Below are 49,279 nucleotides of genomic sequence, written 5' to 3'. Positions count from 1 at the left end.
GTGCGGGATCCTTTCGGGATGCGTGTGCCAATCTCCGACGAAATGCAGACCGCGACCGAAGCGATCGTCGATCTCGCGCTGCTCGGCGCGCCTGTCCGGGATGTACGACGTTCGGGTTCGCCGATCAGTCCGTCTCGGGCCGGTCGCCTCCACGACTTCGATCCTCGAGTCGTGGAAACGACCGAACAGTTGGCCGCCGGCCTCGCGCTGCCAGAAGCGCAGTTGTCTGTTCTTCGAGAAGGTTTCGACGACTGGGTCCGTGAACACCAGCGCCTGTCCCGAAAGGCCGACGGGGTACGCGATCATTCGGCCGCCTCGGCAGGGATCATGGCCGCGGGGGAGCCATCCGGCCACGGAAGTTGTGTCACGAATCCTCCTTCGTCGCGGAAGCCTACGGTGGATCGCCAACGTGGGTCCCAGTCGCCGCCTGCCGCTCTCAACGGTCCGGACCGACCGATCCAGAGACCGTGTGTCGATACCGTCACCGGGCAATCGAGAGCGCGAAGAACCACCTCAGCAATCATGCCGACAGTGAAGGTCAATTCGACGGCTCCGTAGGGCTGGAAGACCGCGCCGCACGCCGGCTCCCGCAGCGTCGTGGGTCCGGACCACTCCGTCACCTGCAGATGGGGCTTTCCGCAGGCGTCGAAGCCTTCCCGGAACCTTCGGCCGTTCTTGGCGATCGCGACCGCGTGTCCGGCGGTCGCATGGGCTTCGGTCCAGCCGTAGACCACCGGCCCCTCGAGCTCAGAGCCGACGTGCCAAACGTCGAGGAACGCTTCGGTGGCCCACGAACCGGTCGCCGAGACGACGACATCGCAATCGGCGAGGGCATCGAGCTCGTCCATGATGACGCTCTCGATGTCGCGCGCGATCGCATCTACGGAGGCGACGTGAGGGAAGTCGCTCCGGATCTTGCGGGCAAGCCCGACGCACTTGTGCGTTCCGACGAAGGGAGCGCCCAGCGGGTGCCGGCCGACGTTCGCCCAGGCGAGCCGTTCCGGATCGATGAGCACGAAACGGCCGATACCCGACTGGGCGAGTAGGACGGCGATGGCGGCGCCGACCGAGCCGCACCCGATGACCGCGACCTTCGCGCAACGGACGCGATCGAATCTCGGGTTCGCTCCTCGTCCGTGAATCCAGGACGCATCGGCCCGATCGACGCTCGCGCGCTTGATCGGACTGCCGCCGAAATAGCGACCCAGGGCGATCTGCGCCGGCACCATTTCTTCCTGAAGCCGTCGCGGAGGATTGACCGCCCGCGCCGGGTGGGGTGGGCGACCCAGGTGGAAGCGAGGGCGGGCCCGGCTGGCGTGTCGATCCCCAGCAGCAGGGTGGCGCCGCTGGCGTCCTGCATCACAAGTTCGCAGAGCTGCTCGTCGGTAAATCCGGCTTCCGCGGCGAGTCGGCGAACAGCCGCGCCGCTGTTGGGGAAGGCGGCGGGCAGCGGCGGCCGATCGAGCCAGATGAGCGCTCCTGACTGGGTCTTGATGTCGACCGAGCCGAAGCGGTTCTTCAACCATGCTGCGATTGCCTCGTCACTGTCCGCGACCAGCACGAACCGCTTGCCGCGCCAGACCCGGACCAACCTCGACGGGCCGTTCGGCGGCAACAGGCTGTAGATCGGAACACCTTCGTCGTTCGCAGCCTGGCCCCAGTAGGAAAGAAACTCGTCGACGAAGTCGCCGTCTCGTTCGCCGCGCTCGCACTCGCCGATGAGCCGGCAGGCGGACGCGATGCGGTCGGCCACCACCTCGCCGGGCCGATCGACATCGAATCCCTCGCCGTCGAGACAGAGAACGCCGTCCCTCTCGAAATGGGCCCACTTCAGGAACATCGACGGGCCGACGAAGGCGACCCGCGGAAGGGCAAAGGGGAACTGCTTGGGCACGACGACGTCGAGGCGCCGGTCCCCTTCCGGCGTCGGTATCGTCAGCCGCCATCCGGCCGCCGGCTGCCGGGCCGCGTACTTGCCGAGAGCCCGCCGATCGAGCCGGTCGAAGCCGCCCAGCCTCCGTCGGATACGGTCCTCGACCATGAGGAGCGCATCCTCGAAGGAGGGGGGCCGCGACACGCGATCAGGCATACCGGCCGCCACCATCCTTCCGGACGGCCGCATCCGGCTCCCGTCCGGAGAACAACCCCGCCAGCGCAGGGGCCGCCACGCTGCTCGAGGCCTTGCTGACCGGCTCTTGGCGGTCGCTGAAGAACTCGGTGGCATATACCTTGTCCCAGCACTTCAGCGCCTTCTTCCTGTCGCAGTCGCTGTCGAAGAGCGGAGCGAGGTTAGCCAAGGCTTCGTCCAGCTTCTCGCGCAGAAATTTGGCCTTGGGATCATCGTTGCCCTTGGTGATGGTGTCGCCCGGTGTCACGGGGTGCTGCACCACCAAATTCCACTTTAGGCGATCGCGGATGGCCGTCATGGTGTCCTGCAGCGCCTTGTCCTCGCGGTCGGCGTTGCCGCGGAAGCACTCGGTGACGAGCTTGGTGATGCCGAAGCCGCTCAGGATCAGGGCCTTCCAGCTCGACCGGCTTCTGGCGTACTTCTTGATCTCGCGCACGACGCGACGAAGCTGGCGCCCGTTTTCGGTGTCCGGGCTCTGCGTGTCGTTTTCCTTCTCGAACCACGCTGTCACATCTCGCGCATCCGACCGCTTCCAGTCGGTGCTGGCGAGTTCATAGTAGTGGGACTCCTTCCCGAACACGTCCTTGGTTGTGACCCTGCGGTACACCGGTAGGTCGACGTGATACCCCGCCTCATAGTAGACGCGCACGCAGTTGTTGCGTACTTCCGGCGGCGTCTTGAAGCTCCCGTCGTCGACGGCGTCGCGCACCATTTGACGCGCTTGAAGCGCGGTCATCTCAGCGCCGCGCTCGGCCACCAGATCCTCCTTGGCGAAATAGACGCCGTCGTCGATATCGTAGTCGTTGTCGGGATGCTGCGTCATCGTCCTCATGGCGTAGCTGCCCTGCGACTTGAACTGGAGCGGCGCAGGCTTCTTGGCCTCGGACAGGCCTTTGGTCAAACGCTCACGGTTGGCGTCGCGCCGCTTCCTCATCGCGGTGCGCTCCGCGCCCGGGAGCGTCACCTCGTCGTCGTGGTATGCGAGAACGTCGTCGGAACAATTGTACATGGTCACCTCGATAGGCTGGTGGCCGCGGTATCGATGTCCCTCGATCGCCGAGCGGCCGGCGGCTCTTCAAGGGCAGGGGTGCTTTCAAACAGCGAGCAGATCAGCTCGGCCTCCGGATCGGTGTCGCGGTAGGCGCACTTGCTGTTTGTCATATCGGCGTCGGTCCGCGCCTGGGTGATCAGCGCGTTCATCGCCTCCTCCCGCGTGTCGTCGAGCGAGAGGTAGGGCACTAGCGTCGCCGGCACCTTGTCGTGCGGGAAGCGCACGATGCTGCACTTGCGGTTGACGTGCTTGGTCAGTTTTCGCGCCATGTGGTCGAAGGCGAACTCTTGCGCGTCGACGGACAGGCTCGCGGCGTTACCGCCGAACTTCCATTCCGGGAGGCCGCGGTGCCGGTCGCCTCTCGGTATTTGCTCGCCCTGCGGCACGGGGCACGTCCCGAGCGAGAAGATCTGGATCTCGCGACCAGACCTCGGCCACGTCAAGCGCTTCGATCAGGCCCAGGAGGACGGGATTGTTGGCCCATAGTCCGCCGTCGGCGAACACGTTGAACGGGTTGCCGTCGCCGCCGTCCGGCTGATCGATCGCGGCCAGCGAGCGATAGAGAGGTGCGGCCGAGGACGCGAGGCAGACGTCGGCAAGGCGGTAGTTGTCGTCGCGATGGTTGGTGGCGGCGAAATGGGGTGTCTTGAAAACCCAAGCCCGATGCTGGCTCATCTCCACGGCGGAAAACGCCAGCGCGATGCCGCGCCTTTCGAAGACCTCGGCCATGGTCTCCTCGCCGATGGTGTCGACGAGCGCGCCGAGCAGCTCGGACTCGCCGGCCTCGAGAGCCCCTTTTCGCAGAAGGAGGTCCGGAGCCACGCCGACCAGGCCTGAGGGAAGCTTTTTCGAGAAGATCTTCGGACCGTGCTTGCGATAAAGAGCGACAACTTCTGAAAGCGGCTTACCGACGGCGAGGGCGCAGCCGATGATCGCGCCGGTGCTGGTGCCGACGATCAGGTCGAACCCCTTGCCTATATCGAGAGAATCGAGCTTCCTGCGCCGCGCGAACGCTGTCGCGACGCGATCGAGATAGGTCGCCGTGTACGTGCCGCGCATGCCGCCGCCGTCCAGGCTCAGGACGCGGAAAGCGCGACCGGCGGTCATGCGTCCTCCAACCGGTCCCTTGGACCGCTGAATTGGCGCGCCGGCGCGCGCGAGCTTTCGTTCGCGAACCGCATAGGCCCCCCGAGCTCAAAATCGCTGCCCGCATTTCGGGCACATATCTCAAACACGTGGGATGGGTGCGCCATTCTTCAAGATGTTGATAGTCATAATTTTTGAGCCGCTAGATATTGGCATCTGAAGAATCGCACGCGCTTCATGGCCAACTTCAACCTGCAGTAGGCCGATTTTGCCATGAGCGATGAGGTAGCAGTTAACAAGTCGTCCCTAAGGGGGCGGAATATCTTGATTTTTTCCGATGGTACGGGGCAGGCCGGCGGTCTGCGACCGGACGAAAATCGGTCGAACATCTACAAGCTGTACCGCGCGAGCCGCTGCGGCCCCGACACTGAGATCGACCCTACGGACCAGTTGGCGTTCTACGATGCCGGGCTTGGCTCCCAGGCCCCCGGAGGAGCGATCTTCGCGACGCGGGCTTATCGCTGGCTCCACAATGTCGCGAGCCAAGCGACTGGGCTCGGGATCACGACGAACATCGTCGACTGCTACGCAGCCATCATCCGCATGTGGAGGCCAGGAGACCGGATCTTCCTGTTTGGCTTCAGTCGAGGCGCCTACACGGTGAGGTGTCTTGCGGCGGTGATTGGGCTCTGCGGCGTGCCGACCAGGATGCCTGATGGGTCGCCACTGCGTCGCGATGTGGGAACGACGACCCGGATCGCTCGCGAAGCCGTCAAAACGGTATACCAGCACGTCAGCTCGCCAAAGGATGCGGCGTATCTGGCTCAGCGAGTCGCTCTAGCCGAGCGCTTCCGGCAACGGTACGGCAGCGACCAGATGGGTGGCCCGAACGCGGTGCCGTTCTTCATTGGCGTGTTCGACACCGTCGCGGCTTTGGGAAGCTATCTTCTCTCTGGGGCGCTGGTCGCTTCCGCCGCGCTCTTCATCCTCGCAGCCAGCTTCGCACAGTCGTTCTTCCTGTTTCCGTTCCTGCCGACTTTCTTCTGGTCGATAGGCGTCACGGCTCTCGCCGCGCTGTTCGGATACGTCGCGACTCATGTGAAGTTCGCGACCGGCCTGAAAGACCATTCGTTCCTTCAGACGCTTCATCTCGCGGCGCCCAAGATGCAGTTCTACGACCTGCACCTGAACAACGCTGTCTGGTATGCGCGCCACGCCATGTCGATCGACGAGAACCGCGCCGATTTCGCCAGGGTGCCGTGGGGAGGCGCTCACAACAAGGGACCCGAACGTCCGGACGAGTATCCGGATTGGCTACAGCAGATCTGGTTCGCGGGCAACCACAGCGACGTAGGCGGCAGCTATCCCGAAAACGAGGCACGCTTGTCCGATATCGCGCTCGATTGGATGGTTCGCGCAGCCAGAAATCTCCCCGATGGGCAGACTGCGAACGGCTTCGGCATCAAGGTCGACGAGCGATATCTCAAACTCAATCCCGATTCGCTCGGTCCGCAGCACGACGAGCGCGAGCCCGGCCGGCTCGGGGGGCGCTTCAAGTGGGCCGAAGGGCTCCGCGAAGTCCAGCCGGAAGCCATCCTGCACCCCAGCGTGTTGGAGCGCCTCGCCGCCAAAGACGGCGTTCAGCACTATTACGAACTGGCGCTCTACCGACCTAGGAATCTGGCGCGCCATTCGAAGCTCGGGGAATATTATCCGGACAGTGGCTCCGAGGCGCGATCGACGATGTCCGAGCAACAGAGCCCGTAGTCCTATGGCTTGGACGGAAAAGCCAGGCGAAGGCCGCAGGCGCCTGAGCGGTCGCTGTTTCCGACTAGGACCATGGTGCCGGCCGACAGATTATGAGTCCGAGGCAGTCCGACAATTGATTGAATGCGACGGGAGATCGCGTGAGAACTGATCTACGATTGGGGCAACTGGTGTTGAAAGGCCCTTTGGGGCTGATAGAAACCTTTCGATCCACGCCGTTGGGATAAGCTATTGAAATCGCAGCAAATGCGAACGCCCTCCGAGCGCACCATAAACCCACGTCTAGCGGGGCTGCTTGGGAGGAGAAATTACTGTGGCGTGCCCAAGTCAGCTCCTAGCAATCTGCGAGGCGCCTGCTCGTAACACCGTCACTATGGTTCTGCGGCTTTCCCCGCCACAGCCACCCTTGCAAGTTCGCCATTCGCGAGCGTTTGGACGAATTGTTCCAGGGATGGCTGCGCTACAGTTTGAAGCTTGTGAAGCTCTTCGGGCTTCAAGTTGGTGTAGCGTTGCAGTGCCCGCCAATCCTTGTGGCCGGTCACCAGCGCGACCTTCTCGATAGGGAGTCCGGCCTCAAAGAGGCGGCTGGTGCCTTCGTGACGAAGGTCGTGAAAGTGCAGATCCTCGATCTTCAACGTGTCGCAGGCTCGCGTGAACGCCGCGCTCACTGAGCGATGGTTGAATGGGAATACGCGACCCTGACCTCTGGTGATGATCCGCTGCTGAAGTAGGATCTCCCACGCATCGTAACCGGTCAGGTTGAGAAGCGGGACCTTTTGGTCGTTGCCCTCCTTCTCCCGCGGATCCTTGCGGTCACGGATCACCAGGATCCGCTTCTTCATGTCGACGTCCGGCCAGTCGGGCCGGCAAATCTCCTCCTGCCGCATGGTTGTCGCAACGGCGTAGCGAACGATGCGGCCCATCGGAATGATTTGTCGACGACTGCTTTCGAAGTATTCAATGAGCTCATCAAGCTCATCTTGGGTTGGTCGGCGATCTCGTTCCTGGCCTTTGCCGACCAGACCCAAATGCTTCAATGCAAAACGCGCTAAGCGAACTTCCTCAGCCGAAACTTCAATACCGTGAACTGCGGCCGCATGGGTTGCGATGGTCCTGATGAACGACAGGTCGATTGCAAGGGTGGCCGGCCCAGCGCCTTCCTTCGCTCGCTTTCTCCCAAATTCGATCAACCGCTCGCGATTGAGTTGAGAAATTTTCACAGTCCCCAGGGAGAGCTTGAGCGCTTCCATGACGGCCGCCTTGGAGCGGCGAGGGGGGCGACCAACTTCATGCATGTCTTCGACGTGCAGATCGATGAGATCGCCGAACGTGCGGACCTTTTGTGATGCTCGCGGTTTGGGTGATCCGCTGCGGTCGATGTTGCGCTCGATGTCGAGCGCCCATTCCTCGCCGTCCTTGCGGCGGCGGAAGGTCTCTGCCACGTAGCGGTTCTTCCGGCGGACCTGGACGCGCCAGTTCCCGGATGGCAATTGAGTGAAGCTGGCCATGGCCGTGTGCACTCCCCAATTCGTGTGCGCTACGTGTGCACTGAGAGGTCAAAACGGGTACAAACGTGTGCAATTTCGGCTAGTTTGGAGTGCACACGTTCGTGTTTCATCCTATTGAGAGCATAGGGTAAATCATTGAAATCTCAAGATTATCGCTTTTCCGTGGCCCCGATGATGGACTGGACCGATCGCCACTGCCGCGTCTTCCATCGGCGGCTTTCGCGGCGGGCTCGGCTTTATACGGAGATGCTGACCACCGGCGCCGTCGTTCATGGCGACCGCGCGCGGCTGCTTGGGTTTGATGCGAGCGAGCATCTGGTGGCGCTGCAGCTCGGCGGTTCCGATCCGCGCGAGCTCGCGGCTGCGGCCCGGATCGGCGAGGATTTCGGCTATGACGAGATCAACCTCAATGTCGGCTGCCCATCCGATCGCGTCAAGGATGGCCGGTTCGGCGCGTGCCTGATGGCGGAGCCGGCGCTCGTTGCCGAGGGCGTCGCGGCGATGAAGCGCGCGGTGAGGGTTCCCGTCACGGTGAAATGCCGCATCGGGATCGACGACCAGGATCCGGAACTGGCGCTGGATACGCTGGCGCGCGGCGTCATCGAGGCGGGTGCGGATGTGCTGATCGTGCACGCCCGGAAGGCCTGGCTCAACGGCCTGTCGCCGAAGGAGAACCGCGACATCCCGCCGCTCGACTATGAACGCGTCTATCGGCTGAAAGCCGCCATGCCCCATGTTCCCATCATCATCAATGGCGGCATCGCGAGCCTCGACGAGGCGAAGCGGCACCTTGCCTATGTCGATGGTGTGATGCTCGGTCGCGCGGCCTATCAGGAGCCGTGGCGATTGCTGTCGGTCGACCCCGATCTGTTCGACGAGGCGGCGCCGTATACGACGATGCAGGAGGCGCTCGAAGCGATGATCCCCTATATCGAGGAGGAGCTCGCGCGCGGCAAAAGGCTGCATGCGATCACGCGGCATTTCGTCGGCGCATTCTTCGGCGTGTCGGGCGCGCGCGCCTTTCGCCGCCATCTCGCCGAGCATGGCACGCGGCCGGGCGCGGGCGCAGACGTGCTGCGCGAGGCGATCGCGCTAATTGGAAGCCGTGCGGCCGCGCCGATGGCGGCTTAGCACGTCGGGGTAGCCGGTCAGCATCAGCTTGTCGGCGCGCACGCCCCAGCTTTCCAGCCGATCCAGGAAGCTCATGCCAAGTAAATTCGTCTTCATCTGGCCGCGCGGCACCACCAGCGCCGGAATCGATTTTTCGACCAATTGACCGACGGCGAGGCGATCGAGCGTCAGCCGCGCCGCCTTGGTGTGGCCGCCGGCGGTTTCGAGATCGACGTTATATTCGAGCATCTCGATCGGCAGCCCGATCGCCTTCGCGGTCTCCCACGTCAACACCACCGAGGTGGCGCCGGTGTCGATCACCATCGGCGCGCTGACGCCATTGATCTTGGCACGCAGCGCGAACTCTCCGCCCTGTCCCCGCGGAATTTGCACGGCCGGGGCGGGCGCCACGATGTTTCCGCGCAGCATGTGCGAGACCTGGTGGCTCGCGCGGGCGATCTGTTCGGGATCGCCATAGGCGACGACCGCCCCTGCGGTCGCAACCAGCAGCAGCAGCACGAGGAGGAGGCGGCTCATGACACCACCTCCCGCCTCGAATGCATCAGGTGCGCTTTGGGTGTGCGTCCATGCGCTCCAGGCCCGCTTCCGCCATGCGCGCGGGCAACAGCGCCATCACGGCGTGGCGCTCGGCGCTCTCCATCTTGTGCCAGCGCGCGATCTCCGGCAGCGTCCGCCCGCAGCCGAAGCAGAGCTTGGTCCTGGGGTCCATCATACAGACTGCGATACACGGCGTTTCTTTGCTCATCCATCGATAGTGAAACGAATTCGATCGCGACCGCAAGCACCTCTACAATCCGGTGCCCGCACTCATGATCGGCTTGTGACGCCCCCTTTGCTTGTCGTCGGTCGAAGGAATCGAGGGTTGCGGCTGTAGCGGCGGTGCTTCCTCGGCCATCGGCGCCAGCGCCGACATCACGCGCTCCGGCGGGAAGGTCACGATCACCTCGGTGCCGATGCGCAGCTTGGATTTCAGCGTGAAGGTGCCGCCATGCAGGTCGATCAGGCTCTTGGCGATCGGCAAGCCCAGCCCCGCACCTTGTTCCGCCGACTTGATCGAGTTGGAGCCCTGGCCGAACGATGCCAGCACGATCGGAATCTCATCCTCGGCAATGCCGGAGCCGGTGTCCTTCACGCTGAGATATTGTCCGCCGGAGGCGGTCCAGCCGACCTTCAGCCAGATCTCACCGCCCTGCGGGGTGAACTTGATCGAGTTGGACAACAGGTTGAGCACGATCTGCCGCGTGGCGCGCTCGTCGACCCAGATCCGCGGCATGCCCTGCTCGAATACTTCGTGGATGGTGATGCCGCGGCTGGTCGCACGCAGCTTCAGCAGATGGTGGCAGTCGGCGACGACATGCACCAGCGAGACCGCTTCCTCGTTGAGCTCGTAGCGGCCGGCCTCGATCCGCGACAAATCGAGGATCTCGTTGATCAGATTGAGCAGGTGGACGCCGGAATTGTGGATGTCGGACGAATACTCCTTGTAGACCGGCACCGCATGCGCACCGAAGATCTCGCTCTTCATCACCTCCGAGAAGCCGAGGATGGCGTTCAGGGGCGTGCGCAGCTCATGGCTCATCTGCGCCAGGAAGCGCGACTTGGCGACGTTGGCGGCTTCGGCGCGGTGCCGCGCCTCGTCGGAGATCGCCTTGGACTGCTCGAGCTCGGCGATCAGCACATCCTTCTCGGCACGCGCCTGCAGCGTGGCGAGCGTGGTCGAATGCAGGCGGTGGGCCAGCAGCGCGAAATAGCCCTCGGCGCCGAGTGCGAGCAGCGCGAACACGTAATTGTCGAAGGAGCCGCTCAGCACAAAGCTGACCGCGATCGCAATCGTCACCGGCGCCGTGGCCGCCAACGCCGCGATCGGAAGGCTGGCCGCGAGCATGCTGGAGACCGCGATCACCAGCAGCATCAGGAACATCATCAGCGCATTGGAGGCGGCGTCCGTGCCTGCGGGGTGGGTGAGGATCACCGTCCAGAACAAGCCGTAGAGCAGGTCGAGCAGCACGAAGCGCGTCCGCCATTTGCGCGTCGCGGCAGGCGAGGGGGACTCCTTCAGGAACCTGGCGCAGGTTTTCACCGTCGCGGCATGAACGCCGAGTATGCCGATGGTCCAGGCGGCCGCCATGATCGGGTCCCGCCATGCGCCGAACAGCACGCCGGTGGCGATCACCAGCAGCATCACGACGTAGGATGCCGAGATTCTCGTTTGGGCGTATTGGCGGAGCAGTTCGGTGTCGAAAGCGGGGCGGGTCCCGCTGGTTGATGTTAACCGATCCCGCGCCTCCCGCACCCGCTGAGCTGCGGCGCGGCGACTGTTGACCGGCGCGGCAGCCTGGGGCTCGGCCGGCAGCTGGACAACTTCAGGCTTTTCCGCGGGATCACTCATTAACAACACAAGATCCTGCCCGCGAACCGCGCGGGCTTTTGCATTGTCTATCTCTCGCGCCAAATCATTAAGCGATGACTTAGAAAGCTAAAGAATCTCGTTAACGAGAGGTTAAATTAACCTTTGGCCTTGCGCAGGAATGCACCTCAAACCTCCCCTTGAAAAGGGGAGCTCGGTTTGCGCTGAAAGCGCAAACCGGGTGGGGATCATCTCTCTCCACGAACGCCTGCGCCGGCGGCTGACCCCCACCCCAACCTTCTCGTTTCAGGGGCAGGGCTATCGCATATGAAATAGAATCTGGTGGGCGGTTCCTTCGTTGCCCATCCTTCGAGACGCCCGCCTTTGGCGGGCTCCTCAGGATGAGGTCTGATTTCGCGGCGGAATCTTAGACCCTCATGGTGAGGAGCGCCGCTTGCGGCGCGTCTCGAACCATGAGGCCCGCCTCGTTCACAGCAGCGCGCGGCGTTAACGCTCCAGCCGCGCGAGCAGGCTCGAGGTGTCCCAGCGCTTGCCGCCCATCTTCTCGACCTCGGAATAGAACTGATCGACCAGCGCGGTCACCGGCAGGTTGGCACCGTTGCGGCGGGACTCCGCGATGCAGATCGAGAGATCCTTGCGCATCCACTCCACCGCGAAACCGAAATCATATTTGCCGTCGTTCATGGTCTTGTAGCGGTTCTCCATCTGCCAGGATTGCGCCGCGCCCTTGGAAATCACGTCGATCACGGCTGCGACATCGAGCCCCGACTTCTTGGCGAAGTGGATGCCTTCGGAGAGGCCCTGCACCAGGCCGGCGATGCAGATCTGGTTGACCATCTTGGTGAGCTGGCCGGAGCCTGCCGGTCCGAGCCGCTGGCACATCCGCGCATAGGCCGTGATGATGGGCTCGGCGCCGGCATAGGCGTCTTCCTTGCCGCCGCACATCACCGTCAGCACGCCATTCTCGGCGCCGGCCTGTCCGCCGGACACCGGGGCGTCGACGAATTTGAATCCGGCCTTGGCGGCGGCGGCATCGAGCTCGCGCGCGACTTCAGCCGAAGCCGTGGTGTGATCAACGAAGGTCGCGCCCTTCTTCATGCCGGCGAACGCGCCGTCCGCGCCGATCGTGACCGCGCGCAGATCGTTGTCATTGCCGACGCAGCACATCACGAAGTCCTGGCCTTCGGCCGCGGCCTTCGGCGTCGGCGCCGCGCGGCCACCGAATTTCTCAACCCAGGCCTGCGCCTTTGCCGGCGTCCGATTATATACCGTCACCTCGTGGCCCCCCTTCTTCACGAGATGTCCTGCCATGGGGAAACCCATCACGCCGAGACCGAGAAAAGCGACTTTAGCCATGTCTGCTACCTTGTTTCTTGCCTGGTTATCTTGGATCTGCCGGCGACATTGGACGGGCCGGACGGTGTTTTTCAGGCGGGGGAGGCCGCACCATAAACGCTGCGCCGCGGAGGGCAACGCTCGTCTGACTGACATATTCCTAAGAGCGTGATCCGGAAAGCTGGAAACCGGTATTCATGCGCAAACAAAGAGATGAGAGCATGATCCGACTCTGTCTATTCGGATCATGATCCATTGTTTTTGTGTGTTATGATAACTTACCGACAAACCTCACAAAAATGGGAGTGAGACATGGGCGCAAGCGTAGGCGTGCTCGATCATTTCAACATCCGCACCCGGAAACTCGCCGAAACCGTCAAGTTCTACGAGGACGTGTTAGGCCTGGAGAAGGGCGCCCGGCCGAATTTCGCCTTTCCCGGCGCCTGGATGTACAGCGAGGGCAAGCCGGTGGTTCACCTCGTGGACATATCGCCGACGGATGAGCCGCAGAAGCCGGACTCCGGCGTGGTCCATCATGTCGCCTTCGTCAGCCGCGGGTTCACGGCGATGCAGCAGCGCCTGCAGTCCAAGGGCATGAAGTTCGATTCCCGGCAGGTTCCGGGCGGTGACCTCTGGCAGATCTTTGTGCACGATCCCAATGGGGTGATGATCGAGCTGAACTACGAAGTCGCCAAGGAACAGGGCGCCGACGCCCCTGCCGAGCGCGCCGACGACATTGGCGGCAGGTAGGAACCTGTTCGGGCACGGTGTGAACTGCAGAATCTATTGTGTTGGCACAGCTACCCTTTTCTGCCGATCCGTCATATCTGTGACCTCAACATGAAGATCTTCGGCAGGAGAGCGGCCGTGAGTGTTACGCAGCAACAGGTTCTGGAGCAATTGGCGGGCGTGACGTCGCCACGCGGCGTCGCGTTGACCAATGCCAACGTGCTGTCGCCGATCACGGTCAGCGACGGCAAGGTGTTCTTCTCGATCAATGTCGATGCCGCGGAAGCGCGCGCCTGGGAAAGCGTGCGTGCGCAGGCTGAGAGCGCCGTGCGCGCCATTCCGGGCGTCACCGCGGCCATGATCGCGCTGACGGCCGAGCGCAAGCCCGGCACCGCGTCGCCACCGCCGCACCGTCACGCTGGCGGCGGGGTCGCGCCGGCCTCGACGCATCGGCCGCCGCAGGGCGCGCCGTCGCCGATGTCGCGGCAGGCCGAAATTCCCGGGATCGCCGCGATCATCGCGGTGGCCTCGGGCAAGGGCGGTGTCGGCAAATCGACCACGGCGCTCAACCTCGCACTCGGCCTGCGTGATCTCGGTCTCCGCGTCGGCCTGCTCGATGCCGACATCTATGGCCCCTCGGTGCCGCGGCTGACCGGCATCCGCGAGAAGCCCGCGCTCAACGACGACAAGAAGATGATCCCGATCACCCGCTTCGGGCTTTCGATCATGTCGATCGGCTTCCTGGTCGAGGAGGATACCGCGATGATCTGGCGCGGCCCGATGGTGATGTCGGCGCTCACGCAGATGCTGCGCGACGTCGCCTGGGGCACGCTCGATGTGCTGGTGGTCGACATGCCGCCCGGCACCGGCGATGCCCAGCTCACGCTGGCGCAGAACGTGCCGCTCAAGGGCGCCATCATCATCTCCACGCCGCAAGACCTGTCCCTGATCGACGCACGACGGGGCCTCGCCATGTTCAGAAAGGTTAACGTGCCCGTGCTCGGCATCGTCGAGAACATGAGCTATTTCCAGTGCCCGCATTGCGGCACGCGGTCGGACATTTTCGGCCATGGCGGCGCCCGCCACGAGGCCGAGCGGCTGGGGGTGCCGTTCCTGGGCGAAATCCCTCTCCATATGGCGATCCGCACCACCTCGGACTCCGGTAATCCGGTGGTGGACAGCGAGCCGGACGGGCCGCACGCGGCGATTTACCGCGCAATCGGGGCCAAGGTCCGCGACCAGCTCCGAGGTGTGATCGCCGCCGCCTGACGGCCGTTTGGCCCGCTATTTCCCCTTGCGGCTTGCGACTTTCGTCCAGTCCCGTCATGCCAATGTCGCGTTTTCGTGGGCCGCCATCCGTGTTAAAGGGCCCCGCCAGAGCGCCCCGGAGCCCGAGGATTCGCCCGCCCGGAGGAGATGCTTTTGGGGACAAATGGGAAACGCCCCGCAAGGAGATGCCTTAAGATGAAGCGTCGTGACTTTTTGAAAGTTTCTGCGGCCGGTGCGGCCGCGACCGCGGTTGCCGCGCCGGCGATCGCGCAGTCCTCTCCCGAAATCAAGTGGCGTTTGACCTCGAGCTTTCCGAAGTCGCTGGACACGATCTATGGCGGCGCCGAGCAGCTGTCGAAATACGTCGCCGAGATGACCGACAACAAATTCCAGATCCAGGTGTTCGCGGCCGGTGAAATTGCTCCTGGCCTGCAGGCGCTGGACTCGACCTCGACCGGCACCGTCGAGATGTCGCATACGGTTGCCTACTACTATGTCGGCAAGGATCCGACCTTTGCGATCTACGCCTCGGTCCCGTTCGGCCTCAATGCGCGGCAGCAGAACTCCTGGTGGTACCAGGGCGGCGGTGAGCAGCTCGGCAACGAGTTCTTCAAGAAGTTCAACGTGATCGGTTTCCCCTGCGGCAACACGGGCACCCAGATGGGCGGCTGGTTCCGCAAGGAGATCAAGACGGTTGCCGACCTCTCGGGCCTCAAAATGCGCATCGGCGGCATCGCCGGCCAGGTCCTGCAGAAGGTCGGCGTGGTGCCGCAGCAGCTTGCCGGCGGCGACATCTATCCGGCGCTGGAAAAGGGCACCATCGACGCCGCCGAGTGGGTCGGCCCCTATGACGACGAGAAGCTCGGCTTCCAGAAGGTCGCGAAGTACTACTACTATCCGGGCTTCTGGGAAGGCGGCCCGACCGTCCACGCTTTCGTCAACCTCGAGAAGTGGAACGCGCTGCCGAAGAACTATCAGGCGATCCTCGCCAATGCGACGGCGAATGCCAACACCTGGATGGCCGCGCGCTACGACCTGCAGAATCCGACCGCGCTGAAGCGGCTGGTTGCCGGCGGCACGCAGCTCCGCCCGTTCACCAACGAGGTGCTGGAAGCCTGTCTGAAGTCGACCAACGAATTGTGGAGCGAGATCTCCGCCAAGAACCCCGACTTCAAGAAGTCGATCGACGCGATGCAGGCCTATCGCTCCGACGAATATCTGTGGTGGCAGGTCGCCGAATACACCTACGACAGCTTCATGATCCGCTCGCGCACCCGCGGCTGATCAGAAGCAGTAGACGAACAGCCCGGTCCCCATGTGGGGCCGGGCTTTTTTGCGCGCCGATGTCCTGGGTTTAAGCGGTCGCTCCAGCTCGAGGGGGAGGCTATGCGCCATGGCCTCCCGTCGTCCGCCTGAAGTGCAGCGCTGCCCGGGTTATGGATTCGCTTCGCTCGGGCGAGGAGTCGGCGCTGCAGCCTGCACCTTCATCGGCGCCGTCTCGGGCATCAGGCTCATCGCGATCAGTCCGACGACGGCCGCAAGCAAGAGGTACCAGGCGGGCGCCAGCGGATCGCCTGAAACATGGAGGAGCCACGTCACCACGAGCTGCGCGGTGCCGCCAAAGCTTGCGATCGCAACCGCGTAGACGGTGGCGAACACGCCGCCGCGGATCTGTTGGGGCAGCGCCTCGGTGAAAGTCGCATAGAAAGCGGTGAACGGCAGCGATCCGATCAGCGAGAGCGCGCCGAAACCGAACAGCAGCGACCATGCGCCGGGTGCACCGGCGATCCAAAGGAAGATCGGATAGGTCAGCGCGAGCGCGACAAGCTGCGGGTAGATCATGACCGGCTTGCGACCAACGAGGTCGGCGAGCCAGCCTCCCAGCAGCGCGCCTGCGATCCCAAGACCATTGCTGACGAGCGAGGTGGCGAAGGCCAGAGACGGCGCCACATGGAGCGTGTTCTGCGCATAGGTGGTCATGTATTGCGTCACATAGGTCGAGATCGTGCCGCTCGCCAGGATCATCAGCGCCAGCACGATCAGGCGGACGTGCCGGCCCGCCAGCGTGAGATGGCCCGAGCGTTCGGTGGGCCGCGCGCCGCTGTCATCCTGCGGGATCGTTTCCGGCAGCGTCCGGCGCATCCAGAACCCGAACGGCAGGCATACGACTCCGAGCAGGAACGCCACGCGCCAGCCGTAGGATTGCAGCGCCTCCGGCGTCATCGTCCTGCTCAGGAGGAAGCCGACCAGTGCGCCCGTGGTCGCGGCTATCTGCTGGCTCGTCGGCTGCCACGAAACCACCAGCGCCCGGCGTTCGGGCCGCGCGATTTCCAGAAGATAGGCCGTCGTCGGCCCGACCTCGCCGCCGAGCGCAAATCCCTGCAGCATGCGCGCCACGATCACAATGATCGGCGCCGCAATGCCGATGGTGTTGTAGGACGGCGTGATCGAGATCGCCAGGATCGCGCTCCCCATCAACGCAAAGCTGAGCAGCATGGCCGGCCGCCGGCCGACACGATCGGAATAGATGCCAAGCACGATCCCGCCGATCGGTCGCGTGACAAAGCCCGCGCCGAAGGTCGCGAGCGACAGCATCAGGCTGCCATACTCGCCTTGCGTCGGGAAGAACGTGTGCCCGATCTGTATGGCGAAGAAGCTGTAGGTGATGAAATCATAGAATTCGAGCATATTGCCGATCGTGGCGGCAAAGGCTGCGCGTTTCACGCCGAACTCTTTGGTCTCCTCAACGGCAAGCGACAATCGCACCTTCCCTGAGCGATTCAATGGTGAGCATTATTCGTCCTCTCGCGAGTACTTACAACGCATCGGGAACGTCCTTCTGCCATGCGCGCATCGCAGCCGCGGTCACTAGTTCGAGATGGACGGCTGTTAGCCGCCCAAAAAAATGTCGGTACAACCCGACGCATATCAGCTTGCCGTCTTCTCGGGCATGATTTGCAGCAACGGCGCGGGCCCTATCGAAATCTGGCCCGTGAATGGCCGATCATGAGTGGCAATCAGCAAAACCGAGGTTGCCGCTCCGGTCGCGAACAGCCACATCGCGATTGCTGATCCCAACCGATTATCGCAGTGAACGAGGGCGATCACCAGCAACTCGCATATGGCCTGCAGGTAGAGGCACAACCACTTGACCGAATTGACTTCTGACTGGCTGACGATGATCCGTTGTCTTCGTGCGTCCAGCGCGGACTGCAAGGCTGTGATGATTTCGCGTTGCGCCGTCTGCTGGCCTGCACCTTGCGCCGAGATCGAAACGACGAGCTGCAGCACCTGGGCGAGAGCGGGGGGATCCACCGTTAGCGAAGCAGTTTTGCGCGCCATCATTGGCCATTCGACGGCTACTGTTTGCTCGACGTAGTCACGAACGAGGCTGCGCAAGCGCGTCTCCTGCTCTGCAGGCAAACCGCCAGCGAGAAGGATGACCGCTCGCAGCGAACTGGCTTCGCGGCTTACCGCCGAGCTGGCGCGATCACTGTCACTCCAGACCTGCGACGCGGTGAAGGCAACAAACAGGCCGAATATGATGCCGAGTACCGGCAACATGCCGGGAGAGACCGACTTGAATGAAGCTGTTCGGCCCTTGGTCGATACTATCGTAACGCCCGCGAAAATCAGCATCGCAAGAAGATAGGTGAAGGCGAAGATGGCGAGCGCCATCCACGGCACCGAAAGATTGTGTAACCAGTCGCTCATCCGCGTTTCCCCACCAGTATACTAAGCTCGCGCTGCAAATTTGTGGCCACTCGCCTGGCCTCAACGCGGCACGATCGGCCCGATTTTGCATCCGCGTCTGAAGCCGAAGGATAGCATTTCTTTCTCGGCTCTATCACAACTTGAAATGTGGCTATGGTGCAGTTATGCTGGTTATCGTTCTTTGACGTTGATGTTTCCGACTGTCAGGGGCTTTTGATGCTCCGCGGGTTTTTGTCTGATGCCGGATGAAACCAAGCCGATAATTGATTTGCTTGTCGCTCATCCTGGCGCAGCTGCCACGCTCTTGGGATCCGTCGTTGCGTCATATGGCGCCGTACTTGCGGCAGGTTGGCGAGCGGCCAGCTATCTCAACAAGCGAGAGACAGACGATTACAAGAGGCAAATTGGCTATCTCGTTTCCGAACATCAGCGAGATCTGGATCGTCTTACGAAACAAGCTGGCGCGGGGGCACTGGTCGATGAGCAGTTTCCGAGCATTAGTGAACTGGAGCCGACGGATGTGCCGATCGGTCTCGGTCCAACCGCAGAGCATCACAGAGACTTCAACATTGTGCTTGCACAGACGCTGCCCGCGTCGCTCTGGACTTTCAAGAGATCAACTCTCAAAGAGATCTTCTCTGAATGGTTTGGTTCGAGCCTGATGGAAGACCCGCACCTGAGCGCTGGATATGAACTCGTCGCCGGCGAAGAAGAAAAAATGTGCCTGCTATGGAAAGGCACCGGGGAAGTATCGATCGACGATAGCCACGTGCTGAAGCGGATGTACCCATTTGTCATCGTGCGCTCGATCCGCCACGGGGCCGGGGCCGACCCGACGACCGAGGAATTGCTCAACTTCTTCGATTGGCTCCGAATGTGGGACAAGGCAATGCCTGATGCCAGATTCGAAATTCAAAAGATGCATCGGACGCAGAATAAGGCGTATCTTCGCGGCTACTTCAGATTCAGCGGACTCACGATCGCAGGCAATCCGATGAAGCCAGCCAAGAAATATGACGAATACTTTCTCATGCGTCAGATTTTTGTGGCCCGATCTGACATGTATACGACGATCGTCGCAACCGGACTCCCCAATCGTGAGCTTGTTACCGATCCTTACTACCAGCCGCTCAGAAAATGGTGGGAGGCGCTCAGACTCGTCAAGGCTCGTGGTCCATAGCGATGGGCGCTTAAGCGGACGTACCCGAACGGCAGGCATACGACTCCGAGCAGGAACGCCACGCGCCAGCCATAGGATTGCAGCGCCTCCGGCGTCATCACAACGCGTCGGGTAGTCCCTCTGCCATGCGTTCATCGCAGCCGGTCCAAAGCAATAAGATCACTCTGACAGTGCCGCCACTCTCCGTCGGGAAAAAACTTGCTGGCGATTTCATAAAAGCACGAATCTGCCAGAACAGGCCTTGTGCATTCGCTAAACCGAACAGCACATCCGATGCCGGCGTTTGCGGCGGCGCCGAGAAGATCGCAAACCCGCGAATCTTGCGGCACATGAATGTTGCCTGTTCGAGGCCCGGGTTCACCTTTGGAATCGAAACTCAGTAAGTTATCCCGCGGTCCGCATCGATGTGGCGAGGACCGGCCCCATGCACTGCTGCACCTCGTCCGGCACGTCATAGTCGCGAATGAGAGTACGGCTGTCGCGCAGGCCGCACGCCTCTCGCTGCACCACGAACATCCAGAGCGCGTGGCCGGCCTCAGTCACCAGGGCGCGCCGTGCCTGCCGCGCTGGCTCCGGTGCACCCGAGCGGTGATGGGCGGCATCGAACTCCCGCAGCCTGGCGAGCGCCTTCTCCAGCGCGCGCCCAATCCGCCCGAGCGCAACGGCCTGCTCTTGGGCGATCTCATAGTCGAGAACGTCGACGGGGACCCGATGAAGGCGAAAATCGCGGGACATCGCTTATATATAGCGCCGCACAGGTCGCAGGCGCAACGAGGCACCCTAATCCAGCAGCCTGTACTGGATGATGTAGGCGGCCGCTCCGGCGAAATAGCCGAGCAAAGCGAGGCCGCTGATGCGCCGGACGTACCAGAAGAACTGGATCTTCTCCAAGCCCATCGCGGCGACGCCGGCCGCCGAGCCGATGATCAGGATCGATCCGCCGGTGCCGGCGCAATAGGCCACGAACTCCCACAGGAAGCTGTCAGGCGGATATTGCGTCAGGCTGTACATGCCCATGGCCGCCGCCACGAGCGGCACATTGTCGATCACGGCGCTGACCAGGCCGAGTGCAATGACGATGATGTCCTCGCGCCCGAACGCGGCCGCCAGCCAGTTGGCCAGCATGGCCAGGACATGGGTGTGCTCGAGCGCCGCGACCGCCAGCAATATCCCGACGAAAAATACGATCGAGCCCATGTCGATCCGCGTCAGCGCGTGGAGGAGGGTGAGGTGCTTCTTTTCATCTTCCTCCTTGTGTCGATGGATCAGCTCTCCAACCATCCAGAGGATGCCCAGTCCAAAAAGGATTCCCATGAACGGCGGCAGGTGCGTCACGGCCTTGAAGGCGGGCACCGCGATCAAGATGCCGAGGCCCAGGTAGAACATCAGGTTGCGTTCGAACATGCTGGTGCCGGCGGTGCCGCGCCCCCGCGTGCTTAGCGCCGGGATTTCCTTGTTCCTCAGCAGATAGCTCACGACAAAAAGGGGAACGACGAGGTTGATCAGCGAGGCCAGGAAAACGCCCTTGATGATCGCAAGCGGGGTGATCTGTCCGCCGATCCACAGCATCGTCGTGGTGACATCGCCGATCGGCGACCAGGCTCCGCCGGCATTGGCCGCGATCACGATCATGGAGGCGAAGAACAGGCGGTCGCTCGGGTGATAAAGCAGCTTCCGCATCAGCGATATCATCACGATCGTGGTCGTCAGATTGTCCAGGACCGCACTCAGGAAGAAAGTCACGAAACCGACCAGCCATATCAGGCTGACTTGCTTCTTGGTGCGGATCAGTGAGGTGATGACCTCGAAACCGTTATGGGCGTCGATCACTTCGACGATCGTCATCGCGCCGAGCAGGAAGAAGACGATCTGGGCGGTTTCGGAGACGGATTCGTTGAGCTGCTTGTCGATCAGCGCCGGATCGCTGCTCCCGACGGCATACAGCGTCCAGAGCAGTCCCGCGCCCAGCAAGGCGGAGGCCGATTTGTTGATGCCGATCGGGTGTTCCAGCGCGATCGCGGCGTAGGCGACAACGAAGGTCGTAATGATTGCGGCTAACAAGAACCTAACCCTCTAAACCAGCCGTTCTGCAGGCGATGGCTATCCGCCGTGATCTCCCGGACAGGGCAAAGCCGAATCAGTTTTTGGGCTGTCCGAAATCGAGCGGCGGCAATTCTATCTGCGGAATCTCGATCTTGACGGAGTTCGGATCGACGGTCGAGGCGGCGCCTTTGTAGTGCATCACCATTGCCGGGAACATGATGACCAGGCCCACCATGATGATCTGGATCACCACGAACGGCACCGCACCCCAATAGATCTGGCCCGTTGTCACCGGCTCCATGCGCTTGCCGGTGACGCGATCGGTATAGGTCTCCTTCGGCGCAACCGAGCGCAAATAGAACAGCGCAAAGCCGAACGGAGGATGCATGAACGAGGTCTGCATGTTGACGCCAAGGATCACGCCGAACCAGATCAGGTCGATGCCGAGCTTCTCTGCCGCGGGCCCGAGCAGCGGGATCACGATGAAGGCGAGTTCGAAGAAGTCGAGGAAGAAGGCGAGGACGAAGACAATGGCATTGACGACGATCAGGAAGCCGATCTGACCGCCGGGCAGAGACGTCAGGAGATGCTCGACCCAAACGTGCCCGTTGACTCCGTAGAAAGTCAGCGAGAAGACACGGGCGCCGACCAGGATGAACACCACGAAAGCCGACAGTTTCGCAGTCGATTCCACGGCTTGGCGAATCAGATCCCAGCTCAAGCGGCGCTTGATGGCACCGAGAATGATCGCGCCCGCGGCACCCATCGCGCCGCCTTCGGTCGGTGTGGCAAGGCCGATGAAGATGGTGCCGAGCACCAGGAAGATCAGGAACAGCGGCGGGACCATCACGAACGTGGTCTGCTGCGCCATCGCCGAGAGGAAGCGGAAGCCTGTGAGCTTGTCGACGATCCAGTTCAGGACCGCGACGAAGAACGCGAACAGGATGCCGTAGAGCATGGTGAGCACGACATAGTCCGCGCCGGTCACGGTGGAGCCCCGCATCATGAGCCAGCCGAACGCGCAGCTTGCGATGAACAGGACGCCGAGCGACCACAGCCCGCGGCCGCCGTTCTTCTCGCGGAAGCCAATAGCTTCCACAGGAAGGCCGGGCGTCGCCTTGGGGAACAACATCGAGATCAGGAACGCGTAGGCGGCATAGAGGCCGGCAAGCACGAGGCCTGGAATGAACGCGCCTTCGTACATGTCGCCAACCGACTTGCCGAGCTGGTCGGCCATCACGATCAGCACCAGCGAAGGGGGGATGATCTGGGCCAGCGTGCCGGAGGCCGCGATAACGCCGCTGGCTACTCGTCGGTCGTAGCCGTAACGCAACATGATCGGCAGCGAGATCAACCCCATCGAGATCACGGAGGCGGCGACGACACCGGTGGTGGCAGCAAGCAGGGCGCCGACGAAAATGACGGCGTAGGCGAGGCCGCCGCGGACGGTGCCGAACAACTGGCCAATCGTATCGAGCAGATCCTCGGCCATGCCGGATCGTTCGAGCACCAATCCCATGAAGGTGAAGAAGGGAATCGCCAACAGCGTGTCGTTGTTCATCACCCCGTAGACGCGTTCGGGCAGCGCCTGCAGGAAGTCGGGGTGGAATTGTCCAAGCTCGATTCCAACGACAGCGAAGATGAGTCCAACGGCGCCCAGCGAAAAGGCCGCGGGATAGCCGAGCAGGAGCGTGATGACCAGCGCCGCAAACATGATAGGCGCCATGTTGTCGATGAGAAAGGCTGTCATCCAAAATCCTCTGCGATCGCCTGCAATCAGCGCTTTTCGATCGCTTCAATGACGTGTTCGACTTCCGCCTCCAAGGCATTCACCTGCGTGTCGTGCGGATCCGGAATGAGGCCGCGCATCACGGCGATGCGCTTGATCAGCTCGGATATGCCTTGGACCAACAGAAAAGCGAATCCGATGACGATCAGCGACTTGGCCGGCCACTGCGGCAGGCCCCCGGCATTGCCGGATTGCTCATTGAGCTCGTAAGAGCGCATGAAGAAGGGACCGCCGGTGATGATCATGACGATACAGAGCGGCATCAGGAAAAACGCATGACCGACGACGTCGATGACGTTGCGCACCTTCTTGGGCAGCGTGTTGTTGATGATATCGATCCGGATGTGCTCGTTGTCGAGCAAGGTCCAGGGCGAGCACAACAGGAACACGACACTGAACAGCACCCATTGAAGCTCGAGCCAGGAGTTGGAGGAGGTATCGAGCGTCTTGCGGACGACGGCGTTGACCGCCGAAATGACCACCGCGACCAGGATAAGCCATGCCAGGCGCTTGCCGGTCCAGCGTGTGAACGCGTCAATGCCACGGCTCAATTTCAAGAGCGATTGCAACCGGTCATCCTCCCCGTTTTGGAGCTTCTGCAGTCTTGACCGCGCCCGGCAGGCGCAGTGGCTTATCCAGCCAAGCTAGCGTGAAGCCCGCCGCACCAAACCAGCGGTCGGAGCCGGCGTCAATCGGAAGTTTGTTGATATTGAAGGGGAATTGGCGGTGCGGTAGGCGGATCGCCCGTCCTGCGCCGGTCAGGGATTCGGGAAGGAACTGGCTAGATCGGTCCTACCGTCCTGTTATTGTTTCGGCGTAGGACCCAATTCCAGCGGCGGCAGGTCGATCTGCGGCACCTCGATCTTCACCTTGTTCAGGTCGACGTCGAGCGGCTTCTCGAGCAGGGCGGTCACCGTGATCGGGAAGGCGATCACCAGCGCAACCATGATCGCCTGCAATCCGATCCAGGGCATCGCGCCCCAATAGATGTCGGAGCTCTTCACCTCCTTCGGCGCCACGCCGCGCAGGTAGAACAGCGCGAAGCCGAACGGCGGGTGCAGGAACGAGGTCTGCATGTTCACGCAGAGCATGACGCCGAACCAGATCAGCGCCGCGTCGGGCCCGACGACAGGTGCCAGGATCTTTTGTGCAACCGGCGCGATCATCGGCAGGATGATGAAGGCGATCTCGAAGAAGTCGAGGAAGAAGGCCAGGAAGAAGATAAAAAGATTGATGAAGATCAGGAAACCCCAGACGCCGCCGGGCAGCGAGGTCAGATGGTGCTCGAGCCAGACGCCGCCGGACACGCCGAGGAACACCACCGAGAAGCAGGTCGAACCGATCAGGATGAAGGTGACCATGCTGGTGATACGCATGGTCGTCTCGTAGCCCTGCTTGATCAGGTCGCGCAGGTCGGGAATGCGCACCGCTTCGAGGCAGATCCAGACCACCGCAAGGTAGGTGATGGCGAACAGGATCTTGAAGACCAGGTTCTCGCTGTAGAGGATCGCGACGATGGTGCCGATGCCTGCGGCAATGACGCCGGCGATCAGGGCCTTGTGGCCGGCCGAGCTGAATTCCTTGTGATGGATCGCGGCGAGCACGATGGCGCCGACCGCGCCCATGGCGCCGGCTTCTGTCGGCGTCGCAAGGCCCATCATCATGGTGCCGAGCACAACGAAGATCAGCACCGCCGAGGGGATGATGCCGAGCAGGCACTTCTTCCACAGTGCCCAGCCGGCCAGGGTGCGCGCTTCCTTTGGCACCGCCGGCACGTGGCTTGGCTTGATGATGCCGAGCAGGAAGGTGTAGCCGGCGAACAGCAGGATCTGGAAGATCGACGGCCCCCAGGCGCCGAGATACATGTCGCCGACCGATTTGCCGAGCTGGTCGGCGAGCACGATCAGGACCAGCGACGGTGGCACCAGTTGCGTAATGGTGCCGGAGGCCGCCAGCACGCCGGTGATGTAGCGGATGTTGTAGCCGTAGCGGATCATCACCGGCATCGAGATCAGCGCCATCGCGATCACCTGCGCTGCCACCGTGCCGGTGATCGCGCCCAGGATGAAGCCGACGATGATGACGGAATAGCCGAGGCCGCCGCGGATCGGGCCGAACAACTGGCCCATCGAATCCAGCATGTCCTCGGCAAGCCCGCATCGTTCCAGGACCGCACCCATGAAGGTGAAGAAGGGGATCGCGAGCAGGAGCTCGTTGGATAGCACGCTGCCGAAGATGCGGCCCGGGATCGCCTGTAGGAAGTTGAAGTCGAAGAAGCCGAGATAGATTGAAAGGAATCCGAACGAAAGCCCGACTGCGGCCAGCGTGAACGCCACGGGATAGCCGATCAGCATGGCAATGATCATGCCGCCGAACATCAGTGGCGGCATCATCTCCAGCGTAATCATTGGGTCGGCCTCTCGTACTTGGCGTCGATCGTTACATAGCCCTGCAGCGCGGCGACGCGCTTGATCACCTCTGAGACGCCTTGTAGCGCCAACATCACGAATCCCGCCGGAATGACGAACTTGATCGGCCAGCGGACCAGGCCGCCGGCGTTGCTTGAGAACTCACCGACCACATAGGACTGATAGAAGAACGGCCAGGACAAATAGGCGAGCAGCAGGCAGGCCGGAATCAGGAAGCACAGCGTGCCGATCAGGTCGAGCCAGAGCTGACCGCGCTCGGACAGCATGAGATAGAAGATCTCGACCCGGACATGCTCATTGCGCTTGAAGGTGTAGGACGCGCCGAACATCACGAGGACGGCGAACATGTACCACTGCGCTTCAAGCCAGCCATTCGAGCTGTAGGAGAAGGCGTAGCGGATCATCGCGTTGGCGGCGCTGACGATACAGGCCAGCAGGACGAGCAGGTTGCAGATATAGCCGATCTTCTCATTGAGCCGGTCGATGGCTGTACTCAATGCCAGCAAAGGGCGCATCATGGTCTCCGCCGCCGCGCCAAACGCGCGCCGATTGTCTCAATGAGTATCGCTACGCCACCGCGCCAACGCGCGTGGTGCCGCAGCTCACCTGTACGAGGGATTGCAATGCCAGTCCTCCCCGTTGGTGTGCTTCTGCCGTCTTGGGTTGCACCGGATGGGGCAGCGGCCTGTCGGGCCGAGCTGGCGTGAAAGCTGCCGCACCATTTCAGCGCGGATTGGTGACGTCAATCGGAAAATGGGCAAATTGACGCGGGGGCAAGCCGCGTATGGGCTTGGTGAATCCCGGACCGATGGGGAGCTTTAGCGACGGGCTGGCGGGCCGAGGCAAGGGCGGCCTCAACCGCCGGTGACGCTCATATGTCGGCTGACGCTGGGGCGGTTGTGGCGGCGGTCGATGATGAAATCATGCCCCTTCGGCTTCAATCCGATGGCGCGGTCGATCGTGGCGGACAACAGCTCGTTATCTGCCGACGCACGCAGCGGTTTGCGTAAATCGGAGGCATCCTCGTGGCCCAGGCAGGTGTGCAGCGTGCCGGTGCAGGTGATGCGCACCCGGTTGCAGGATTCGCAGAAATTGTGGGTCATCGGCGTGATGAAGCCGAGCTTGCCGCCGGTCTCGCTGACCCGGACATAGCGGGCAGGGCCGCCGGTGCTTTCGTCGAGATCGGTCAACGTGAACTGCTTTTCGAGCCGGGCGCGGAGAAGCGACAGCGGCACATACTGATCGATGCGCCCGGCGCCGATGTCGCCCATCGGCATCACCTCGATCAAGGTCAGGCCCATGCCCTTGCCGTGCGCCCACTCCATCAGCGCGGGGATCTCGTCCTCGTTCATGTTCTTGAGCGCCACCGCGTTGATCTTGACCGCAAGCCCCGCGGCCCGCGCCGCCTCGATGCCGGCCAGGACCTTGTCGATGTCGCCCCAGCGCGTAATGCTGCGGAATTTGTCGGCATCGAGCGTGTCGAGCGAGACGTTGATGCGGCGCACGCCGCAATCGGCGAGTTCGCCGGCAAAGCGCGCGAGCTGCGAGCCGTTGGTGGTCAGCGTCAACTCATCGAGCGCGCCGCTCCCAAGATGCCGCGACAGCGAGCGCACCAGCGACATCACGTTGCGCCGCACCAGTGGCTCGCCGCCAGTAAGGCGGAGCTTGCGCACGCCCTTGGCGATGAAGGCCGAGCACAGCCGGTCGAGTTCTTCCAGCGTCAGGAGATCAGCCTTCGGCAGGAAGGTCATGTCCTCCGACATGCAGTAGAAGCAGCGCAGATCGCAGCGGTCGGTGACGGAGACACGCAGGTAGCGGATCGTCCGGCCGAACGGATCGGTCATCGGACGGAACAGGGATTCGGAAGGGGGCAGCGTAATCGCGCTCATTCACACGCCTTGCTCGGCGGAGCCGGACGAAAGGGAAGTGGCGCTCCGCTAGCACAATCTAGGCAGCTTGCCACCGTCCGACAATGCGTTCTGCAAAGGGTGCAGTGCGAACGTGCAAATTCGAGCGATGTGGACGCCGGTTCGCGCCGAGAAAAAGAAGCCAGGGTTTCGGTTCTGATTCAATCAGAACCGAATAGGCTCTAGCGCTGCACCGGCGCATTCGGATCCGGGAACGGCGTGCCTGCGGCGGCAGCAGCCGGTTCGGCCGCGGGTGCCGCAGCGGTCGGTTTCGGCCGCTTCGGCCGCGACTTCCGTGCTCTCGGCGGCGGAGCCGCGGGTTGCAGTTCCGCCACCACAGGATTGGGATCGACCACGGTTGACGCCGAAGTGGTGAGGTCCCCGGGGTTGCGGACGATCGTGACCGGAACCGTGGCCGGCTGATACTTCGGCAGGTTGAAGGTGACCGAGAAGCCGTTGTCGGGCGTGGCCACCGAGACGGTGCAGGGCGTCTTGCAGCCCGGTCCGACCGAGGTCACCGCGTCCGCGCCCGGAGGCGTCGATTCGAGCTGGACCTGGACCGGCGACGGCGCCGACTTGAAAGAATCCCATGAGAACGACGAGCAGCCGGCCAGGCTTGCCCCGGCGACGGCAATCGCGATGACACGACGCATATTGATCCACCTAACTGTGGCTGAGAGCCACAATCCCCGGCCGGACCATAGGAGCGTCAAAACTGCGGCGCAACAGCGCAGGGCGGATTCGCTAAGTGATGGTTAACTCGGTCCGCCGGTGTTGCAATAAAGCAACGTAATCTCAATGCGTTACGAGATATTCACCGTCTTCACGAGACTGTCCACAGCCGCCGGCAGTTCGCGCATATGGCCGATCAGCCGGTCCGGCTTCAGTTCGGCGATAGGTATGTCGGTATAGCCGAATTCGACGCCAATCACCGGGATACCGGCCCGTCGGGCGACCCCGACATCCGGCCCGGCATCGCCGACCATCACTGCTGAGGAGAGCTGTCCGCCGGCCTGCGCCACCGTCTGCCGGAGGATCGCCGGGTCCGGTTTCGAGACCCCGAAGGTGTCGGCGCCGCAGATCGCCGCAAAGCGCCCACTCAAGCCGAGTTCATCGAGCAGGAGCTTGGACAGGAACTCGAGCTTGTTGGTGCAGACCGCAAAGCGAAACCCCTGCGCGGCAAGGTCGTCCAGCGCGGTTTCGAGGCCTTCGAACGGGCGCGATTCGTTGGCGATATGGGCGGCGTAATAGTCGATGAAATCCTTGGTCAGCCGGCTGATGTCATCGGTGGTGGTCTGGCGGCCCTCGAGCTCGAGCGCCCGCTCGATCATTCGGCGTGCGCCGGCGCCAATCACCATGCGCGCCGATTGCAGCGGCACGGGGGCCATGCCCTCGCGGTCCAGCACGTAATTGAGCGCACTGATCAGGTCGGGAGCGGTATCGACGAGGGTACCGTCGAGATCGAAAACGACAATGCCGGGAGAGTTCATCAACCCTTGGCTATCGTTTCCGGCGCCGTCATGCAAGAGAAGAGGCAGAGGAACGTAAGGGAGGCCGCCCATGCGCGAACTTGCCGGCAGAGCAGCCTTTGTCACGGGCGGAGCCAGCGGCATCGGCCTTGCGCTTGGTCGCGCGTTCGCAGAAGCCGGCATGAAGGTGATGCTTGCCGACATCGAAGCGGAAGCGCTGGACCGAGCCGTCAAGAGTCTGGCCGAGTTCGGTCCAAACGTCAGAGGCACGATCTGCGATGTCGCCGATCCCGCAAGCGTCGAGGACGCCGCCGGCGCCGCGTTCGATGCCTTCGGCAACGTCCACATCCTCTGCAACAATGCCGGTGTGGCCGCCGGTGGTGGCATCGATGCGATTTCGCTCGAGAGCTGGCGCTGGGTCATCGATGTCAATTTGATGGGCGTCGTGCACGGCATCGCAAGCTTCCTGCCGCACATGCGCCAGCACGGCGAGGGCGGCCACATCGTCAACACCGCCTCGATGGCCGGGATGAACAGCGGGCTCGGCTTCAGCCCTTACTCGGCAACGAAATTCGCGGTCGTGAGCATGTCCGAGGGACTGGCCCTGCGGCTCAAGCCGCTCGGCCTCGGCGTCAGCGTGCTGTGCCCGAGCTTCGTGCGGACCCGGATCGGCGAGAGCGGACGCAATCGCCCTTTGCGCTACGGTCCGGCACCCGCGCTCGATCCTGACAGTCCGGCCGCCACCATCGTCGCAGAGATCGCGCGGCAGTTGGAGGCCGGCATCGATCCGGCCGATGTTGCCGCGCGCGTCTTGGCCGCCATACGGGAAGACCGGCTCTATGTATTCACCCATCCCGGCATGCGGGCCCAGGTGGAGGCGCGGTTTGCCGCGATCCTGGCTGCGATGGACGAGGTTTCCGGTTAATCTTTCGGTTGAGCACGAAGCATGTGGTCGCCTGAAGAAAGCGTGGAAAAACAGTGCGCTGGCGCCCGATCCTGATCGAATATTAAAACTGCAGTCGGCGGCCGGCCAAGGCGCTATTGGCGCTGTCCCTGCGCGCAAAAGGCGGCTAGATATGCGCCCGCCGGAGCGGGGGGATGGCGCCGCCCGCAAGTCCCTGAAAACCAGTCCTTGGGAAATCTCGCACGTGGACATGGACGGATTGAAACGACAGGCCGCCGCGCGTGCCCTTGATGAGGTGCGCGACGGCATGAAGCTCGGGCTCGGCACCGGCTCCACCGCCAAGCATTTCGTCGACCTGCTCGGCGAGAAGGTGCGCGGCGGCTTGAAGGTCGTGGGCGTGCCGACCTCCGAGGCGACCCGCGCGCAGGCGCAAGCCTGCGGCATTGCCCTGACCACGCTGGACGAGATCGACCATCTCGATCTCACGGTTGACGGTGCCGACGAGGTCGATGCCGCGCTCAATTTGATCAAGGGTGGCGGCGGCGCGCTGCTCCGCGAGAAGATCGTGGCGGCCGCATCCGATCGCATGATCGTGATCGCCGACGACAGCAAATGGGTCGATGCGCTCGGCCGTTTCCCGCTGCCGATCGAGGTGATCCCGTTCGGCCTCGCGGCGACCAGGGCCGCGATCGCCAAAGCCTTTGCGGAAGCCGGCGTTGCCGGGCAGTTGGTGCTGCGGACGGCCAAAGACGGCCACGTTTTTGTCACCGATGGTGGCCACTGGATTGTCGACGCCCATCTTGGACGGATAGAGGATGCGCCGCGCCTGGCCGGGCTGCTGAGCGTGATCCCGGGCGTTGTCGAGCACGGGTTGTTTATCGGCCTCGCCGGCACGGTCGTGCTGGCGGCCGCGCAGGGAATTCGCGTTGTTGAGCGGCGCTGACGCCGTAAATTCGGGGAGAATTGGAATGACGAGCTTTGTACGGATTTTGTCGGCCACGGGCCTTGGATTGGCTGTGGCCCTGACCGCCGTATCGGTGAGCGCGCAGCAGAAGGCGCCGGCTCCCGCGGCGGCGCCGGCGCTGAAGGAAGGCTCGCCCGCGGCGATCGCGGCGGCGAAGGAAATCCTCAAGATGAAGAATGCGGCCGCGATGTACGCCAACGCCGTTCCCAACATCGTGCTGCAGACCAAGGAAAGCCTGCTGCAGTCCAATCTCAACTACCAGAAGGACCTCAACGAGGTCGCCACCATCGTCGCCAAGAACCTGGCCGGCCGCGAGCAGGAGATCGGCGACGGCATGGCCAAGGTCTATGCCAACGAATTCACCGAGCAGGAACTCAAGGACCTCGTCACCTTCTACAAGTCGCCGCTGGGCCAGAAGCTGCTCGCCAGCGAGCCGCGGGCAATCCAGTTCTCGATGTCCTATATGAACCAGTGGGCGCAGCAGTTCGCCGAGATTGTGAACGCCCAGTTCCGGGCCGAGATGCGCAAGCGCGGCAAGGAGATCTAACTCCTCTGGTCTATAGGGATATGGAGCGCCATGGCTGAATACGACGTCGATCTGTTCGTCATCGGGGGCGGTTCGGGCGGGGTTCGCGCCGCGCGTATCGCCGCCAGCCATGGTGCCAAGGTCATGGTCGCCGAAGAGTACCGGATGGGCGGTACCTGCGTGATCCGCGGCTGCGTGCCGAAGAAACTGTTCGTGATCGGCTCGCACGTCCAGCAGGAGATCGAGGATGCCGCCGGCTTCGGCTGGACCATCCCGCAAGCCTCGTTCGACTGGCCGGCGCTCGTTGCCAACAAGGACAAGGAGATCGCGCGGCTGGAGGCGGCCTATACCACCAATGTCGAGAAATCCGGCGCGCACATCGTCAAGACCCGGGCGGTGTTCGAGGATGCGCACACGCTGCGCCTTGCGACCGGTGAGACGGTCAAGGCCAACTACGTGCTGATCGCGACCGGCGGCGCGCCCAACCATGGGCTCGTGATCCCTGGCCTCGAGCACGTGATCTCGTCCAACGAGGCGTTTCACCTGCCCGAATTGCCGAGACGCATCGTGATCCAGGGCGGCGGCTACATCGCGCTGGAGTTCGCCGGCATCTTCGCCGGCTTCGGCTCCGACGTCACCGTGATCTACCGCGGCGACAACATCCTGCGCGGCTTTGACGAGGACGTCCGAGAGCATGTCCGCGCCGAGATGGAGAAGCGCGGCATCACCATCCTGACCGGGTGCACCGTCACCAAGGTCGATCGTCACGGCAAGGAGTTCACCACGCATCTGTCCAATGGATCGAGCCTCGCCTCCGAGAAGGTGATGTTCGCGATCGGGCGCCATCCCAACGTCGCCAATCTCGGCCTGGAGAAGGCGGGCGTCGCCATCAATCCGAACAATGGCGGCATCGCGGTCGATGCGTGGTCGAAAAGCTCGGTGCCGAACATTTACGCCATCGGTGACGTCACCCATCGCCACAATTTGACGCCGGTCGCGATCCGCGAGGGCCACGCCTTTGCCGACACCGTGTTCGGCAAGCGCCCGGTCCAGGTCGATCACACCAGCATTCCGACCGCAGTGTTCTCGCAGCCGGAAGTTGGCGCCGTCGGCCTGACCGAAGCCGAGGCGCGCGCGCAGTTCAGTCATGTCGACATCTACAAGACCAGCTTCCGGCCGATCAAGGCGACGATGTCCGGCCGCGACACCCGCGTGCTGATGAAGCTCGTGGTCGACGGCGTGAGCGACCGCGTGCTCGGCTGTCACATCGTCGGCGATTGCGCGGCCGAGATCATCCAGGCGGTCGCGATTGCCGTGAAGATGAAGGCGACCAAGGCCGATTTCGACTCGACCTTCGCGCTGCATCCGACCGCCGCCGAAGAGCTGGTCACGATGCGCACGCCAACCGCGCGCTACGTCAGACAGGCCGCGGAGTAGAGCGGGTCAGCGAAGCGTGACCCGCCATTTGCTCTATCCTTACTGCACAAAACTGCGCACCGCCCACAGCCCCACGAACAGCGCCCCGACCGAGCAGGCGAACGATACGGCCACATAAAGCAGCGTGAGGCCGAGCTGGCCGCGCTCATAGAGTAGTGCCGTGTCGAGCGAGAACGAGGAGAAGGTGGTGAAGCCGCCGAGAATCCCCGTGGTCAGGAACAGACGCCAGGTCTGCGTGGCCTCGCCGCGAAACGCAAAATAGCCGGCAAGCACGCCCATTACCAGCGAGCCGACGACGTTGACTGTCAGCGTGCCATAAGGGAAGCCGGTCCCAAGCGCGCGGGCGGTCGAGAGATTGACGCCGTGACGCAGCGCGCCGCCGATACCGGCTCCGACGAAGACAAGAATGTAGCCTAGCATGTACTTTGCCGCCTCTTTTCGTGTTGAGGCAGCAAAAAACCCGCTATCAGCGGGTTTGAAACCATGCTCCCGCCGCAGCGAGGCTTGCCGCCTCACTCAGCAGGAGTCATCAGCCCACGACGGGCGGGTATCGGGGACTCCATCCCCATCTGTCATGACAGGCTAACACATGATGGACGCCGGTCAAGAAAGCTTCCTCCGGCCGTCCCGCGTGAGCATGTCCATTAGCGCCGGTGACAGCCCGGCGTTCTCATCCGAACCGGCCGGTGAGGAAGCGCTCGGTCTGCTGCTGCTTCGGGCTGACGAAGATATCCTGCACGGTTCCGAACTCGATCAATTCGCCGAGATACATGAAGCCGGCGAAGTCGGAGACCCGCGCCGCCTGCTGCAAATTGTGCGTGACGATGACGATTGCATGATCCTTCTTGAGCTCGTCGATCGTGTGCTCGATCTTCGCCGAGGAGATCGGATCGATCGACGAGCAGGGCTCGTCCAGCAGCAGCACTTCGGGCTTCGCCGCGATCGCACGCGCAATGCTCAGCCGCTGCTGCTGGCCGCCCGAGAGGTCGAAGCCGTAGCGCAACAGATCGTCCTTCACCTCGTCCCAGAGCGCCGCCTTGCGCAGCGCCGCTTCGACCAGTTCGCCCATCTCGCCCTTGGTGACCTCGCGCTGCAACCTGATGCCGAACGCAATGTTGTCATAGACCGTCATCGGGAACGGCGTCGGCTTCTGGAACACCATGCCGATCCGCGCCCGCAATTGGTACACGTCGACATGTCCAAGGATATCCTGGCCATTGAAGAGGATCTCTCCTTCCGCGCGCTGGCCGGGATAGAGGTCATGCATGCGGTTGAGCACGCGGAGCAACGTGGACTTGCCGCAGCCCGAGGGACCCATGAACGCCGTGACGCATTTGTCGTAGATTGGCACCGTTACATTGCGCAGCGCCTGATTGCCGTCCTCGTAATGGAAGTTCAGGTTCCTGATGCTGATCTTTTCGGCCGTTCGACTGCTCACGCGTTTGCCATTGACGATCGCCGACATCGCCTGCCTTGCAGTTTCCGGCTGCTGTCCGGCTTTGCCAATGGGTACGAAATTCGTTGCGGTAACGGGCGACATTACGGGGCTCCCACATTGTTGGCATCTTCCCGCCTTCGGCCTGAAGATTAGCCCAGCTGCGCTCGCTCACCTTTGATGTCGATCAACGAACGCCCGCTGTCATCCATTCGTCATGTGGCGCGCGCTGTACGCAACAAAAGCAAGGCGAGAAATGCCGATAGTGAGGCGAGCGCATTGATCCACAGCGCCCCGGCGCCGACGTGCTCCACCATTAGACCGACCGCGAGCGGTGCCAGTGCGCCGGTCGCGCGTGCAGGAAGCGAGATCAGTGCGACGCGCCTGCCAAATCCCTGCGGGCCGAACAGGGCGAGCGGCAATGTGCCACGCGCGATCGTGATGATGCCGTTGCCCGCGCCATAGCAGATCGCAAAAAGCGGTGCGAGGAGGGGACCTCCCAGCGAGAGGATGGCAACCCCAAGCGGATTCATCAGCGTGGCGAGCCGCGCCGACAACAGTGGATGGTAGCGCGCCAGCCATCCCGCCTCGATGATGCGCGCGCCGACCTGGGCCGGTCCTACCAGCGTTCCCGCAAACAGCGCGGCAGCAGGCGTTGCGCCCAGTTGCACCAGGATGGTCGGCAGCAGGGCCGAAAGGCCCGAACTGACGAACCCCGCGGCGGCGAACATATAGGCGAGCGCCACCATCGCAAACGTCTCGCTCTGACCCGATCCTTTGTCTGCCTGTATCTGAGCGGGCTCGATGGTTACGAGCGGCGTTGCGCGCGGCAGGCAGAGATTGAGCGGCAGCGCCAGCACAATATGGATCGATGCCCAGATCTGACAGGCCGCCCGCCAGCCCAGCTCGGAATCAAGCCAGGTCGAGATCGGCCACCCGACCGTGCTGGCGAAGCCTGCAATCAAGGTGATGCCGGTGATCGGCCGTCGCGCCGCGCTGCCATAGATGCGCGTCAGCGTCGCAAACGCGGCCTCGTACAGGCCCATTCCCATGGCCAGTCCGAGCACGATCCACGCCGCGATCAGAAGGATCGGGCCGCGCGCCAGCGAAAGCAGCAGCAGGCCGCTCGCAAACACGACGTTCGAGATTGCCAGTAATCCACGTCCACCGAACGTATCGATGGCATGGCCGACGCGCGGTCCGAGCAATCCTGCAATCACCAGCCCGCCTGACAGCGCGCCAAACACATGCGCGGGCTCCAGCGACAGGTCGCGGGCGATCGGCGCCGCCAGAATGGCGGGAAGGTAGTAGCTCGACGCCCACGCGATGGTTTGCGTGGTGCCGAGCGCGACAACAACCGGCAACGAACCGGCGACAGCGGCTTTCGTCATGAACAGCCGCAACCGGAAGCGCCCGACTGTCTGGCTGTCTCGTCGCTGGCGCAGCAGGCGGATGCATCCAGCTTGGCGGGACCGCCGCAACAACCGCCATCGGCCACCGATGCCGAAACGTTGCAGACGCCGGTTTCCGGAAGCTCGAGCTCGACCCGGCGCGCGGCCTCGATGTCGCCCGCAAGCTCCGCCGCGATTGACCGGACCTGCTCGTAGCCGGTCAGCATCAGGAAAGTCGGGGCGCGCCCGTAGGACTTCATCCCGGCGATGTAAAATCCGCCTTCAGGCTGCGCCAACTCGAGTGCGCCATGCGGGCGCACCGTTCCGCAGCTATGTTCATTCGGATCAATCAGCGGCGCCAGCGCCGGCGAGCAATCCAGTGCGGGATCCAGTGAAAGCCGCAATTCGCTCAAGAAGCCGAGGTCGGGCCGGAAACCCGTTGCGATGATCAGTTCATCGACGATGAGCGAGCGGCCGCAGCAGGCCGAGCCGGCCCCGATCCGAAGCCCGTCCTCTGCCATGGTCAGATGCGTGACACGGAAGGCCGGCTCGACGCGCACGCTTCCCCGTTGCACGAGTTCGGCGAACATGCTTCCGAGCGCGCCACGCGCCTCGAGCTTGTCATTAGCGCCGCCGCCAAAGGATTTTGCGGGATCGTCGCCGCGCAGCAGCCAGAAGATCTCCGTTCCGGCAGCCGATTGGGCGAGCGTGGCTAGATCGATCAGGGTCCCGATGGCCGAATGTCCGGCTCCGAGCACCGCGACCCGCTTGGATGCGTAGCGTCCTCGTTGCGTGCCGAGAACGTCGGGCATGCCATAGGCGATCCGAACCGAAGCTTCCCTTTCACCGATCGCGGGCAGGCCATTCGCACCGGCGGGGTTGGGTGACCACCAGGTGCCGGAGGCATCGATCACCGCATCGGCTCGCAGCGTCTTCTCGCCCGCGCCATTTCGGTAACGAAGCTCGAAGGGGGTATCGCCTCGGCCCTTGCTCCTGACCTTGTCGAATCCAACCCGGCTGATTCCGGTCACGCGCGCGGACACGTGGATGTGCTCGCGAAGCGTCGTGCTCGAGGCCAGCGGCTCCAGATATCGCTCCGCAAGTTCGCCGCCTGTCGGATAGGCCTGCGGGTCCGGCGAATTCCAGCCGCTCGGCTCAAGCAGCCGGCGCGCAGCCGCATCGATGTTGTATTCCCAGGGCGAGAACAGCTTCACATGCGACCACTGCCGCACGGCGTGGCCGACCTCCGGTCCTGTCTCCAGGACGATGGGCGTCATCCCGCGTTCCATCACATGCGCCGCCGCGGCGAGTCCGACGGGTCCGGCTCCGACGATGGCAACCGTCCTTCCAGTGTTCATCAGGATTCTCCCATCCTTCTAGAATTATCAAATAAGAAGGCAAAAAAATCAGGCCGCCGACTGGGCCCCTTTGCATTGTGTCTCTTCCGCGCAGCACTCGGCGACCAGGAAATCGACCAGGCTCCGCATCGTGTCATATTCGGCATGACAAACGAGCGTGGTGCCTTCTCTCACCTGAGAGATCAGCCCTACGGAAACGAGCGCCTTGACGTGATGCGACAAAGTCGATGCCGGAATTTTCAGCCGCTCCTGCAGCCGGCCGACGGGCATTCCGGTATGGCCGGCTCGGACCAGGGCGCGATAAATCTTCAGCCTGGTCGAGTTGCCCAGGGCTTCGAGTCGGGCTGCTGCGTCATCTATCTTCATGAAGCGCACCATGCATCCCCCGCCAGGAGCAGTCAACCATATTTCTAGAATGTTAGAAATAAGAAAGACGGGATTATTCCAGTCTCGCCGATGGAAGCCATTGGCGGTTGACACGGTGTCGTTATTTCCATAAATCTGGATATATGGAAACTGAAGAAGCCGTTCTGGCACTCGCCGCCCTTTCGCAGGCGACCCGTCTGGAGGCGTTTCGGACGCTCGTGAGGCACGAACCTGACGGCCTCGCCGCGGGCGATCTGGCCCGTCTGTTGGAGGTCCCGCCGAACACGCTATCGGCGCATCTGTCAATCTTGACCCGCGCGCGCCTGGTGACGTCGGAACGGCACAGCCGCTCGATCGTCTACCGCGCCAATCTCACAGAATTTCGGGACGTTGCGGTGTTCCTCCTGCGGGATTGCTGCGACGGGCGGCCGGAAGTCTGCACGCCGGTGGTCGAAAGCCTGCAGTCGTGCTGTTCTCCGAAACGAAAGGAGCGAACCCGTGGCTGATCAGGTCTACAACGTTCTGTTCCTCTGCACCGGCAATTCCGCGCGCTCAATCATGGCAGAATCGATCCTGCGGAAGGACGGAGCAGGACGTTTCAAGGCGTTCTCCGCCGGCAGCGCACCGAAGGGCGCGGTGCATCCGCTGGCGCTGCGCACACTTGAGAGCCTCGATTATCCCATCAATGGCATGCGCTCGAAAAGCTGGCTCGAGTTCGCTGCTCCCGATGCGCCGGTGATGGATTTCGTCTTCACTGTCTGTGACAACGCCGCCGGCGAGGCGTGCCCGGTTTGGCCCGGCCAGCCGATGACCGCACATTGGGGCATCGAGGATCCCGCCGAAGCCCAGGGGACGGAGCTGGAACGGCAGGCGGCGTTCATGACTGCGTTCCGCTACCTGAAAAATCGCATCGGCACTTTCGTCAGCCTTCCGCTCCGAAGCATCGACAGGCTGTCGCTCGGGGCCAGGCTGCGCGAGATCGGCCGCTCGGATGGTGCAACTTCCTCCCGAAACGACGTGGCCTGAACCATGAATATCTTCGAACGGTACCTTACGCTCTGGGTTGCGCTTTGCATCTTGGTCGGCGTGGCGCTGGGGCACATCATGCCCGGCTTTTTCGGCATGGTTGCAGCCGCCGAGATCGCCAAGTTCAACCTGCCGGTCGCAGTGCTGATCTGGCTCATGATCGTGCCGATGCTGCTCAAGATCGACTTCGGCTCGCTTGGACAGGTGCGCGAGCACTGGCGCGGCGTCGGCGTGACGCTGTTCATCAACTGGGCCGTCAAGCCGTTCTCGATGGCGTTGCTTGGCTCGTTCTTCATCGGCCACGTCTTTGCGCCATGGCTGCCGTCAGGGCAGATTCCCTCCTATATTGCCGGGCTGATCCTGCTCGCGGCCGCGCCCTGCACGGCGATGGTGTTCGTGTGGTCCAACCTTTGCGAGGGTGAGCCCCACTACACGCTCAGCCAGGTCGCGCTGAACGACGTGATCATGGTCTTCCTGTTCGCGCCGCTGGTCGGGCTTCTGCTGGGCGTGGCGTCGATCACCGTTCCATGGGGCACGCTGCTGCTGTCGGTCATCCTGTACATCGTGGTGCCCGTCGCTGTCGCGCAGCTGTGGCGGAGCGCGTTGCTGCGCGCCAGCGGCGGAGCCTTCGAGCGCACGATGCGAACGCTGCAACCCCTCTCTCTGGTCGCGTTGCTGGCCACCCTGGTCCTCCTGTTTGGATTTCAGGGCGAGCAGATCGTCAGGCAACCGGTCGTGATTGCAATCCTTGCCGTGCCGATCCTGGTCCAGGTCTACCTCAACGCCGGCCTCGCATACTGGCTGAGCCGGCGTTTCGGCGTGGCCTGGTGCGTGGCCGCTCCGGCTGCACTGATCGGGGCCAGCAACTTCTTCGAGCTCGCGGTCGCCGCCGCAATCAGCCTGTTCGGTCTTGACTCGGGGGCGGCGCTTGCGACCGTCGTCGGCGTCCTCGTCGAGGTGCCGGTGATGCTCTCGGTGGTCCGCATCGTCAAGGCGACGAGGGGGTGGTACGAAGCCGCGGCCGGCGCGACGAGTGCTGCGGTGGAGGTGAGACGATGACCGTTACGATCTATCACAATCCGGATTGCGGCACCTCGCGCAACACACTCGCCATGATCCGGCAGAGCGGGGTCGAACCCATCGTCATCGAATATCTGAAGACGCCACCATCGCGCGAGAAGCTCAAGGAACTGATCACCGCGATGGGCATTCCGGTGCGCGCCCTGCTGCGCGAGAAGGGCACGCCCTTTCAAGAACTCGGTCTTGATGATCCAAAATGGTCCGATGACGAGCTGATTGATCAGATGCTCGCGCATCCGATCCTGATCAATCGTCCGATTGTGGTGACCCCCAAAGGGGTCAAGTTGTGCCGGCCGTCCGAAGCAGTATTGCCGTTGCTGCCCAATCCGCATATCGGCCGCTTCGTCAAGGAAGACGGCGAGGTCATCGAGAGCTGACTCGCGCTACATCGCGCGGACGCTGGCCAGGAACTTGTCGACCTCCACTTCCAGCTCGGACGCGTTCTTCGCGAGGCTGCCCGAGGCGGCGAGCACGTTGCCGGCGGCCTGGCTGGTGTCGCCGATGGCGCGATTGGTCCCGTTGATGTTGGTGGTGACTTCCTTGGTGGCGGCGGCCTGCTCCTCGACGGCGCTCGCGATCGCGGTAGAGATCTCGTTGATCTGATTGATCGTTTGCGAGATCGCCTTGAGTGCGGCTGCGGTGTCGCCGGTTGCCGCCTGCATCTCCTGGATCTGCGCGGCGATGTCTTCGGTTGCCTTCGCGGTTTGGCCCGCCAGCGCCTTCACCTCCGACGCCACCACGGCAAAGCCTCGGCCCGCATCGCCGGCACGGGCGGATTCGATGGTGGCGTTCAGGGCGAGGAGATTGGTCTGGCCGGCGATCTGGCTGATCAGGGCGACGACGTCGCCGATCCGTTGCGCGACGGTCACCAGCCCGGTGACCAGCCTGTCCGATTTCTCGGCCTCCTGGACGGCCGCCTTGGCGACGCGGCTGGCTTCGGAGACCTGCCGGCTGATCTCGTTGACCGAGGACGAGAGCTGTTCGGAGGCCGATGCCGCGCTCGATGACCTCTGATTGACGAAGTCGGCAGTCGCCGACAGCGACTGCGCCGTGGTTTGCATCTGGCTGGAGGCCCAAGCGAGCGTGCCCACCAGGCTCTTCACGTTCTTCTCGAAGTCGTCGGCGAGCTTCACACTGCCGGTGACCACCGCCCAGCTCAGCATCGCGCCGGTATAGTTGCCGTTCTTGTCTGACAGCGCGGAGACCCTCAGGTCGAGTGTCTCCGGTCCCAGCTTGATCTTGGCCGCGTGCGGCAGATTCCGGGGATCTGCGATGATGCGCCGCTGGTGCTGCGGATTCCTGTGAAAGATATCGAAGGATTTTCCGAGAATCTGGTCCGGCGGAACCGGAAGCAGGTGCTTGACGGTTTCGAGCGTCTTCAAGCTCGTCTTGTTGATGTAGGTGATCCTGGTATCGGCGTCGCACATCATGATGTTGATGGGCATGTTGTCGAGCATCTGCAACTGCCGCTCGGTCTCGGCCTCGAGCTTGGCCCTTTCGGTGGCCAGCTCCCAGGTCAGCATCGGTCCGGTGTAGCGGCCGCGGCTATCCAGCATCGCGGTCACCGTGAGGTCGAGGGTCTCCCCGCCGATCGTGATGCGCGCCTTGTGCGGCAAATTCTTCGGATTGGACAGCAGCCGGCGCTGGCGCTGAGGATCTTTATGGAAAATGTCGATCGATTGGCCGAGCAGGGCGTCGACCTTCACCGGCAGCACATGCTCGATCTTCCTGAGATTCTGCCTGGTGGATTCGTTAAGATAGACGATCTTGAAATCGGTCAGTTCGCAGATCATCACGCTGATCGGCATGTGATCCAGCAATCGAAACGAGCCTTTCGGCTTGAAGCCCGAAAGCATCGGCTTTCCCCCAGCGTTGCAACGTTCACGGATGCCTTCGCAGCAGCCCCGTAAGCTGCGAAGAATCGAAGAGGAAAGTACGGTAAGTGATTCGACCGAGCGTTTTCAAACCTGTACACTACAACTCTCGTCGTACGGGTGTGCCGCGCAAGCGATCGGTCGCGGGGTCGGGAACTTTGTGCTGCTATTCCGGGCGATTTCGCTTTCGCCGGCAGACTTGCGCGCGAGCGCCGAACCTTTCTGGAGTTCGGCGATTAGGCGAACGAGGAAACCCCTCAAAAACCTGCGGAGAGTTCCATGCAAGTCCAGGAAATGATCAGCCGGCACCCACAGGCTCATGGCAGGGGCAATAATGGCTTGCTCGCCCGCTGCATTGAGCAGTGCTACTCCTGCGCCCAGATCTGCACCTCCTGCGCCGACGCCTGCCTCGCGGAGGACATGGTCAAGTCGTTGACGCAATGCATCCGTCTCAACCTCGACTGCGCGGACGTCTGCAATATCACTGGCAGGATGGCCACGCGTCAGACGGGCTGGGACGACGAAATGATCCGCCGCATGCTGCACACTTGCGCCGCGGCCTGCCGGCTCTGCGCCGACGAATGCCAGAAGCATGCAGGCGAGCACGAGCATTGCCGCATCTGCGCCGATGCCTGCCGCCGCTGCATGCAGGCCTGCGACGAGGCCGGACGCAGCATGGCGCATTGAGAGGAGCCGGCAGGTCCGCCGAAAACGCAACTGGGCCCGGCTGTGCGATTCTCGTGTCGCGCACTTACGTCATGAGCCGGGGGCTTTTTGACAGGTGAGATTACTTTGGTTCAGGGGGAGCAATGAGCACCGAGGCACGAGAATTCATCGACTTTTGGATCCGGAACAGTGTTCACGCCGCTGAGCAGTCGGGAACCGCTGGCGCGTCCCAAGACGTGGCGGAATTGACGCAGCGATGCCGCGAAATGGCTGAGCGCGAAGGAATCTCGGAACAGGCGATGCGTGATGAGGTCGGTGATCTGACTGAATACATCCGCAGCACGCTCGATGCCGTAAACGTGGCTGAGAAGGAACGGCAACAGAGCGAACCAAAATAGCCTAATCGAGTGCGGAGAGCGCCTGCAGTCCTTTAGGCGTATGGCGGCTGTTCGACGAGCGTAGCGATCAAACGCAGAAGGGCTTGGTGCTCGGGTCCATTCACGCCGCTCCGCAAGAACTCCCCCAGCTCGATATGCGAGAGCCGACCTCCAGAAGGCGCATTTGGCTGATGGATGATGAACGCATTTCCCGTCGTCGGTTCGCGCCCCAAGAACCAGGCATCTCCGTTCGGACTGCGATAGAGCTCGCGGCGTTCTGGCATGGCGGTTCTCGTTTCAGAGTTAGGAACAATTATAGAAACCGGTGCACTGAGCAACCAAGAACAAATTCCACCCGGAATGGTTTGTTGCAGGCCGACAATGGTCTGCGGCATCTAACCGCAGTTGGCCTGCTCAACCTGTACAATTGAGCAGGCCGCGTCGCCATCCCAGTACATCCGTGGGAGGGCGAGATAACGACCCGGCAGGACCTCGAGGATAATGCCGGATGAAGCCATCAAACCAGCAAAAGGTTTTCCGCGCTCGTCTTGCCGCGCATGCGGTCGGTCTTCACGTCGAAGCCAACCTTCTGGCCTTCGGCGAGTCCGACAAGGCCGGCGCGTTCAACCGCGCTGATATGAACAAACACATCATTGCCGCCATCGGTGGGCTGGATGAATCCGAAGCCCTTTTGGGCGTTGAACCACTTGACTGTACCTGTGGACATTTTTCTTCTCCAAAGCATGTGAAAACGTCGCGCGGGATTACGCGGCGTTCAAATTCAATCGACGATGTCTTTGGAAAAGGGCCGCTTGGACCGTTCAACAAGGCGCAGCGGCTATCGAACATTTGGAACATAGATACTTCACATGAGAATGCAAGGTGTATCGACGTCACTCCCGCCAATAAAGAATGTCATCTCAGACGCGATTATCGTGAAGGAGTAGATGGGATCGCGTCCGCAGGCGTCGCCTAGGCCTCTCACTCTGGCAGGAGAACCATCCCCGCTCTCCCGCGACGCGCCTGCTGGCTCCCGCTCATGCTGCCGCTTAAGTTAAGTGGCTGACGTCACCAGGAATGCGCGCTGCCACGCGAAATTTGCAATGAAATTCCTTAGGACGCGCCTTCTTGAAGTGAGACTGGTTGCGCTGCTCCCGGAGAAGTAGGAGTGGCAAGTCTGTAAAGGCGGCGCTCCCCATTTTCATCGAGATACCTCCTTCCGTTGATCGCCCGTCAACGGGGAGGGCGATCGCATATGAAATAGAACTTGGTAGGCGGTTCTTTCGCGGCCCATCCTTCGAGACGCCCGCCTTGGGCGGGCTCCTCAGGATGAGGTCTGATTTCGCGGCGGAATTCTTAGACCCTCATGGCGAGGAGCGCCGCTTGCGGCGCGTCTCGAACCATGAGGCCCGCCTCGTTCACAGCCATTAAACAGCTATATGCGATACCCCTGCGTCAAACGGGGAGGAGGTCATAGCGATGATCAACGTATGTTCATCACGGTCTAGGGCGGTCCAGTATCTCCCGCACACGCAAGGCGAGCTTTGCCTGCGACACCGGCTTTTCCACCAGTTCGACCCCCTTGTCGAGCCGCCCCTGATGGACGATGGCGTTGCGCGAATAGCCGGTCATGTAGAGGATCCTGAGGTCCGGCCGGATCTGGATGGCGCGCTTGCCGAGCTCGCGACCGTTCATGCCCGGCATCACCACGTCCGTCAGCATCAGGTTGATATGAGGTTGATCCTGCAGGAGCAGTGTGAGCGCTGCCTGCGCGCTCGAGGCGGTCAGCACGCGATAGTTCAAGTCGCGCAGGACGTCGCTGACATAGGCGCGCAGGTCATCGTCATCTTCGACGACGAGGATCGTCTCCATCTTGTCGCCTTCGGCGACCGGCTCACTGACGTCATCCGGTTCCTCGACCACGCCATGGAAGCGCGGGAAGTACATCTTGACCGTCGTGCCATGTCCGACCTCACTATAGATCTTGACGTGTCCGCCGGATTGCTTGACGAAGCCGTAGACTTGGCTGAGACCGAGCCCGGTGCCTGCGCCCGCTTCCTTGGTGGTGAAGAAGGGTTCGAAGACGTGCTGCAGCACGTCCTGGCTCATGCCGGTGCCGGTGTCGGTGACGCAAAGCGCCACGTACTGCCCCGGCGCCAGCTCAGGATTGCGCAGGCAATATTCCTCGTCGGCGGCGACGTTCGCCGCTTCGATCGTGAGCTTGCCGCCCTGCGGCATCGCATCGCGGGCGTTGATCGCCAGGTTGACGATGGCCGACTCCAGATGGTCGGGATCGACCTCGACCTGCCAGAGCCCGGCGCCGCCGACGCTCTGGACTTCGATCCGCTCCCCGAGCGTCCGCTGCAGGAAGTCCTGCAAGCCGTTGAGGAACTTGTTGAGGTTCATCGGCCGCGGGTCGAGCGCCTGGCGGCGTGAGAAGGCGAGCAGCCTGCTGGTGAGCGCCGCCGCGCGCTGTGCGCTGCGCTTGGCGTGACCAAGCGCGCGCTGGATATTGCTGCTGACCGGAACCTGCTTCAGGTGGCGTTCGGCGGTTTCGAGATTGCCCATCACGATCATCAACAAATTGTTGAAGTCGTGGGCGATGCCGCCGCTGAGCTGTCCGACCGCTTCGAGCTTCTGCGATGCCAAGAGCTGCTTTTGAACTTCCGCCAACTTTTCCTGAGCTTGCTTGCGTTCGCTGATGTCCCGCGTGACCTTGGCAAATCCGACCAATTCGCCGTTCTCGTCTGTGATCCGGTCGATGACGACCGAGGCCCAGAACTTCGAGCCATCCTTGCGGACCCGCCAGCCCTCCGCCTCGAAGCGGCCCTGGCGCGCGGCCTGCTCCAGTGCCTTCCTTGGAATTTCGAGGGCTCGGTCTTCGTCTCTGTAGAAGCGTGAGAAGTGCTGCCCGATGATTTCATCCGGCTCATAGCCCTTGATCCGCTGCGCACCAGGGTTCCAGGTGACGACATTACCGGCGGGATCGAGCTGAAAGATCGCGTAGTCGACCACGGCTTCGATCAGTCGCCGATAACGCCGCTCGCTTTCCAGAAGTCTTTCGTGGGCCTCCTGCCGCTCGGTAATGTCGCGCGTGACCTTGACGAAACCAAGCAGCTTGCCTTGTTCATCCTTGATGGCATCGAGCACGACCATCGCCCAGAACCGGCTCCCGTCCTTGCGCACCCGCCAGCCTTCGGCAGTGAATCGTCCTTTCTCGGCGGCGGTCGCGATCGCCCTCTGTGGCAGTCCGGCATCGCGATCCTCAGGCGTATAGAACATCGAGAACGATTGTCCGATGACTTCGTCGGCGCGGTAGCCCTTCAGGCGCGCGGCACCGGAATTCCAGCTCGCGATCGTGCCATCGGGCTCGATCATGTAGATGGCGTAGTCGACAATTGCATCAATGAGGAGTTGAAGGCGTTGAGCGTCCGCTACTTGGTTTACTGCGTGTTCCATGCTTGGGACGGGCTGCTCGCGTGTTGGGGGCGCACTCGATCAAAACGAGATGATGGATTCTGCGCTGCAGATCAGCGGCTTTGCTCACAACAATAGCAGTAACTCCAATTGGTTCCGCCACTGGTCAAATGGTTCACCGTGATCGCGAAGCAGTATTAACGATCGACCTATCGGGGGCAGCCTTTTGATGGAGGCCGGCAGGCTCCGAGCCCCATGACCAGTCTTCCGATTATCGGAATCCGGCTTGCGTTGGTGAGTGTCCGAAGGCGAGGAAATACGGTTCCAGAATTAACCTGAAACCGCAGTATCAAGCTTAATTCTGGTATTGAGCTGCGGCTGGGAAAACTTGGCACTAGGTTGCGGTATGCCCAACCGCAACCGCCGCAATGACCCACCATCGTCGCCCTTGATCAGAAATGATCTGCGCGTCCAGTACGAAGAGATTCTTCGGTTACGGGCGAAGTTGAAACGCCTGCTCGCCAAGAAAGCCCGCGGCCAATCCAAGCGACGTCCTCGTCACTAGATGCAACCGCAACTTCGCCCGTTCGCTTGCACAAACCTCGACGCGCGTAGCGCGAACCCGGAATCCATTGACCACGAACGGCGAGATGGATCCTGGGTTCGATGCCGGCGAGCGACTGACTTGGCTTGAATGGCACGTGTAGCTAGGCCGTCTTCTGTTGAACCAACCCGATGATGACCAGGAGAAGCACGGCACCGATAACCGCGTTCATGATCGCCGCAAGAATGCCGCCATAAGCATGACCTCGACTCCGATGTTGAAGGGCCGCCGCGGCAACAGGGTCATGAACGATTTCGGCCAAAGCTTCGGGGCGTTTTGATCTGGATCAAGCTCTGCGGGTGGACGGTGAGACTGCGAAAGCCTTGATCTAAGTCAAAGGAGATGCAGGCCGGCGTCGAAAACTGTGGACGGTGCTGGTCGCCCATTGGCGGGCATCGTTGCCGGAGCCATCGGATCGACGGCACCTCAATATCGGGAGGATGCCCATGGTTCGTTACGGTCTCATCGGCTTGGCGGCAGCCGTCCTTGTCGCCGCCAGTTTGGTTCCGGATGATGCGTTTGCCCGCCGTGGTGGAGGCGGCGGCTTCCGTGCCGGCGGCGGATTTCATGGTGGCGGCATGCGCGCCGCTCAGTTCCGGGGCGGTGCCGTTCATGCCGGGCGCGTCGGCGGATACAGGGTCGCCGGACGAGGATACGGATATCGGCCAATAGCAGGGCGCCCGGTTGCTCGCGCGGCGGTGGCCCGAGGGGCTTACCGCAATGCGGCTTATCGCGGGGCGTGGAGAGGAGCGGCGTATGGCCTGGGTGCGGCAGCGGCAGGAGCCGCCGCGGCAGGGGCCTACGGCTACTACGGCGGCTACAACAGCTGCACGTATGACACCTACGGCAATTGGGTCTGCCCGGGTCAGTATCCTTACGGATATCGGTACTGAAGCGTTTTCGAGCGAAGTGGACACCGGTCCGCGTGAAGAAAACGCGTCAAAACAAGAATCTAGAGCTTCGGTTCTGACTCAATCAGAACCGAAATGCTCTGTCGAAATCGACCGGTTGCGGACGGCAGTGCCCTAAGGCGGCTGCCGCCTGCGCTCAGATTTGCCGCCGCTTCCACCGGACCTGACCGATCGCGGCGGCGCCGCTGCTGCAATTGCCGATGTCCGGGATTGAAGTTCGACGGCAGGTTCAGATTGCCTCGGCTTGGTCGGAAGCCGGAGGCCATACTCGTGAACCCCGACGACCCAGTCATGATGAGGTTGATCCAACATGGGCGACACTCCCAAGCTCTCAGTCGAGAAGGCGCTTGAAAAGCTGCGCGGCAGCGAGCCGCCTAAATCGAAGAACGAGCGGTTCGGCGAAAAAATGGACGAGCTCGACGAGGAGATAAAGCGCATGAGAGCGCAGAGGCTGCGCCTCGATCAGAACCGGCGTAAGCAAGATTGAGCGCAGAACCGGCAGACTGCAGGCGCTAAGCGGGCTCGGCCTCGTTCAGATCGGCTGGTGAGATCCCGGCGGCACCATATACAGCGTCATGGCGAAGATCACGTAGATGAATAGCAGCAAGGCGCCAATAAACCATGCTGACCGTCCGCTATTGGTGATGAAGCAGGACGTAACGGTGGCGATCATGACCATGGTCACGGCGCCGGGCCAGAACTGCAAGTCCATTGGTTTCGGACCGACGACGTAGCTGAGAAGCACCAGTACCGGCGCAACGAACAGGGCAATTTGAGAGGCGCTTCCGAGCGCAATGCTGACGCTCATATCGAGGCGGTTCTTGCGGGCCGCAGAAAACGCGACCGCCATTTCCGCCGCGGCACCGACAAGCGCGACGATGATGAAGCCGACGAAGGCAGGGCTTATCCCTAACGTCTCTCCTGCCTTCTGCACCGAACTGACGAAAATCTCGCTCACCAAGGCAACCAGCACCGTGACAACAAGGAGTGTGCCGATCGCCAGTCCGATCGGCCAACCAGCTCCGCCGGCCTCGCCGTGATCCTCGCTCGCGAACAGTTCCTTGTGCGTCTTGAGCGAGAACAGCAGGCCCAGGCTGTAGGCAAGTATGAGCAACACAGCAAGACCTGCACTGAGCTTCTGCGCCATCACCTCGCCTCGTGCCGGATCGAGGTCGGCGACCGCTGCCGGTGCGAGGAGAGCGATCGTGGCCATCAACAGCAACGCCGAATACAGCCTTCCTCCGGCGCGATTGTAGTCCTGAACGTGATGCCTTAGCCCACCGAGCAGAAATGAGGCTCCCAGCATGAACAGCGAATTGGTGACGATGGCGCCAGCGATCGACGCCTTCACCAGCATGTACTCTCCAGCGCGCAGCGCGGCTATCGCGATGATCAATTCGGTTAGATTGCCCAACGTTGCGTTGAGCAGGCCACCTATCGCGTCACCCGTCTTTTCGGCAACGCTCTCGGTTGCGAGGCTAAGCAGAGCCGCAAGCGGCACGATAGCCAGGACAGCGAGTACAAACAGTGCGGTGTGAGCGGACGGCGCTGTTCGTTCAGCCACCAGCACGATAGGCACGAAAACCAGCATCCAGAGTAAGGGGCTGTGCCGGATTTCCTTGAGCAGAAGGTTCATTGCCGCGTCTCGCCGCAAGCAGATCGACGACACTTTTTCTGAGCGCCGAAACGCGCGTGTTATTGATCTAGCTCAAGGCGGGCCGATACCGATTGACCAGGCGAAACAGGCGCGGAGTGCCGACGCTCTGTCACCGCAATCGTCCAATGTCGCGTGCGCGCAAGGCGAAATATCCAAGCGATTCCAACGTGATTTGTCCCGTCCAGCCTTGCCGCAAAAAACATTCCGCTTCCGTCGTCGGGCAAATCAGCATTATTAATCCGCGCGTCTCATCCGAATGAGGGGCGGCTCGCGATCGTCACGAACGTTGCGGTGAGATGCGGTGGACGCGGGTGTTGCGACTGACGAGCGTGACTATCCGTGGACGGCGAAGTCGTGTGGTTCTGGCGCCCCGACGCTGGCGC

General features: G+C 62.4%; 50 protein-coding genes, 1 pseudogene and 1 riboswitch. Of the genes and pseudogenes, 17 read left to right on the top strand and 34 right to left on the bottom strand.

The features are described 5' to 3' along the window. The 6 genes and pseudogenes from I6F35_RS36130 to I6F35_RS36105 form a co-directional block, all read right to left on the bottom strand. Window positions 1–306 (bottom strand): Mov34/MPN/PAD-1 family protein (locus tag I6F35_RS36130; protein ID WP_225122393.1); only part of this gene is annotated, 306 nt, incomplete at its 3' end. Then, window positions 303–1,229, bottom strand: coding sequence for a ThiF family adenylyltransferase (locus I6F35_RS36125; RefSeq protein WP_225122392.1), 927 nt, complete (start codon window positions 1,227–1,229; stop codon window positions 303–305). The genes I6F35_RS36125 and I6F35_RS36130, both read right to left, overlap by 4 nt. 422 nt (window positions 1,230–1,651) lie before the next feature. After that, a pseudogene (locus tag I6F35_RS36120) lies at window positions 1,652–2,041 on the bottom strand (E2/UBC family protein); the annotation flags it as partial. Window positions 2,042–2,081: 40 nt separating this feature from the next. Beyond that, window positions 2,082–3,137 carry a cyclic GMP-AMP synthase DncV-like nucleotidyltransferase gene (locus tag I6F35_RS36115; protein WP_225122391.1) on the bottom strand — a complete coding sequence of 352 codons (1,056 nt, stop codon included), beginning with the start codon at window positions 3,135–3,137 and terminating at the stop codon, window positions 2,082–2,084. Between the two features lie 2 nt (window positions 3,138–3,139). Beyond that, a complete protein-coding gene (locus tag I6F35_RS36110) occupies window positions 3,140–3,565 on the bottom strand; it encodes a hypothetical protein (RefSeq protein ID WP_225122390.1) in 426 nt (141 codons plus the stop codon). After that, window positions 3,495–4,286 (bottom strand): patatin-like phospholipase family protein, encoded by a 792-nt coding sequence (locus I6F35_RS36105; RefSeq protein ID WP_225122389.1) that lies wholly within the window; start codon window positions 4,284–4,286, stop codon window positions 3,495–3,497. Before I6F35_RS36105 ends, I6F35_RS36110 begins: the two co-directional genes overlap by 71 nt. A gap of 303 nt (window positions 4,287–4,589) precedes the next feature. On the opposite strand from I6F35_RS36105, the gene I6F35_RS36100 reads away from it, so the two are divergent. Continuing rightward, window positions 4,590–6,032, top strand: a complete 1,443-nt coding sequence (locus tag I6F35_RS36100; RefSeq protein ID WP_249792864.1) for a DUF2235 domain-containing protein — start codon at window positions 4,590–4,592, stop codon at window positions 6,030–6,032. 371 nt (window positions 6,033–6,403) lie between these two features. Here I6F35_RS36100 and I6F35_RS36095 read toward each other — a convergent pair whose 3' ends face one another. Next, window positions 6,404–7,540 (bottom strand): site-specific integrase, encoded by a 1,137-nt coding sequence (locus tag I6F35_RS36095; protein ID WP_225122387.1) that lies wholly within the window; start codon window positions 7,538–7,540, stop codon window positions 6,404–6,406. A gap of 135 nt (window positions 7,541–7,675) precedes the next feature. Here I6F35_RS36095 and dusA point away from each other — a divergent pair, with 135 nt between their 5' ends. Further along, the gene (gene dusA / locus I6F35_RS36090; RefSeq protein WP_225122386.1) at window positions 7,676–8,671 is read left to right on the top strand and encodes a tRNA dihydrouridine(20/20a) synthase DusA; all 996 of its coding nucleotides are present in this window, start codon (window positions 7,676–7,678) and stop codon (window positions 8,669–8,671) included. Here the strand turns inward: dusA and I6F35_RS36085 are convergent. The 4 genes from I6F35_RS36085 to I6F35_RS36070 form a co-directional block, all read right to left on the bottom strand. Continuing rightward, window positions 8,633–9,187 carry a TIGR02281 family clan AA aspartic protease gene (locus tag I6F35_RS36085; protein ID WP_225122385.1) on the bottom strand — a complete coding sequence of 185 codons (555 nt, stop codon included), beginning with the start codon at window positions 9,185–9,187 and terminating at the stop codon, window positions 8,633–8,635. The genes dusA and I6F35_RS36085 overlap by 39 nt on opposite strands. A 25-nt stretch (window positions 9,188–9,212) precedes the next feature. Continuing rightward, window positions 9,213–9,416, bottom strand: coding sequence for a DUF1289 domain-containing protein (locus I6F35_RS36080; RefSeq protein WP_225122384.1), 204 nt, complete (start codon window positions 9,414–9,416; stop codon window positions 9,213–9,215). A gap of 42 nt (window positions 9,417–9,458) precedes the next feature. After that, entirely contained in the window at window positions 9,459–11,060 is a 1,602-nt protein-coding gene (locus I6F35_RS36075; protein WP_225122383.1) for a HAMP domain-containing sensor histidine kinase, read from the bottom strand. A 465-nt stretch (window positions 11,061–11,525) separates the two neighbouring features. After that, the gene (locus tag I6F35_RS36070; protein ID WP_225122382.1) at window positions 11,526–12,395 is read right to left on the bottom strand and encodes an NAD(P)-dependent oxidoreductase; all 870 of its coding nucleotides are present in this window, start codon (window positions 12,393–12,395) and stop codon (window positions 11,526–11,528) included. Between the two features lie 291 nt (window positions 12,396–12,686). Here I6F35_RS36070 and I6F35_RS36065 point away from each other — a divergent pair, with 291 nt between their 5' ends. The 3 genes from I6F35_RS36065 (at window position 12,687) to I6F35_RS36055 (ending at window position 15,656) form a co-directional block, all read left to right on the top strand. Further along, window positions 12,687–13,124 (top strand): VOC family protein, encoded by a 438-nt coding sequence (locus tag I6F35_RS36065; protein WP_225122381.1) that lies wholly within the window; start codon window positions 12,687–12,689, stop codon window positions 13,122–13,124. 117 nt (window positions 13,125–13,241) lie between these two features. Continuing rightward, window positions 13,242–14,372 carry an Mrp/NBP35 family ATP-binding protein gene (locus I6F35_RS36060; RefSeq protein WP_225122380.1) on the top strand — a complete coding sequence of 377 codons (1,131 nt, stop codon included), beginning with the start codon at window positions 13,242–13,244 and terminating at the stop codon, window positions 14,370–14,372. A 195-nt stretch (window positions 14,373–14,567) separates the two neighbouring features. Continuing rightward, the gene (locus I6F35_RS36055; RefSeq protein ID WP_225122379.1) at window positions 14,568–15,656 is read left to right on the top strand and encodes a TRAP transporter substrate-binding protein; all 1,089 of its coding nucleotides are present in this window, start codon (window positions 14,568–14,570) and stop codon (window positions 15,654–15,656) included. A 150-nt stretch (window positions 15,657–15,806) separates the two neighbouring features. Here the strand turns inward: I6F35_RS36055 and I6F35_RS36050 are convergent, their stop codons facing one another. Both I6F35_RS36050 and I6F35_RS36045 read right to left on the bottom strand, forming a co-directional pair. Beyond that, window positions 15,807–17,132 (bottom strand): MFS transporter, encoded by a 1,326-nt coding sequence (locus I6F35_RS36050; protein ID WP_225122378.1) that lies wholly within the window; start codon window positions 17,130–17,132, stop codon window positions 15,807–15,809. Window positions 17,133–17,300: 168 nt separating this feature from the next. Further along, entirely contained in the window at window positions 17,301–18,086 is a 786-nt protein-coding gene (locus tag I6F35_RS36045; protein ID WP_225122377.1) for a DUF4239 domain-containing protein, read from the bottom strand. 238 nt (window positions 18,087–18,324) lie between these two features. On the opposite strand from I6F35_RS36045, the gene I6F35_RS36040 reads away from it, so the two are divergent. Then, on the top strand, window positions 18,325–19,266 hold the full coding sequence (locus tag I6F35_RS36040; protein WP_225122376.1) for a hypothetical protein: 942 nt from the start codon (window positions 18,325–18,327) through the stop codon (window positions 19,264–19,266). Between the two features lie 97 nt (window positions 19,267–19,363). Here the strand turns inward: I6F35_RS36040 and I6F35_RS36035 are convergent, their stop codons facing one another. From I6F35_RS36035 to gph, 10 genes are all read right to left on the bottom strand, one after another. Continuing rightward, window positions 19,364–19,597 carry a hypothetical protein gene (locus I6F35_RS36035; RefSeq protein ID WP_225122375.1) on the bottom strand — a complete coding sequence of 78 codons (234 nt, stop codon included), beginning with the start codon at window positions 19,595–19,597 and terminating at the stop codon, window positions 19,364–19,366. Between the two features lie 53 nt (window positions 19,598–19,650). Continuing rightward, a complete protein-coding gene (locus I6F35_RS36030) occupies window positions 19,651–20,001 on the bottom strand; it encodes a DUF6665 family protein (protein ID WP_225122374.1) in 351 nt (116 codons plus the stop codon). A 45-nt stretch (window positions 20,002–20,046) separates the two neighbouring features. Then, complete coding sequence (gene nhaD / locus I6F35_RS36025) at window positions 20,047–21,327, bottom strand: sodium:proton antiporter NhaD (protein ID WP_225122373.1); 1,281 nt, start codon at window positions 21,325–21,327, stop codon at window positions 20,047–20,049. A gap of 76 nt (window positions 21,328–21,403) precedes the next feature. Further along, the gene (locus tag I6F35_RS36020) at window positions 21,404–23,059 is read right to left on the bottom strand and encodes a TRAP transporter large permease subunit (protein WP_225122372.1); all 1,656 of its coding nucleotides are present in this window, start codon (window positions 23,057–23,059) and stop codon (window positions 21,404–21,406) included. Between the two features lie 26 nt (window positions 23,060–23,085). Beyond that, window positions 23,086–23,667, bottom strand: coding sequence for a TRAP transporter small permease subunit (locus tag I6F35_RS36015; RefSeq protein ID WP_225122371.1), 582 nt, complete (start codon window positions 23,665–23,667; stop codon window positions 23,086–23,088). 234 nt (window positions 23,668–23,901) lie between these two features. Continuing rightward, window positions 23,902–25,506 (bottom strand): TRAP transporter large permease subunit, encoded by a 1,605-nt coding sequence (locus I6F35_RS36010; RefSeq protein WP_225122370.1) that lies wholly within the window; start codon window positions 25,504–25,506, stop codon window positions 23,902–23,904. Next, window positions 25,503–26,042, bottom strand: coding sequence for a TRAP transporter small permease subunit (locus I6F35_RS36005; RefSeq protein ID WP_225122369.1), 540 nt, complete (start codon window positions 26,040–26,042; stop codon window positions 25,503–25,505). Before I6F35_RS36005 ends, I6F35_RS36010 begins: the two co-directional genes overlap by 4 nt. A gap of 339 nt (window positions 26,043–26,381) precedes the next feature. Continuing rightward, window positions 26,382–27,416: a GTP 3',8-cyclase MoaA gene (gene moaA, locus I6F35_RS36000; protein ID WP_225122368.1), complete on the bottom strand. Its 1,035-nt coding sequence runs from the start codon at window positions 27,414–27,416 to the stop codon at window positions 26,382–26,384. Between the two features lie 200 nt (window positions 27,417–27,616). After that, complete coding sequence (locus tag I6F35_RS35995; RefSeq protein WP_225122367.1) at window positions 27,617–28,087, bottom strand: hypothetical protein; 471 nt, start codon at window positions 28,085–28,087, stop codon at window positions 27,617–27,619. A 150-nt stretch (window positions 28,088–28,237) separates the two neighbouring features. Beyond that, window positions 28,238–28,924 (bottom strand): phosphoglycolate phosphatase, encoded by a 687-nt coding sequence (gph, locus tag I6F35_RS35990; protein WP_225122366.1) that lies wholly within the window; start codon window positions 28,922–28,924, stop codon window positions 28,238–28,240. 70 nt (window positions 28,925–28,994) lie between these two features. Here gph and I6F35_RS35985 point away from each other — a divergent pair, with 70 nt between their 5' ends. The 4 genes from I6F35_RS35985 to gor all read left to right on the top strand — a co-directional run bounded on the left by I6F35_RS35985 (window position 28,995) and on the right by gor (window position 32,734). Further along, a complete protein-coding gene (locus I6F35_RS35985) occupies window positions 28,995–29,828 on the top strand; it encodes an SDR family NAD(P)-dependent oxidoreductase (RefSeq protein ID WP_225122365.1) in 834 nt (277 codons plus the stop codon). A gap of 229 nt (window positions 29,829–30,057) precedes the next feature. Next, entirely contained in the window at window positions 30,058–30,750 is a 693-nt protein-coding gene (gene rpiA / locus I6F35_RS35980) for a ribose-5-phosphate isomerase RpiA (RefSeq protein ID WP_225122397.1), read from the top strand. A 25-nt stretch (window positions 30,751–30,775) separates the two neighbouring features. Further along, on the top strand, window positions 30,776–31,318 hold the full coding sequence (locus tag I6F35_RS35975) for a DUF2059 domain-containing protein (protein WP_225122364.1): 543 nt from the start codon (window positions 30,776–30,778) through the stop codon (window positions 31,316–31,318). Window positions 31,319–31,348: 30 nt separating this feature from the next. Next, window positions 31,349–32,734 carry a glutathione-disulfide reductase gene (gene gor / locus I6F35_RS35970; protein ID WP_225122363.1) on the top strand — a complete coding sequence of 462 codons (1,386 nt, stop codon included), beginning with the start codon at window positions 31,349–31,351 and terminating at the stop codon, window positions 32,732–32,734. Between the two features lie 39 nt (window positions 32,735–32,773). Here gor and crcB read toward each other — a convergent pair whose 3' ends face one another. The 5 genes from crcB to I6F35_RS35945 all read right to left on the bottom strand — a co-directional run bounded on the left by crcB (window position 32,774) and on the right by I6F35_RS35945 (window position 37,284). Further along, the gene (crcB, locus tag I6F35_RS35965; RefSeq protein WP_225122362.1) at window positions 32,774–33,154 is read right to left on the bottom strand and encodes a fluoride efflux transporter CrcB; all 381 of its coding nucleotides are present in this window, start codon (window positions 33,152–33,154) and stop codon (window positions 32,774–32,776) included. A gap of 93 nt (window positions 33,155–33,247) precedes the next feature. Beyond that, a riboswitch (Fluoride riboswitch) is annotated at window positions 33,248–33,310 on the bottom strand. Window positions 33,311–33,404: 94 nt separating this feature from the next. Then, window positions 33,405–34,199, bottom strand: a complete 795-nt coding sequence (pstB, locus tag I6F35_RS35960) for a phosphate ABC transporter ATP-binding protein PstB (protein WP_225122396.1) — start codon at window positions 34,197–34,199, stop codon at window positions 33,405–33,407. A gap of 185 nt (window positions 34,200–34,384) precedes the next feature. Continuing rightward, on the bottom strand, window positions 34,385–35,560 hold the full coding sequence (locus I6F35_RS35955; RefSeq protein ID WP_225122361.1) for an MFS transporter: 1,176 nt from the start codon (window positions 35,558–35,560) through the stop codon (window positions 34,385–34,387). Then, entirely contained in the window at window positions 35,557–36,918 is a 1,362-nt protein-coding gene (locus I6F35_RS35950; protein WP_225122360.1) for an NAD(P)-binding domain-containing protein, read from the bottom strand. Before I6F35_RS35950 ends, I6F35_RS35955 begins: the two co-directional genes overlap by 4 nt. A gap of 48 nt (window positions 36,919–36,966) precedes the next feature. Next, window positions 36,967–37,284, bottom strand: a complete 318-nt coding sequence (locus I6F35_RS35945; protein WP_225122395.1) for a metalloregulator ArsR/SmtB family transcription factor — start codon at window positions 37,282–37,284, stop codon at window positions 36,967–36,969. 143 nt (window positions 37,285–37,427) lie between these two features. Here I6F35_RS35945 and I6F35_RS35940 point away from each other — a divergent pair, with 143 nt between their 5' ends. Genes I6F35_RS35940 through arsC form a run of 4 tightly spaced genes read left to right on the top strand, consistent with a single transcriptional unit; the run spans window position 37,428 to window position 39,767 of the window. Next, on the top strand, window positions 37,428–37,790 hold the full coding sequence (locus I6F35_RS35940) for a metalloregulator ArsR/SmtB family transcription factor (protein WP_225122359.1): 363 nt from the start codon (window positions 37,428–37,430) through the stop codon (window positions 37,788–37,790). Further along, window positions 37,783–38,310, top strand: a complete 528-nt coding sequence (locus I6F35_RS35935) for an arsenate reductase ArsC (RefSeq protein WP_225122358.1) — start codon at window positions 37,783–37,785, stop codon at window positions 38,308–38,310. Before I6F35_RS35940 ends, I6F35_RS35935 begins: the two co-directional genes overlap by 8 nt. A gap of 3 nt (window positions 38,311–38,313) precedes the next feature. Beyond that, entirely contained in the window at window positions 38,314–39,369 is a 1,056-nt protein-coding gene (gene arsB / locus I6F35_RS35930; RefSeq protein ID WP_225122357.1) for an ACR3 family arsenite efflux transporter, read from the top strand. Continuing rightward, the gene (arsC, locus tag I6F35_RS35925) at window positions 39,366–39,767 is read left to right on the top strand and encodes an arsenate reductase (glutaredoxin) (protein ID WP_225122356.1); all 402 of its coding nucleotides are present in this window, start codon (window positions 39,366–39,368) and stop codon (window positions 39,765–39,767) included. The genes arsB and arsC overlap by 4 nt, the downstream gene beginning before the upstream one ends. 6 nt (window positions 39,768–39,773) lie before the next feature. Here arsC and I6F35_RS35920 read toward each other — a convergent pair whose 3' ends face one another. Next, a complete protein-coding gene (locus I6F35_RS35920; RefSeq protein WP_225122355.1) occupies window positions 39,774–41,246 on the bottom strand; it encodes a methyl-accepting chemotaxis protein in 1,473 nt (490 codons plus the stop codon). Window positions 41,247–41,543: 297 nt separating this feature from the next. On the opposite strand from I6F35_RS35920, the gene I6F35_RS35915 reads away from it, so the two are divergent. Both I6F35_RS35915 and I6F35_RS35910 read left to right on the top strand, forming a co-directional pair. Beyond that, complete coding sequence (locus I6F35_RS35915) at window positions 41,544–41,951, top strand: four-helix bundle copper-binding protein (protein ID WP_225122354.1); 408 nt, start codon at window positions 41,544–41,546, stop codon at window positions 41,949–41,951. A gap of 122 nt (window positions 41,952–42,073) precedes the next feature. Continuing rightward, the gene (locus tag I6F35_RS35910; protein ID WP_225122353.1) at window positions 42,074–42,328 is read left to right on the top strand and encodes a hypothetical protein; all 255 of its coding nucleotides are present in this window, start codon (window positions 42,074–42,076) and stop codon (window positions 42,326–42,328) included. A 32-nt stretch (window positions 42,329–42,360) separates the two neighbouring features. Here the strand turns inward: I6F35_RS35910 and I6F35_RS35905 are convergent, their stop codons facing one another. The 4 genes from I6F35_RS35905 to I6F35_RS35890 all read right to left on the bottom strand — a co-directional run bounded on the left by I6F35_RS35905 (window position 42,361) and on the right by I6F35_RS35890 (window position 46,942). Continuing rightward, the gene (locus I6F35_RS35905; protein WP_225122352.1) at window positions 42,361–42,702 is read right to left on the bottom strand and encodes a hypothetical protein; all 342 of its coding nucleotides are present in this window, start codon (window positions 42,700–42,702) and stop codon (window positions 42,361–42,363) included. Window positions 42,703–42,824: 122 nt separating this feature from the next. Next, a complete protein-coding gene (locus I6F35_RS35900; RefSeq protein WP_225122351.1) occupies window positions 42,825–43,034 on the bottom strand; it encodes a cold-shock protein in 210 nt (69 codons plus the stop codon). A gap of 770 nt (window positions 43,035–43,804) precedes the next feature. Next, window positions 43,805–45,766: a PAS domain-containing sensor histidine kinase gene (locus tag I6F35_RS35895; protein WP_225122350.1), complete on the bottom strand. Its 1,962-nt coding sequence runs from the start codon at window positions 45,764–45,766 to the stop codon at window positions 43,805–43,807. 804 nt (window positions 45,767–46,570) lie between these two features. Further along, window positions 46,571–46,942 (bottom strand): hypothetical protein, encoded by a 372-nt coding sequence (locus I6F35_RS35890; RefSeq protein WP_225122398.1) that lies wholly within the window; start codon window positions 46,940–46,942, stop codon window positions 46,571–46,573. A gap of 607 nt (window positions 46,943–47,549) precedes the next feature. On the opposite strand from I6F35_RS35890, the gene I6F35_RS35880 reads away from it, so the two are divergent. Next, the gene (locus tag I6F35_RS35880; RefSeq protein WP_225122349.1) at window positions 47,550–47,726 is read left to right on the top strand and encodes a hypothetical protein; all 177 of its coding nucleotides are present in this window, start codon (window positions 47,550–47,552) and stop codon (window positions 47,724–47,726) included. Window positions 47,727–47,771: 45 nt separating this feature from the next. Here the strand turns inward: I6F35_RS35880 and cax are convergent, their stop codons facing one another. Beyond that, window positions 47,772–48,875, bottom strand: coding sequence for a calcium/proton exchanger (gene cax, locus I6F35_RS35875; RefSeq protein ID WP_225122348.1), 1,104 nt, complete (start codon window positions 48,873–48,875; stop codon window positions 47,772–47,774). Window positions 48,876–49,279 lie beyond the last annotated feature (404 nt).

Source organism: Bradyrhizobium sp. BRP22, from assembly GCF_020194175.1.
Lineage (GTDB): Bacteria > Pseudomonadota > Alphaproteobacteria > Rhizobiales > Xanthobacteraceae > Bradyrhizobium.
Note: the sequence above shows the minus strand (reverse complement) of the source record. Positions and strands in the feature narration are given on the sequence as shown.

Excerpts from the sequence above, each read along its gene's own strand:
- pstB (WP_225122396.1), bottom strand. The coding sequence starts at position 34,199 with ATGTCGGCGATCGTCAATGGCAAACGCGTGAGCAGTCGAACGGCCGAA.
- I6F35_RS35890 (WP_225122398.1), bottom strand. The coding sequence starts at position 46,942 with ATGAACGGCACCGCCCCGGAACTGAGCGGCGCGCATGCCGCCACCATG.
- I6F35_RS36105 (WP_225122389.1), bottom strand. The coding sequence starts at position 4,286 with ATGACCGCCGGTCGCGCTTTCCGCGTCCTGAGCCTGGACGGCGGCGGC.
- I6F35_RS35900 (WP_225122351.1), bottom strand. The coding sequence starts at position 43,034 with ATGTCCACAGGTACAGTCAAGTGGTTCAACGCCCAAAAGGGCTTCGGA.
- I6F35_RS35910 (WP_225122353.1), top strand. The coding sequence starts at position 42,074 with ATGAGCACCGAGGCACGAGAATTCATCGACTTTTGGATCCGGAACAGT.
- arsC (WP_225122356.1), top strand. The coding sequence starts at position 39,366 with ATGACCGTTACGATCTATCACAATCCGGATTGCGGCACCTCGCGCAAC.
- cax (WP_225122348.1), bottom strand. The coding sequence starts at position 48,875 with ATGAACCTTCTGCTCAAGGAAATCCGGCACAGCCCCTTACTCTGGATG.
- I6F35_RS35915 (WP_225122354.1), top strand. The coding sequence starts at position 41,544 with ATGCAAGTCCAGGAAATGATCAGCCGGCACCCACAGGCTCATGGCAGG.
- I6F35_RS36115 (WP_225122391.1), bottom strand. The coding sequence starts at position 3,137 with ATGTACAATTGTTCCGACGACGTTCTCGCATACCACGACGACGAGGTG.
- crcB (WP_225122362.1), bottom strand. The coding sequence starts at position 33,154 with ATGCTAGGCTACATTCTTGTCTTCGTCGGAGCCGGTATCGGCGGCGCG.
- I6F35_RS36095 (WP_225122387.1), bottom strand. The coding sequence starts at position 7,540 with ATGGCCAGCTTCACTCAATTGCCATCCGGGAACTGGCGCGTCCAGGTC.
- I6F35_RS36080 (WP_225122384.1), bottom strand. The coding sequence starts at position 9,416 with ATGAGCAAAGAAACGCCGTGTATCGCAGTCTGTATGATGGACCCCAGG.
- I6F35_RS35985 (WP_225122365.1), top strand. The coding sequence starts at position 28,995 with ATGCGCGAACTTGCCGGCAGAGCAGCCTTTGTCACGGGCGGAGCCAGC.
- I6F35_RS35905 (WP_225122352.1), bottom strand. The coding sequence starts at position 42,702 with ATGCCGCAGACCATTGTCGGCCTGCAACAAACCATTCCGGGTGGAATT.
- I6F35_RS36010 (WP_225122370.1), bottom strand. The coding sequence starts at position 25,506 with ATGATTACGCTGGAGATGATGCCGCCACTGATGTTCGGCGGCATGATC.
- I6F35_RS36125 (WP_225122392.1), bottom strand. The coding sequence starts at position 1,229 with ATGGTGCCGGCGCAGATCGCCCTGGGTCGCTATTTCGGCGGCAGTCCG.
- arsB (WP_225122357.1), top strand. The coding sequence starts at position 38,314 with ATGAATATCTTCGAACGGTACCTTACGCTCTGGGTTGCGCTTTGCATC.
- I6F35_RS36055 (WP_225122379.1), top strand. The coding sequence starts at position 14,568 with ATGAAGCGTCGTGACTTTTTGAAAGTTTCTGCGGCCGGTGCGGCCGCG.
- rpiA (WP_225122397.1), top strand. The coding sequence starts at position 30,058 with ATGGACGGATTGAAACGACAGGCCGCCGCGCGTGCCCTTGATGAGGTG.
- gph (WP_225122366.1), bottom strand. The coding sequence starts at position 28,924 with ATGAACTCTCCCGGCATTGTCGTTTTCGATCTCGACGGTACCCTCGTC.
- I6F35_RS35880 (WP_225122349.1), top strand. The coding sequence starts at position 47,550 with ATGGGCGACACTCCCAAGCTCTCAGTCGAGAAGGCGCTTGAAAAGCTG.
- gor (WP_225122363.1), top strand. The coding sequence starts at position 31,349 with ATGGCTGAATACGACGTCGATCTGTTCGTCATCGGGGGCGGTTCGGGC.
- I6F35_RS35895 (WP_225122350.1), bottom strand. The coding sequence starts at position 45,766 with ATGGAACACGCAGTAAACCAAGTAGCGGACGCTCAACGCCTTCAACTC.
- I6F35_RS36040 (WP_225122376.1), top strand. The coding sequence starts at position 18,325 with ATGCCGGATGAAACCAAGCCGATAATTGATTTGCTTGTCGCTCATCCT.
- I6F35_RS35940 (WP_225122359.1), top strand. The coding sequence starts at position 37,428 with ATGGAAACTGAAGAAGCCGTTCTGGCACTCGCCGCCCTTTCGCAGGCG.
- I6F35_RS36075 (WP_225122383.1), bottom strand. The coding sequence starts at position 11,060 with ATGAGTGATCCCGCGGAAAAGCCTGAAGTTGTCCAGCTGCCGGCCGAG.
- I6F35_RS35945 (WP_225122395.1), bottom strand. The coding sequence starts at position 37,284 with ATGAAGATAGATGACGCAGCAGCCCGACTCGAAGCCCTGGGCAACTCG.
- I6F35_RS36030 (WP_225122374.1), bottom strand. The coding sequence starts at position 20,001 with ATGTCCCGCGATTTTCGCCTTCATCGGGTCCCCGTCGACGTTCTCGAC.
- I6F35_RS36070 (WP_225122382.1), bottom strand. The coding sequence starts at position 12,395 with ATGGCTAAAGTCGCTTTTCTCGGTCTCGGCGTGATGGGTTTCCCCATG.
- moaA (WP_225122368.1), bottom strand. The coding sequence starts at position 27,416 with ATGAGCGCGATTACGCTGCCCCCTTCCGAATCCCTGTTCCGTCCGATG.
- I6F35_RS35975 (WP_225122364.1), top strand. The coding sequence starts at position 30,776 with ATGACGAGCTTTGTACGGATTTTGTCGGCCACGGGCCTTGGATTGGCT.
- I6F35_RS36065 (WP_225122381.1), top strand. The coding sequence starts at position 12,687 with ATGGGCGCAAGCGTAGGCGTGCTCGATCATTTCAACATCCGCACCCGG.
- I6F35_RS36085 (WP_225122385.1), bottom strand. The coding sequence starts at position 9,187 with ATGAGCCGCCTCCTCCTCGTGCTGCTGCTGCTGGTTGCGACCGCAGGG.
- I6F35_RS35950 (WP_225122360.1), bottom strand. The coding sequence starts at position 36,918 with ATGAACACTGGAAGGACGGTTGCCATCGTCGGAGCCGGACCCGTCGGA.
- I6F35_RS36045 (WP_225122377.1), bottom strand. The coding sequence starts at position 18,086 with ATGAGCGACTGGTTACACAATCTTTCGGTGCCGTGGATGGCGCTCGCC.
- I6F35_RS36035 (WP_225122375.1), bottom strand. The coding sequence starts at position 19,597 with ATGTGCCGCAAGATTCGCGGGTTTGCGATCTTCTCGGCGCCGCCGCAA.
- I6F35_RS36020 (WP_225122372.1), bottom strand. The coding sequence starts at position 23,059 with ATGACAGCCTTTCTCATCGACAACATGGCGCCTATCATGTTTGCGGCG.
- I6F35_RS35955 (WP_225122361.1), bottom strand. The coding sequence starts at position 35,560 with ATGACGAAAGCCGCTGTCGCCGGTTCGTTGCCGGTTGTTGTCGCGCTC.
- I6F35_RS35920 (WP_225122355.1), bottom strand. The coding sequence starts at position 41,246 with ATGCTTTCGGGCTTCAAGCCGAAAGGCTCGTTTCGATTGCTGGATCAC.
- I6F35_RS35995 (WP_225122367.1), bottom strand. The coding sequence starts at position 28,087 with ATGCGTCGTGTCATCGCGATTGCCGTCGCCGGGGCAAGCCTGGCCGGC.
- I6F35_RS36005 (WP_225122369.1), bottom strand. The coding sequence starts at position 26,042 with ATGCGCCCTTTGCTGGCATTGAGTACAGCCATCGACCGGCTCAATGAG.